The sequence below is a fragment of the Staphylococcus ratti genome, from assembly GCF_020883535.1.
GTDB lineage: Bacteria > Bacillota > Bacilli > Staphylococcales > Staphylococcaceae > Staphylococcus > Staphylococcus ratti.
In genome coordinates this window covers 1,384,118-1,441,788 of the sequence record NZ_CP086654.1, presented here as the reverse complement: position 1 = coordinate 1,441,788, position 57,671 = coordinate 1,384,118, and the positions used below count along the sequence as shown (strand labels likewise).

Genomic DNA, 57,671 nt, shown 5'->3' with positions numbered 1-57,671 from the left:
AGGTAAATCCTTTACCACCGCATTATATTTGTCCGAAATGTAAAAAAAGCGAATTCTTCAATGACGGTTCGGTAGGCTCTGGATTCGATTTGCCAGATAAAACATGTGAATGTGGAACTGAATTGATTAAAGAGGGCCAAGATATTCCGTTTGAAACATTCCTTGGCTTTAAAGGGGACAAAGTACCTGATATCGACTTAAACTTTAGTGGTGAATACCAACCTCACGCACATAACTACACAAAAGTACTTTTTGGAGAAGATAAGGTATTTCGTGCGGGAACGATTGGTACGGTAGCTGAAAAAACAGCCTTTGGTTTTGTTAAAGGTTACTTGAATGATCAAGGTATTCATAAAAGAGGCGCAGAAGTAGATCGTCTCGTTAAAGGATGTACAGGTGTAAAACGAACAACAGGTCAGCACCCAGGGGGTATTATTGTTGTACCGGATTATATGGATATTTATGATTTTACACCGATACAGTATCCAGCAGACGACCAAAGCGCATCGTGGATGACGACACATTTCGACTTCCATTCCATTCACGATAACGTTTTAAAGTTAGATATATTAGGACACGATGATCCGACGATGATTCGTATGCTACAAGATCTTTCTGGCATAGATCCTAAAACGATACCTGTAGATGATAAAGAGACGATGGGGATTTTTAGTTCACCTGAAACTTTAGGTGTAACAGAAGAAGAAATTTTAGCGAAAACAGGGACTTACGGTGTGCCAGAATTTGGTACGGGCTTCGTTCGACAAATGTTAGAAGATACGAAACCAACGACTTTTTCTGAACTCGTACAAATTTCTGGTCTTTCACACGGTACAGACGTATGGCTTGGCAATGCACAAGAACTTGTAAGAAGTGGCACGTGTACCCTTTCAAGTTGTATCGGTTGTCGTGACGATATTATGGTATATCTCATGTATGCAGGATTGGAACCTTCTCTTGCGTTTAAAATTATGGAAGCGGTGCGTAAAGGGAAAGGTTTAACAGAAGAATGGGAACAAGCGATGACAGATAATGGTGTCCCAGAATGGTACTTAGATTCATGTAAAAAAATCAAATACATGTTCCCTAAAGCCCATGCAGCAGCTTACGTATTAATGGCTGTACGTATTGCATACTTTAAAGTACATTACCCGCTATACTATTACGCAAGTTATTTTACTGTTCGTGCTTCTGACTTTGATTTATTGACGATGGTTAAAGATAAAGACAGTATTCGCGCTACTGTAAAAGAGATGTATGCTAAATATATGGACTTAGGTAAAAAAGAAAAAGATGTACTTACGGTGCTAGAAATCGCAAATGAAATGGCACATCGTGGTTATCGTATGCAGCCGGTACATCTTGAAAAGAGTAAGGCGTATGAATTTATCATCGAAGGAGATACGCTTATTCCGCCATTCGTAGCAGTACCTGGCTTAGGCGACAACGTAGCTAAACGTATTGTTGAAGCGCGAGAAGAAGGCCCATTTTTATCTAAAGAAGATTTAAATAAAAAAGCAGGCGTGTCTCAAAAAGTCATCGAATATTTAGATGAGTTAGGTTCCTTACCTAACATGCCTGACAAAGCGCAATTGTCTATTTTTGATATGTAACATAAGACATTTGTAGGAATCGCATGATTATGCTATAATAATAATGCTTATAAATTTGGACTCAAGGAGAAAGAGTGGGTATCACCCGCTCTTTTCTGTTTGTGTACCGCTGATAAGGGGGCTCGTATGAGTAAAGTTACAGAGCAAGTTGAAACATTAATCCAACCTGTCCTTGAAGCATTGAATTATGACTTAGTAGATGTTGAGTTTGCTAAAGAAGGTCGTGAACATTATTTACGCATTTCAATTGATAAGCCAGGCGGTGTCGATTTAAATGATTGCACATTAGCATCTGAGAAAATAAGCGAAGTCATGGACGAACACGACCCTATTCCAGAAGCATATTACCTTGATGTTGCTTCACCAGGTGCAGAACGACCAATTAAAAAGGAAAAAGACTTTCAAAATGCGAAAGCACAACCGATATTTGTATCGTTATATGCGCCCATTGAAGGTGAAAAAGAATGGTTAGGTATTTTAAAAGATGTGACAGACACAGACATTACAATGGAAGTGAAAGTTAAAGCAAAAACAAAAGAAGTCATAATACCACGTGACAAAATTGCAAAGGCGCGTCATGCAGTGATGTTATAGATGTAAGGAGGAAGTTTGAGTGAAAAGTAATGAATTATTATTAGCTACAGAATATCTTGAAAAGGAAAAAAAGATTCCAAGAGAGGTATTAGTAGATGCCATTGAAGCAGCATTGATTACTGCTTACAAAAAGAATTATGATAGTGCACGCAATGTACGTGTGGAATTGAACTTAGACAGTGGAACATTCCGTGTCATTTCACGTAAAGAAGTTGTTGAAGAGGTTTTTGATGATAGAGAAGAAGTTGATTTATCAACTGCACTTGTTAAAAATCCAGCTTATGAAATCGGCGACATTTATGAAGAAGATGTCACACCGAAAGACTTTGGTCGCGTAGGTGCACAAGCAGCAAAACAAGCTGTGATGCAACGTTTACGCGATGCAGAACGTGAAATTTTATATGAAGAATTTATAGATAAAGAAGAAGACATTATGACAGGGGTTATCGACCGTGTAGACCACCGTTACGTTTATGTGAACTTAGGACGTACAGAAGCGGTGCTTTCAGAAGCAGAGCGTAGCCCTAATGAAAATTACATCCCAAATGAGCGTATTAAAGTATTTGTGAACAAAGTAGAACAAACAACAAAAGGACCACAAATCTATGTATCACGTAGTCACCCTGGTTTACTTAAACGCTTATTTGAGCAAGAAGTTCCTGAAATTTATGAAGGCACTGTTGAAGTGAAATCTGTGGCACGTGAAGCGGGCGATCGTTCAAAAATAAGTGTTCATTCGGACAACCCTGATATCGATGCAGTTGGCGCTTGTGTAGGGGCAAAAGGTGCACGTGTGGAAGCAGTGGTTGAAGAATTAGGCGGCGAAAAAATCGACATCGTTCAATGGAGTGAAGACCCTAAAGTTTTCGTAAGCAATGCATTAAGCCCATCACAGGTAGTAGATGTTATTGTAGATGAAGCAAACCAATCAACAACAGTTATTGTCCCTGATTATCAATTGTCATTAGCGATTGGTAAGCGTGGTCAAAATGCACGTTTAGCTGCAAAGCTCACAGGATGGAAAATCGACATTAAATCAGAATCAGACGCTAAAGGACTTCAACTTGAAGATAAATGGGTGACACAATCCGATAATCAAGACAGTGAACCTGAAGTTGATCATTTAGATGAAACACCTGAAGATGCATTAGAAGATCAACGCGAAGAAAAATAGGAGGGATTTACATGAAAAAACGTAAAATTCCTATGCGTAAATGTATTTTATCCAATGAAATGAAGCCTAAAAAAGATATGATTCGCGTGGTTCAAAATAAAGAAGGTGAAATTTCTGCGGATGCAACAGGAAAAAAACAAGGGCGTGGTGCTTATGTTTCCAAAGATGTAGCACTTGTTGAAAAAGCCCAAGCCACTCAAAAGCTGGAGCAGTTTTTTAAAGCTTCGACGGAAGAGATGGCACCTGTCTATAAAGAAATCATTCGCTTAATCTACAGAGAAGAGATTCCTACAAAATGACAAATGTATCTTTTTTAAACTTTTTAGGACTAGCCATGCGTGCAGGTAAAGTGAAAAGTGGTGAGAGCGTGATTCTCACAGAAATTAAAAAGCAACGATTACATCTCGTACTCATCGCAAATGATGCGTCAGACAATACTAAAAAAACACTAACGAATAAGTGTAAAAGTTACCAAATTCCATATCGTATCGTGAGCAACCGTTATGAACTTGGCGATGCGGTAGGAAAAAAAGTAAGGGTAAATATCGGCATTACCGATCAAGGTTTCGCGAGGAAATTAATGTCTATGATCGATGAATAAAGTAAGGAGTGGTTCAATGAGTAAACAAAGAATCTATGAATATGCCAAATCATTAAATATTAAAAGTAAAGATGTTATTGATGAATTAAAGAAATCAGGCGTTGAAGTATCAAACCACATGCAAACATTAGAGGATGACCATGTTAAGACGTTAGATAAAGCTTTTAAAAAAGAGCGTAAATCATCAGAACAGACAACTTCTAAAAAGAATCATCAACACCAGTCAACAGCGCAAAAGAAAGAGCAATCTAAGCCAAACAATAAGAAACAACATAGCAACCAAAAAAATAACGGTAACGCGAAAAACAATAAGCGTAATAATAAAAACAATAAAAATAATAAACAAAACCGTAACAACAAACAAAAACAAACACAACAATCTGCGGAACCAAAAGAAATGCCATCAAAAATCACTTATACAGAAGGCATTACAGTAGGTGAACTTGCGGACAAAATCGGTGTAGATTCATCTGAAATTATTAAAAAACTCTTCTTATTAGGGATTATGGCGAATATCAACCAATCACTTGATATCGAAGCGCTAGAGCTTGTTGCCTCAGATTATGGCGTTGAATTAGAAGAAGAAATTGTGATTGATGATAATGATTTGTCAATTTATTTTGAAGACGTTGAAAATGATGAAGCAGCAACAGAACGACCAGCTGTTGTTACAATTATGGGTCACGTCGATCATGGTAAAACAACACTCCTTGACTCTATTCGAAATACACGTGTAACTGAAGGGGAAGCTGGCGGTATTACGCAACATATTGGTGCTTATCAAATCAAAAACAATGACAAAAAAATTACATTTTTAGATACACCGGGACATGCTGCATTTACAACAATGCGTGCACGTGGTGCCCAAGTGACAGACATAACAATTTTAGTTGTTGCAGCAGATGATGGTGTCATGCCTCAAACAATCGAAGCGATCAACCATGCAAAAGAAGCTGAAGTTCCGATTATTGTAGCTGTGAACAAAATTGACAAACCGACAGCTAACCCTGATCGTGTGATGCAAGAGCTAACAGAATATAACCTTATCCCTGAAGATTGGGGCGGAGATACTATTTTCGTTTCACTATCTGCTTTAAGTGGCGAAGGTATCGACGATTTACTAGAAATGATTGGTCTTGTAGCTGAAGTACAAGAATTAAAAGCAAATGCTGAAAAAGCTGCTGTAGGAACAGTGATTGAAGCGGAATTAGACAAATCACGTGGTCCAGCTGCATCTTTATTAGTACAAAACGGAACATTAAGTGTAGGAGACGCAATTGTTGTAGGTAACACACACGGAAAAGTGCGTGCAATGGTTAACGACCTAGGTAAGCGTATTAAATCGGCTGGTCCATCTACACCTGTTGAAATTACAGGATTAAATGATGTACCTCAAGCTGGCGACCGCTTCGTTGTCTTTAAAGACGAAAAGAAAGCGCGTCGTATTGGGGAAGCACGCGAGCAAGAAAGCATTTTACAACAACGCCAAGAAAGTAAAAATGTTTCATTAGATAACTTATTTGAGCAAATGAAACAAGGTGAAATGAAAGACTTAAATGTCATTATTAAAGGTGACGTTCAAGGTTCAGTAGAAGCATTAGCTGCTTCATTAATGAAAATTGATGTTGAAGGTGTCAACGTACGTATTATTCATACTGCAACAGGAGCAATCAATGAGTCAGACGTGACACTTGCGAATGCGTCTAATGGTATTATTATAGGATTTAACGTGCGTCCAGATGCTGGTGCGAAACGTGCAGCAGAAGCTGAAAACGTAGATATGCGTTTACACCGTGTCATTTATAACGTTATTGAAGAAATTGAATCTGCGATGAAAGGTATGCTTGACCCAGAATATGAGGAAAAAGTTATTGGACAAGCAGAAGTGCGTCAAACTTTCAAAGTATCTAAAGTGGGAACAATTGCAGGTAGCTATGTAACAGAAGGTAAAATCACGCGTGACTCTGGTGTACGTATTATTCGTGACGGTGTTGTTTTATTTGAAGGTGAGTTAGACACATTAAAACGTTTTAAAGACGATGCCAAAGAAGTTGCTCAAGGTTATGAGTGTGGTATCACTATCGAAAAATTCAATGATATTAAAGAAGGCGATATCATTGAAGCATATGTAATGGTTGAAGTAGAGCGTTAAGGCGTATCAAATGGTTAACCGTTCGAAACATTATCGGGGCTTAGACGATGAGATGTCTCTGCTCCGTTTTTTATCATCTTGAACACATATCATTAAGGGGGAGATTTAATGTTAGTGACAAATATGTGGTTTAATTTAGCGGTAAATGATTTAAAGAAAAGCATGACATTTTATGATGCAATAGGTTTTGAAATTATGCAACGTCCTGAGCAAAAAGGGCACATGTTTGGCATACAAGCCGGTCCGTCATCTCCTATAATGTTTGTAGAACATCCGACGTTCAAATCCTATTTGCAACAAGAGGTAAGCGGTCATGACGTACTTATCTCACTTTCTGTTTCGAGTGAAGCAGATTTAGATCGATTAATTGAGAATGTTTCAAAAGCAGGGGGAACCATTGTACAACCTAAACATAAGCGAGATGGTTTTATTGGCTGTGTTTTCCAAGATATCGATAATCATTTCTTTAATGTTCTCGTATTTAATGAATTCTAGTCCAACGATTTCGAGAGATTGACGGGCATTTTAACTGTCCTATATAATATTGAGATAAGGAAACCACTATAAAATTTAATTAAAAGAGGTGAAATACAATGAATATGAGAGCTGAACGTGTAGGCGAACAAATGAAAAAAGAGTTAATGGACATTATTAACAACAAACTTAAAGATCCGCGTGTTGGATTTTTAACGATTACAGAAGTTCAACCTACAAATGACCTTTCACTAGCAAAGGTGTACTGTACAGTGCTTGGTAGTGAAAAAGAGCGAGAAGATACATTTAAAGGTCTTGAAAAAGCAAAAGGTTTTATCAAAACTGAAATTGGTCAACGTATGCGTTTACGTGTCGTGCCTGATTTACAATTTGAATACGATGAATCGATTGAATACGGTAATCGAATTGAGCAATTGATCCAAGACCTACACAAAAAAGATTAAATGATTGATACTGGGATACCTCACACGACCATATAGTGGGCCGTATCCTAGTTTTTTTATGAAGAGGAGTGAAGCTATGTACCATGGTATTTTACCTGTGTATAAATCGCGTGGACTCACGAGTCATGATGTCGTATTTAAACTGCGTAAAATTTTAAAAACAAAAAAAATAGGACATACAGGAACGTTAGATCCTGAAGTGGATGGTGTGCTTCCGATATGTATTGGACAAGCTACGAAAGTCAGCGACTATGTGATGGATATGGGGAAAACGTATGTGGCAGATGTTACAATTGGATTTTCTACGACGACTGAAGATCAAACGGGAGAAGTTTTAGAATCTAAAAGCGTGACTGAAGGTATGGTGACGAATGAACAAATTGACGCGGTTTTATTGACATTTCAAGGGACGATAACACAAATTCCTCCTATGTATTCCTCAGTGAAAGTCAATGGCAAAAAGCTATATGAATATGCACGACAAGGTGAAACCGTTGAACGTCCATCAAGACAAGTAAAGATTGAACATATTAAACGGTTAAATCAAGTGGTTTTTAATAAAGGATGTGCTACATTTAAAATAGAGGTGACGTGTGGAAAAGGGACATATATCCGTACTTTAGCAACCGACATTGGAAAAAAATTGAATTTTCCAGCACATATGTCTCGATTGACGCGTACAAATAGCGGTGGTTTTCATATAGAACAAGCGCTCTCCCTTGAAACAATTTCTGAACATCATCAAAATGGCACATTAGATGAATCCATTTTACCATTGGTATATGGTTTGAAGGCTTTACCGATGATTCAAGTGAAAGATGACCGATTGAAACAACGTATATTAAATGGTCAGAAGTTGTCAACTGCGCGTTTTGATAGCGCTTTAAATACGCAACTCGTTTTCGTGGATGCATCCTCTAAAAACGTATTAGCAATTTATGAACCACATCCAACGTCTCATGACGAAATCAAACCGAAAAAGGTGTTTAATTAATAAAGGAGCATTGGAATATGGAAGTTATAGAAATTACACATCCCATTCAACCTGAGCAATATATTCAAGAAGACATTGCAATTGCATTAGGCTTTTTTGACGGCTTACATCGTGGCCATCAGGCTTTAATCCATAAATTACAAGAAGTTGCTACTGAACGAGGCATAAAAAAAGCGGTAATGACGTTTGACCCACATCCGTCAGTTGTGTTAAATCCTAAGCAGAAGCGCACGACCTATTTGACGCCTTTAGATGATAAAATTGAACGACTGCGTCAATATGATATTGATTATTGTTTGGTTGTCAACTTCTCCTCTCGTTTTGCAGAAGTATCATCAGACTCATTTATTCATGATTATCTTGTGAAAAACCGAGCGCATGTGATCGTAGCGGGATTTGATTTTACATTTGGCAAATATGGAAAAGGTAATATGGCAATGTTACAAGAATATCGAGATAATTTTGAATGTATTACTGTAGGTAAGCAAGATTTAAACAATGAAAAGATTTCTACAACTGCTATACGTGATGCATTGAAAAAAGGCGATTTACAAAAGGCAAATGAACAACTAGGTTATCGTTATCAAATCAAAGGAACAGTAGTACAAGGTGAAAAACGAGGCCGTACGATCGGCTTCCCAACTGCCAACATTGAACCGAGTGATGATTACTTACTTCCAACTAAAGGTGTCTATGCGGTAAGCATGAAAATAGGAACAAGTGATAAAATATATCGCGGAGTTTGTAATGTAGGGGTAAAACCTACATTTCATGAAGACTTGCCACAAGTCGTCATCGAAGTGAATATTTTTGATTTTGATGAAAATATTTATGGTGAACGTGTCGTTTTAGTATGGCATCACTACTTACGTCCAGAGATGAAATTTGACGGCATTGATCCACTTGTCGCACAAATGAATCAAGATAAAGAACGTGCGAAATATTTGTTATCAGTTGATTTTGACGATAATGTATCATATAATAAATAAAGTCTGTAAGTATGGACTATCGACCTTAGTCTTGGTAGGTTGAAACTCCGACGCCTCACTCAGATTAAGGCATCTTAAACAAATTAAAGGAGGAAATTGACAAATGGCAATTTCACAAGAACGTAAAAATGAATTAATCAAACAATATCGTACACACGAATCTGACACTGGTTCTCCAGAAGTTCAAATCGCTGTGTTAACTGCAGAAATCACTGCATTAAACGATCATTTACGTACACACAAAAAAGACCACCACTCTCGTCGTGGTTTATTAAAAATGGTAGGTCGTCGTCGCCATTTATTAAACTATTTACGTGAAAAAGACATTCAACGTTACCGTGAACTTATTAAGTCATTAGGTATCCGTCGTTAATGTATCATCACATGGAAAAGAAAGAGGCCAGGCTTTGGTTTCTTTCTTTTTTTACTATGTTATAAACAATTTATCGATAAAGCGTTTGTATCGCATTTTGTAAGTAAGCTATAATAATTGATGAAACGTATATCGAAGTAGGAGAGGAGATTATTCATGTCTCAAGAAAAAATGGTATTTAAAACGGAGTGGGCAAACCAACCGTTAACGATAGAAACAGGTCAACTCGCTAAACAAGCGAACGGGGCAGTCCTTGTTCGTTATGGTGATACTGTTGTTTTATCGACAGCAACAGCATCCAAAGAACCACGCGATGGCGATTTCTTTCCATTAACTGTAAATTATGAAGAAAAAATGTATGCCGCAGGTAAAATTCCAGGTGGATTTAAAAAGCGTGAAGGTCGTCCAGCAGATGAAGCCACATTAACAGCCCGTTTAATCGATCGCCCAATTCGTCCACTTTTCCCAGAAGGGTACCGTCATGATGTTCAAATTATGAACATGGTGTTAAGTGCAGATCCAAACTGCTCCCCAGAAATGGCAGCAATGATAGGTTCGTCTATGGCATTAAGTGTGTCAGATATTCCTTTCCAAGGACCAATTGCAGGTGTAAATGTAGGCTATATCGATGGCGAATATGTCATTAATCCAAATTTAGAACAAAAAGCACAGTCGCGTTTAGACTTAGAAGTAGCGGGGCACAAAGACGCGATTAACATGGTTGAAGCAGGTGCGAGTGAGATTACAGAAACTGAAATGTTAGAAGCAATTCTATTTGGACATAAAGAAATCCAAAGATTATGCGCTTTCCAAGAAGAAATTATTGCACATATTCAACCAGAAAAGCACGAATTTATTCCACAAGAAAAAAATCAAACATTAATCGATTCAGTTAAAGCGAAAGCTGAAGAAAATCGATTAAACGAAGCGATTCAAACGGTCGATAAACAAGAACGTGAAGCTAATCTAGATGCAATTAAAGACGCAATTGTTGCTGAATATATTAATGAAGAAGACCCTGAGAACGAGGCATTGCTTCAAGAAGTAAACAAGATTATCAACGTGTTAATCAAAGATGAGGTACGTCGCTTAATTGCTGATGAAAAGGTTAGACCAGATGGCCGTAAGCCAGATGAAATTCGTCCATTATCTTCTGAAGTTGGACTTTTACCACGTGCGCATGGTTCAGGTTTATTTACACGTGGTCAAACACAAGCAATATCTGTTTTAACATTGGGTTCGATTTCAGAATATCAAATTATTGATGGCTTAGGAGAAGAAGAACATAAACGCTTTATGCATCACTACAATTTCCCGAATTTCTCTGTTGGTGAGACAGGACCTGTTCGTGCACCGGGACGTCGTGAAATTGGACACGGTGCGCTAGGTGAACGAGCATTAAAATATATTATTCCTGATGAAAAAACTTTTCCATATACAGTACGTATTGTGAGTGAAGTGCTAGAATCTAATGGTTCATCTTCCCAAGCTTCTATCTGTGGCTCTACGCTTGCATTAATGGATGCAGGGGTACCAATTAAAGCGCCAGTGGCTGGTATTGCGATGGGACTCGTAACGCGCGATGAAAGTTATACGATTTTAACGGATATCCAAGGGATGGAAGATGCGCTTGGTGATATGGACTTTAAAGTAGCAGGTACAAAAGACGGCATTACAGCGATTCAAATGGACATTAAAATTGATGGCTTAACAAAAGAAGTCATTGAAGAAGCGCTTGAACAAGCACGTCAAGGTCGTTTAGCGATTTTAGAACATATGCTTCAAACAATTGAACAGCCTCGTTCAGAATTAAGTGCGTATGCGCCTAAAGTTGAAACTTTAATGATAAAACCTGAAAAAATCAGAGATGTTATTGGACCAGGTGGTAAGCAAATTAACGAAATTATTGATGCGACTGGCGTAAAATTAGACATCGAACAAGATGGTACGGTTTATATTGGTTCAACGGAACAAGAGATGATTAATCAAGCACGTGAATGGATTGAAAGCATTGTGCGCGAAGCAGAAGTAGGACAAGTGTACGAAGGAAAAGTAAAACGTATCGAAAAATTTGGCGCATTTGTAGAGCTTTTCCCTGGTAAAGATGCATTAGTTCACATTTCACAAATTGCGAACGAACGTATCAATAAAGTGGAAGACGTACTTAAAATCGGCGATACGCTACAAGTTAAGGTCACTGAGATTGATAAACAAGGGCGTGTTAATGCGTCTCATAAAGTATTATTAAACTCAAAATAAGTATTATATAGGATATTAAAAATAGCGGTAAAGAAATTCTAGAATGATAGATTTCTTTGTCGCTTTTTTATTGATTAAATTGTGTAGATAAAACATCTAAGCATCCAAGTGAACAATCTTAATCAATTACAAAGCTTTCACGATAGGACAAAATTTAAACCTTTAAATATTTATTTTCCTAATTATTACAAAATATCGAAAAATCAGAAAAAATTACTATGGCATAAGAGTATCGTATATTTACGTATCTTAGAATATAAACAAACTAACATATTTAATATTATGTAGTTAAAATATGAACAATTTATTAGATAATCTGAGCATTGATTGAGTTTTATATAAGTGTTAAGTTAGGGTTAATTAAATTTTAAGGAGGAAGTATAAATGTCAAAAAAGAAAAAAATGATAACTTCGTTTATCGCTAGTTCAATGGTTGCAGTACTTTCTTTAAATTCCTTTGCTGAAGCACATACTTACATTATTAATAATGAAGATACGAATAAAGATGGGGGAGATGCTTTTATAGGTAAACCTCAACAAAATAATTTTAGAGCACAAACGTTGGATGCGATGAAACCTAATAATTTACAGTCTTATCAAAAAGATAAGGTTTTTGAAGCACCTAAAGAAAAAGCGCCTATTACCGATAAAGTGCGTCGATCAGAAAATACAATTTCAAACGCAAAACTTAATGATTTCCGCATGTTTACTACGGTTAATATGAAAAATAATACGAATGAACGAACGAAAGCCCAATTAAAATATAACGGTAAAACAGCAAATGTATGGGTGGCAGATAAACACATTACCGACAAACAAGCACAAAATATAGGTAAAGAGTTTGATAATAAAATTGATCCTCTCGTTAAAGAAAAATTTGGTAAGCCTTCTGACGTAGATCATGATGGCAAAGTGAATATTTTAATCTATGATATCAAAGATGATTTTGATAATACGGGTTCTTATATAGGTGGATATTTCCACCCGAGGGATTTGTATGACGGACCTCATTCGAATCGTACTGAAGTGTTCTATATGGATACGTATCCTGCAATGGGAGAAGATAAAAATCACTTAAAAGAAAATAAAGTATATTCTACACTCGCACATGAATATCAACATATGGTGAATGCGAATCAAAAATTATTAAAAGAGAAAAAAGAAGACGGCATGGATGTATGGTTAGATGAAGCCTTTGCTATGGCAAGTGAACAAATGTACTTAGGAAAAGCGTTAGATCACAGAATTGACTATTATAATCAATCCACTTCAATTGCAAACGGGCACTCTTTGATCAAGTGGAATCATCGTGGCGACGTTCTTTCTAACTATTCATTATCTTATCTATTTTCTCAATACCTTCGTACGCAAAGCGACAATGGCGATAAAATATTCAAAGAAATCTTACAAGATCCTGCAGATACGGATGTTGCTTTAGAAAAAGCAATCAAAAAACATGTTGATCCTAACATGACGTTAGGGGAGTTTATGACCAACTTTAGAATTGCTTTAAAGAAAAAAGAAGCTAAAGGGATGCATGGTTTTAAAGGTGACCCTAGTTTCAAGGCGGTTAATCCTCAACCAGTTGGAGAGTTGCCACAAAGACTAGCCCCTCAAGGTTCAGTAATGTTTGAAACATCAAAGCCTATTGAAGTACCGAAAGATAAAGACGCAAAAATTAAATATAAGAAAGTGAAGTAAAAAGTGATAAGCGTGAGTCAGAAAACAAATCAATTTCTGACTCACGCTTATTTTATCTTTGTTTTAATAGATAATTCCATGTACATGCTTTAATAGTGTACAGACGTTATGATATCAACTATAATAAGATATGAATGTACAATGGACGGGTTATATTTATTAGGAGGTAACATTTTGAATTTAGTAAAGAAGAAAAATAAAAATATACGCATTATTCCGTTAGGTGGCGTAGGCGAAATCGCAAAAAATATGTATATCGTAGAAGTAGACGATGAAATGTTTATGCTTGATGCGGGACTGATGTTTCCAGAAGATGAAATGTTAGGGATTGATATCGTTATTCCTGATATTCAATATGTCATTGAAAATAAACATAAGTTAAAAGGTATCTTTTTAACACACGGTCACGAACATACAATTGGCGCGGTATCTTATGTATTAGAACAAGTTGATGCGCCTGTATATGGCTCAAAATTAACAATTGGTTTAGTTAAAGAAAATATGAAAGCGCGTAATATTGATAAAAAAATCAGATATTACGTTGTTAATAATGAATCGGTCATGCGCTTTAAAGGGGTGAACGTGACATTTTTTAACACGACACATAGCATTCCAGATAGCTTAGGCATATGTATTCACACATCCTATGGCGCGATTGTATATACAGGTGAGTTTAAGTTTGATCAAAGTCTGCAAGGGCAATATGCACCAGATATTCAAAAAATGGCTGAAATAGGCCAGAACGGTGTTTTTGCATTATTAAGTGACTCTAATGAAGCTGAAAAACCAGGGTACAATACGCCTGAAAATGTTATTGAATCACATATGTACGATGCATTCACTAAAGTTAAAGGACGCTTAATTGTATCATGTTTTGCATCTAATTTTATTCGTATTCAACAAGTACTGAATATTGCAGCACGTTTAAATCGTAAAGTTTCATTTTTAGGACGTTCATTGGAAAGTTCATTCAATATTGCGCGTAAAATGGGATATTTTGATATTCCAAAAGAGCTATTAATTCCAATTAATGAGGTTGGTAATTACCCTAAAAATGAAGTAATTATTATTGCGACGGGAATGCAAGGTGAGCCTGTCGAAGCTTTAAGTCAAATGGCACGTCAAAAACATAAAATTATGAACATTGAACCCGGGGATTCTGTATTTTTGGCGATAACAGCTTCTGCTAATATGGAAGTTATCGTCGGAGAAACACTTAATGAGTTGGTCCGTGCTGGCGCTGAAGTTATTCCTAACAACAAGAAAATTCATGCTTCAAGTCATGGCTGTATGGAAGAACTTAAAATGATGTTAAACATGATGAAACCGGAATATTTCATTCCAATACAAGGTGAATTTAAAATGCAAATTGCACATGCGAAGCTTGCAAGCGAAACAGGTGTTAAGCCAGAGAAAATTTTCCTTGTTGAAGCTGGGGATGTTATTAGTTTTGACGGCAAAGATATGACGTTAAATGAAAAAGTGCATGCAGGTAACGTTTTAATTGACGGCATCGGTGTCGGTGACGTTGGAAATATCGTTCTTCGTGACAGACACTTATTGGCAGAAGATGGTATATTTATTGCGGTTGTAACGTTAGATCCAAAAAATAAAACGATTGCAGCTGGACCAGAAATTCAATCACGTGGTTTTGTTTATGTACGTGAAAGTGAAGCGTTATTAAAAGAAGCTGAAGCAAAAGTACGTGAAATTGTTGAAGAAGGCTTACAATCTAAACATATTGAATGGTCTGAAATCAAACAAAATATGCGTGATCAAATTAGTAAATTACTCTTTGAAAGCACACGTCGTCGTCCAATGATTATTCCTGTCATTTCAGAAATTTAACATGATTGGCATAAAGATTTGAAATTCATGAACTCAATCGAATCCCTCTCTTTGAAAGTAGCTGTTTTAAAGAGAGGATTCGTTTTTTTACATATATAATGCGCTATAATAGCAATACATAGATTTTAGGAAAGAAGAAGGTGACTTTAAATGACACAAACGAAAAAGCGAAAATCGCGAACTTCCACACGAGGAAAACGCACGACGAAGAAAAAACAAAAAGATACTTCGTTGCGTTTTGTTTTGGCGATCGTTTTTGTCATTATATTAATGCTTGGCCTCTTTCAATTAGGAATTGTAGGCGTTGGAATAGATAGCTTTTTCAATTATTTGTTCGGATTGACACGTTATCTCACATATATTTTATTACTGTTAGCGACTGGTTTTTTGGCATACAACGGCAAATTACCTAAATCACGTCGATTAACGGGAAGTATTTTACTTCAATTGGCTTTACTGTTTATTGCACAAATCTACTATCAATCAATTGGTGGCATTAAAGCACAGCGAGAGCCGGTATTATCTTTTGTGTATCAACAATATGATGTTACGCCGTTTCCTAATTTTGGTGGGGGATGGTTAGGGTATCATTTAGTGAATATGCTCACGCCACTTATTTCAATTGTTGGTGTCGTTTTGTTAACGATCGTGTTAGGCGTTTCGAGCATTATATTATTATTAAAAAAACGTCATCGTGATGTAACCAAATTATGGTTTGAAAGCTCAAAATCACAAGCAGAAAAATCGTACGACAAATACCATCAATATAAACTTAAGCGTAGAGCTGCCCGCCAACAAAAATTAGAAACAAAGCGTGCTAACGACACTTCTAAAGATGTTTCACATTTCCAAGAAGTACCAAATGAAGATGACAACGAATCTTATGATGTGCCAACTATACCGATTTTTGGCCATCAAGATCGTAATGAAACCGAGCAACTTGAAACAGCATCGGCAGTGCAAACACAAAATGAAGAAGTTCCTGAACAAAAACAATTGGCTACCCCACGTAAAACAGTTTCAGAAGCACCAATGAGTGAGGCGGAAGGTTCAATTTCAGAAGCTGGAGAAATTGAAAATCAAGCTTACGAACTGCCACCGCTTACTTTATTAGATGAACCTAAAAAACAACAAGCAACGAGTAAATCGGAAGTACAACAAAAAGGTAAATTACTTGAAACAACATTAAAAAACTTTGGTGTTAATGCGAAAGTAACGCAAATTAAAATCGGACCTGCTGTAACGCAGTATGAGGTGCAACCTGCCCAAGGGGTAAAAGTAAGTCGTATCGTTAATTTACACAGCGATTTGGCTTTGGCTTTAGCTGCTAAGGATATTCGTATCGAAGCACCGATACCTGGTAAATCTGCAGTTGGTATTGAAGTGCCAAATGATAATATAGCACTTGTTTCATTAAAAGAAGTGCTTCAAGAAAAACTCCCAACGCAAAACAAATTGGAAGTGGCACTCGGACGCGATATTTCAGGTGAGCCGATGACGGCAGAACTTAACAAAATGCCTCATTTACTCGTGGCTGGTTCTACGGGAAGTGGTAAATCTGTTTGTATAAATGGTATCATCACAAGTATTTTATTAAACGCTAAACCTCATGAAGTCAAATTGATGATGATTGATCCTAAAATGGTAGAGCTAAATGTGTACAACGGCATTCCACATTTACTAACACCTGTTGTAACAAACCCACATAAAGCGTCTCAAGCTTTGGAAAAAGTAGTTGGAGAAATGGAACGTCGTTATGATTTATTCCAACATTCAGGTACGCGAAATATCGAAGGTTACAACCGTTTAATTACTAAAAAAAATCAAGAATTAGATGAAAAGGAACCTTTGTTACCTTATATTGTTGTGATTGTAGATGAGTTAGCAGATTTAATGATGGTGGCAGGTAAAGATGTAGAGACGGCTATTACACGAATTACGCAAATGGCACGTGCTGCTGGTATTCATTTAATTATTGCGACACAACGCCCGTCAGTTGACGTTATTACGGGATTAATCAAAAATAACATTCCATCTCGAATTGCGTTTGCAGTAAGTTCTCAAACAGATTCACGTACAATTATCGATAGTGGTGGCGCTGAAAAGTTACTTGGCAAAGGTGATATGTTATTTATTCAAAACGGTGGATCAGTGAGAACGCGTGTCCAAGGAGCCTTTTTAAGTGATAACGAAGTTCAAAAAATAGTAGATTATGTCGTAGCGCAACAATCTGCCAACTATGTTAAAGAAATGGAGCCAGGTGAAGTTGTAGAACAAGGAGAAGCTGAAAGTGATGACCCGTTATATCACGAAGCTTATTTGTTCGTGATAGAACAACAAAAAGCGAGTACATCTTTATTACAACGTCAATTTAGAATTGGATATAACCGAGCTTCTCGTATTATGGATGATTTAGAAAGAAACCAAGTTATAGGTCCTCAAAAAGGTAGTAAACCGAGACAAATTCTAGTGGATTTAAATGATGGAGAGGTGTAAATATGTCTGTAACGCCAGAAGTAAATAAAGTTAAAACGTGGATATTAAAACAAATAGAAACTGAAGCATTGAAGCCTGGAGAATCTTTGCCTAGCGTTTTCAACTTGGCGCGCACATGTGAAGTAAGTACAGAACATGTCACTATTGCGATTCATGAGTTGATTACTGAACAAATTGTAACCGAAAATTTTGAAGAAGGTGCGCGTGTTAATACACCGCAACCCTTCTTTTATCCACTTGATGAATTAATGAGTATTAGTCGAATGATATCTGATAAAGGGTATGAACATGGGACTGTGTTTTTAAGCCTTGATGAAGAACCTGCATCATTACATGATAGCCAAGTGATGAATATTGAACCCGACGATAAAATCACTGTTATAGAACGTATCTGTACAGCAGATAATCATCCAGTCGTATATTGTCTTGATAAAGTAGCTGCAAATGTTTTAGATTATTATGGGCAACACCAACAACAAACTTCTATTTTAAAAGCAATCGAAGAAGTGACTAAGAAAGAAATTGCTTATGCGGAAACTGAAATCCAAGCAATCAGCTATGAACCATACATTTCTGATGCATTGGAATCGGATCCACACGACGGATTAATGTTGCTAAAACAAGTGCACTATACTGAAGATGGAACACCAATTTTATATTCCTTAAATTATTTTAAAAGTAGCCTCGTTAAGTTTCGTACGATACGAAAACGTCTATAATAAATTATATGATGAATAAGGAGGAGATTATTTGAACGATACACAATCATCATCATTAGATGCCATACATATTCATGAGACATCTAAATTCAAAACAACCATGATTACTTTTAAATTTATGGCCCCTTTAGAAATTGAAACGATGACCAAGCGCTCACTTTTAAGCAAGATGTTAATTCGAGCGACAAAAAAGTGGCCGACGGATAAAGCATTTAGTCAACATTTATCAATGCTTTATGGCGCGCATGTTCATAGTTACGTTTCAAAATTTAAAGATCGACATGTTTTAACCTTGTCATTAGAAATTGTAAATGAACGTTATTTACATGATTCAACACCTTTACTTGAACAAGGTATTCAACTTTTAAAAGAAATTTTATATCAACCACTTATTGAAAATGAAGGGTTTCATCCTGGATTTTTAAAACAAGAAAAAATGTTACTTAAGAAAAAATTATCAGCGATTGAAGATAATAAGTCACAAATTGCGTATTTAAATCTTTTAAAGCACATGTTTGGTGACCATCCTTATCGCTATATGGCTGCAGGCGAACTTGAATTTATTGATGCCATTACTCCGGAAAACATTTATCATACATATCGGAAAATGTTAGAAGAAGATATTTGCAATGTCTATGTTGTTGGGAACGTGGACGCGAATAAGACAAAAAAACATATTGCAGAAACATTCAATTTAAAACCCACAAAAGTAGATTTCAAATCGATTTCTCAAGAGATAGCACCGCATGCTACAGTGAATGAGATCATTGAAACTGACGAAGTTGACCAAGCAAAGATTAATTTAGGTTTTCGCTTTCCAACGGTATTTGGGCAACCTGACTATTATGCATTAGCCGTTTTTAATACGATGTTTGGCGGAGATCCGTCCTCTGTGCTATTTAATGAAGTACGTGAACAAAAAAGTCTTGCGTATTCAATTCATTCACAAATAGATGGCAAAAATGGATTTCTTTATGTGATGAGCGGCGTTTCTTTAAAAGATGTTGACGAAGCAAAGGTAACAATTGTAGAAGCGTTTGAGCGCTTTAAAAAAGGTGAATTTAGTGCGGAAAAACTTGCATTAGCTAAAAAAATCATTTTATCACATCGTAAAGAGGCAAAAGATCGTCAAAAAAATATTATCGAAGTGATGCACAATCAGCTGCTTTTACCTAAAGCAGAAAGTGAAGTTTCTTTTGTCGAGAAAATTGAAAGCGTCACGCATCAAGATATTCAATCATTATGTCAGCGTGCACAACTTGATACCATTTACATTATGACAAAAGAAGGTGAATTCAATGCATAAAACCTACTATCCACAAATAGATGAGACCATATACAAAACGGTTTTAGATAATGGATTAAATGTTTTCATCATACCTAAAAAAGGTTTTCAAAAGACTTTTGTGACGTATACAACAGCTTTTGGCTCACTTGATTTTCGTTTTAAACCACATGGTCAAAGTGATTTTGTGACCGTTCCAGACGGGGTTGCACACTTTTTAGAACATAAGCTATTTGAAAAGGAAGACGGAGATTTATTTACTGAATTTGCCGAGCATGATGCGCAAGTGAATGCATTTACGACTTTTGATCGAACAAGTTATCTTTTTAGTGCTACAGATCATATTGAAGAGAATATTTTACGTTTACTGAAAATGGTGGAGACACCTTATTTTACAAAAGAAACGGTTGAAAAAGAAAAAGGAATTATCGCTGAAGAAATTAAAATGTATCAAGAGCAACCAGGATATAAATTAATGTTTAATACGTTACGAGCGATGTACGATACGCATCCTGTGCGAGTGGATATAGCTGGTAGTGTTGATAGTATTTATGACATTACAAAAGAGGATTTATATCTTTGTTATCATACGTTTTACCATCCTTCTAATATGGTGTTATTTATCGTAGGAGACGTGAATCCAGAACAGATGATTAATGTAGTGAAGGCACATGAAGACAAACGTCATATTGAGGCGCAACCTAAAATTGAGCGTGACGCATTAAGCGAACCTAATCATGTGATGCAACAAAATATTGTTGAGGCAATGCATATTCAATCTCCACGCCTTATGCTTGGGTTCAAAAACAAATTGTACGATGTGTCAGATCGACAAAGCGTTAAAGAAGATATTGAGATGTCGTTCTTTTTTGAATTATTGTATGGTGAAGAAACAGAATTTTATCAAAAAATATTAGACGAAGCGTTAATTGATGATACATTCAGTTATCAGACGGTGATTGAACCAACGTATAGTTTCTCACTGATTACATCTGCAACAACGGAACCTGATCAATTAAAAGCTTTGCTCCTTGAAGAATTAAATGCAAAACTTGGAAACATTCAAGATGTAGATTCATTTGAGTTGCTTAAAAAGCAATTTATTGGCGAATATGTTTCTAGCTTAAATGCACCAGAATACATTGCGAATCAATATACAAAATATTATTTTGACGGAGTAAGTTTATTTGAATTGCTAGATATTATTGATGATATTTCACTTGAGTCAATGAACGAAACGGCCAAAAAACGTTTGGATTTAAATCAATGTGTAGATAGTCGTTTGGAGATGAAATAACATGAAAGCGCTCGTAGTCGGAGGTTCTGGTGCGATTGGACAAGCCATTGTACGTGAGTTGTTAGACGAAGGCTTTGAAGTGATTGTGACATATCATCAGACGTCACTCACGTCGTTACAAACGACATTTCAAAATGAACCGGTACAATTTATTCAAATGGATTTGACTCAAACGCAAGACTTCGATAACGTTTTTGCGTTTATCAATAATGTAGATGTTTTGGTATATGTGAGCGGTCAAAGTTTGTATGGCATGTTGCAAGATATGTCAGATAAAGCGATACAAGATAACTATATGATACATGTGTATCAATTAATCAAGATAGCACAACACTTCTTAAATCAGCTTATACAAAGTACACGTGGTCGTATCGTAGTAATTTCATCTATTTGGGGAGAAATGGGTGCGAGCTTTGAAACGGTGTATTCTACGATGAAAGCGGCGCAAATTGGCTTTGTCAAAGCTTTAAGTGAAGAAGTGGCTTTAACACCTCTAACAGTTAATGCGATTGCACCTGGAATTGTTGCTAGTCGAATGACGGATGAATTAAATCCAGACGATTTAGCAGAAGTATTGGAGACAATTCCACAGCGACGGTTAGTTGAAGCGGAAGAAGTAGCTCATGCGTGTCGCTATTTAATTTCGCCTAAAGCTAAAAGTGTAACCGGCACGGTTCAACGGATTAATGGAGGTTGGTACCGATAGTTTGATATAATAGGCTTAACATGTCATACAAAGGGATAGGGGTGTATTGTGATGACGACAATGAAAGAAAAGAAGGAATGGTACTTAGAATACGATATCAATATAAACCGTGAAGGACTTCTCGGTGACGTTTCTAGTCTGTTGGGGATGATGGGAATTAATATTGGTACGATTAATGGTATTGATAATTCTCGACGCGCGTTCATTATTAAGTCAGATAGTGAGGAAAAGGTAAAGCGGTTTGAAACATTGCTACAAGAAATTGATGATATTTCTTTGCGCGTATTACGTGAACCTGAACTTAAAGATCGATTAGCAGTAAGACACGGTCGTTACATTAAGCAAGATAAATATGACAAAAAAATATTTCGCTTTGAGCGTTATGATTTAGGATTGCTCGTTGATTTTATGGCAGAATTGTTCAAAGAAGAAGGGCATAAGCTGATTGGTATACGTGGTATGCCACGCGTAGGGAAAACGGAATCTATTGTTGCAGGAAGCGTGTCTGCGCATAAAAAATGGTTATTTATTAGCTCGACACTTATTAAACAAACTGTTAGAAGTTCATTAATTAAAGGTGAGTACGACAAAGATCATGTATATATTATTGATGGTGCGGTGACAGCAAGAGAAACCAATCAAAAACATCAAGAACTCGTCAAAGAAGTGATGACGTTACCGTCTGTAAAAGTTGTCGAGCATCCTGATTTATTTGTTGAGGCGAGCGATTATATTATGGATGATTTTGATTACATTATCGAGCTGCGTGCTGAAGAAAATCAAAAAATCGAGTATGACGAAATGAAAAAGAAAACCGTTAAAAGTAAAAATAATCTCAATTTTGTCGATGAATTTGGCGGCTTTGGAGATGGCTTCGGCAATGATTTCGGTGGTGGATTTGACGAGGGTTTCAAGCCGTTTTAAGGAGGAGCATAAGTGAAAAAAATAGGCGAAGTGTTGCAAGGAAGACGAGAAAGAATGGGACTAACGTTAGCTGAACTGGAAAAGCGTACGCATATTCAACGGGAAATCTTAGTTCATATAGAAAAAAATGAGTTTGATTTGCTCAAATATCCTGAATATGCCAAAGGATTTATTCAAAAATATGCACATGCAGTCAATATGGACGCTAAAATCCTTATTTCAGAGCATGAAACAGAACTACCATCGTTGCATTATTCTGCAAAAACATCATTAGCACAACTTCGTCAAAATCCTGAGACGTTTGAATTAACGTCGTCAAATAACGAACAAAAATGGCTGGGGATTCTCATTGCTTGTACAATCATTTTGACAGGTGTATTTTGGGGCATACTTTCTCTTATGCTATAATAGAAACAAATGAAAGAGATATGAAAAGAGGACATACATATGAACATACCCAATCAGATTACTTTATTTCGTGTAATCTTAATTCCTGTCTTTATGTTATTTGCACTTGTTGATTTTGGCATGGGACAGATTTCATTTTGGGGTGGCACATCCATCCGCATTGAATTTTTAATCAGTGGCATTATTTTTATATTAGCGTCAGTTAGTGACTGGGTAGATGGTTACTTGGCTAGAAAATGGCAACTGGTAACAAATATGGGAAAATTTTTAGACCCTTTAGCAGACAAGTTACTTGTTTCTGCGGCATTAATCGTACTTGTAGAATTGGGCCTAACGAATTCTGTAGTGGCAGTGATTGTGATTGCGCGTGAATTTGCAGTGACAGGACTGCGTCTATTACAAATTGAACAAGGATTTGTGAGCGCAGCGGGTCAACTCGGAAAAGTTAAGACGGCAGTCACAATGGTAGCACTGGTTTTCCTATTTTTAGGTGATCCTTTCAGTCAATGGGTTGGCTTTTCAATAGGGTCTGTTCTACTTTATATTGGTGTTTTCTTTACTGTATTATCAGGTATTGAATACTTTTATAAAGGTAGAGCAGTTTTCTTACAAGACAAAAATTAATTTGAAATACCTCTAATGTAAGTCATGTGTTTTAGGCTATGAATGCTTAACCATCACAACATTAGAGGTTTTCTTATCATAAGGGGAGATATTCATGAACGTCTGTATTATCGGTGTAGGTTCAGAGTTATTGTTAGGTCAAATCGCAAACACGAATGCACAGTATCTATCCAGAGTTTTAAACGAAGCTGGACATCATGTTCTTGAGCATATTGTAGTTGGAGATAATGCCAAACGTTTAAAAGCTGTTTTAGAGCGCGCACTTCAAACTTATGACGGTATTATCTTAACAGGAGGGCTTGGTCCGACTAAAGATGATTTGACAAAACAAACGGTTGCTGAAGTTTTAAATCAAAAGCTTGTCACTGACGAGGAGGCTTTAAAATATATAAAAAATTATTTTAAAGCGCAACAAAGAATGATGACACCAAATAATAAACAACAAGCATTAGTGATTCAAGGCGCACATGTTTTGAAAAATGATGTCGGTATGGCTCCGGGCATGATGATTGAAAAAAATCATCAAAAAATTGTGCTTCTGCCAGGGCCCCCGAGAGAATTAAAACCAATGGTTTCAAAGTATATGATGCCACATTTTACAGAAGATAACGAAACGATTTATTCTGAAGTTTTACGTTTTGCTGGTATCGGAGAATCTGCAATTGAAACCGAGTTAATGGATTTAATTAATGCACAAACGAATCCTACAATTGCTCCTTTAGCAGGGGCACACGAGGTGACAATACGTTTAACAGGAAATGGGAGCAATCAGCAACAGTGTGAAAAGGTAATTGAACCTGTCAAACGCCAAATTTTAAATCGCGTAGGCGAATACTATTATGGATCAAACGATGTTACGCTTGAAGGTAGTGTGATGTCACAAACACAGCATACGATAGCTATTTATGACGGCGTTACAGATGGCAACTTAAATATGAGGTTGAAGCAAGTAGATGATGAACATTTCTTGCAAGGTTACATGCTGCATCATCCACAATTCATTGACGAAAAAGTCGACATAGAAACCCAATTACATCAAAGCGCTTATTTTGTACAATCGTTGTATAATACAACGCACGCTATCAGTTTATTATTTAAGCATCATACAGTTTACATAGGGCTTTTTAATGGTAAAGCATTAGAGGTCATTCGTTTTAATATCACTCAACAACAATTGCGTACACCTGACAGAAATTCAAATTATATTATGATTGAATGGCTCAATTGGCTAAAAAGCGCATCAATTAATAAAAAATGATGAGATATTAAGAGTACAAACGTTCGCTTTTGTGTAAAGTATCATTCTAAAAATAGCGAACAAATATTCGTAAAATACTTGTGTTTTCTTTTTTAAGAAGGTATAGTAGAGATAACTACAAAAGGAAACTACACTTTATAGGGGGTCCTAAATTGGATAATGAACGTCAAAAAGCACTCGACACAGTAATTAAAAATATGGAAAAATCATTCGGTAAAGGTGCCGTTATGAAACTCGGAGAAAATAAAGATCGACGCGTTTCAAGTGTCTCTAGTGGATCAGTAACTCTAGATCACGCACTAGGGGTAGGAGGCTACCCTAAAGGCCGTATTATAGAAGTTTATGGTCCTGAAAGTTCCGGTAAAACAACAGTAGCTTTACATGCAATTGCCGAAGTACAAAAAAATGGTGGCGTTGCAGCATTTATCGATGCCGAACACGCTTTAGATCCTGTATACGCTCAAGCACTAGGTGTAGATATAGACAATTTATATTTATCTCAACCTGACCACGGAGAGCAAGGGCTTGAAATTGCTGAAGCATTCGTTCGTAGTGGTGCTGTGGATATTATCATTGTAGACTCCGTTGCAGCACTGACACCTAAAGCCGAAATCGAAGGCGAAATGGGTGACACACATGTCGGTTTACAAGCACGTTTAATGTCTCAAGCTTTACGTAAATTATCAGCAGCGATTTCAAAATCTAATACAACAGCTATCTTTATTAACCAAATTCGTGAAAAAGTAGGAGTCATGTTCGGGAATCCCGAAACAACACCGGGTGGTCGCGCATTAAAATTCTACAGTTCTGTTCGCTTAGAAGTGCGTCGTGCTGAGCAATTGAAGCAAGGCCAAGATATTGTAGGTAACCGTACGAAAATCAAAGTTGTTAAAAATAAAGTAGCACCTCCATTTAAAATCGCTGAAGTAGATATTATGTATGGACAAGGTATTTCACGTGAAGGTGAACTCATTGATTTAGGAGTTCAATATGATATCGTTGATAAATCTGGAGCTTGGTACTCGTATAATGGCGAACGTATGGGACAAGGTAAAGAAAATGTCAAATTATTCTTAAAAGAGCATCCAGAGCTTGAAGATGAAATCGATCGTAAACTGCGTGAAAAATTAGGCATTTTTGATGGTGATGTTGATGAAAACGAACAAGATTCACCACAAACGCTTTTTGATGAATAACATAACAATCTATAAATAAGAAGCCAATGGCGGCATTGAAACATAAAGAGGCGGGACAACGAAATCAAATAGATTTCTGTCCCGCATAAAAGATAGACGTTGAATATAAAGAGCACAGTAGCTGTCTGGATTGAATTGCGCTAGTTAGCTTATTCAATCCTAGTCAGCCTTGTGGGGGCGGGACGACGAAATCAAATAGATTTCTGTCCCGCATTATAGATAGGGCGTTGAATATAAAGAGCACAGTAGCTGTCTGGATTGAATTGTGCTAGTCAGCTTCTTCAATCCTAGTCAGCCTTGTGGGGGCGGGACAACGAAATCAAATAGATTTCTGTCCCGCATAATAGATAGACGTTGAATATAAAGAGCACAGTAGCTGTCTGGATTGAACTGCGCTAGTTAGCTTCTTCAATCCTAGTCAGCCTTGTGGGGGCGGGACAACGAAATCAAATAGATTTCTGTCCCGCATAATAGATAGACGTTGAATATAAAGAGCACAGTAGCTGTCTGGATTGAACTGCGCTAGTTAGCTTCTTCAATCCTAGTCAGCCTTGTGGGGGCGGGACAACGAAATCAAATAGATTTCTGTCCCGCTCCCTTCTTTTACAGGTTGATTTCAAAAGCATAGTCATCCTAATAAAAGAAGAGTGTTATATGTTTCTAATGTTAAAATGCCACCTCTATTATTTTTAAAATGTAGGTGTTTAAATCATGATGTCGTGTAGGTGAACAATTTTTAAATAAATAGTAGTGAATAAATGCCTTTGTAAAAATTGTTCGAGATCGTTGTTGGCAGAAACCTTGATTTTTCATTGTTCAAAACGTACAATTGAGATTGTATGGTCCTTAATTTTATTTATATAATCTTATAGATTTATTGACATACAGTACCAAATCCTAGAAAAGGAGGTGTTTGTGTGAATTTATTAAGCCTCTTACTCATTTTGCTGGGTATCATTCTAGGAGTTGTTGTGGGGTATTTTATTGCCCAAAATTTGATCCATCAAAAGCAGATTCAAGCGCGAAATACTGCTAAAGATATCATTGAACAAGCCAATAAAGAAGCAGAGAATCTCAAAAAAGAAAAACTGATTGAAGCTAAAGAAGAGAACCAGATTCTCAGAGAGCATACAGAAAGTGAACTTAGAGAACGACGTGGTGAACTTCAAAGGCAGGAATCCCGACTTCTTCAAAAAGAAGAGAACTTGGAGCGTAAGTCTGATCTTTTAGATAAAAAAGATGAGATTTTAGAGCAAAAAGAGTCTAAACTTGAAGAAAGACAACAACACGTAGATGCAAAAGAGAGTAGTGTTCAGTCCATAATAATGAAGCACGAACAAGAATTACAACGCATCTCCGGTCTCACTCAAGATGAAGCGCGCCAAGAACAATTGGCACGTGTTGAAAACGAATTGTCACAAGATATTGCAATATTGGTTAAAGAAAAAGAAAATGAAGCAAAAGAACAAGTGAATCAAAAAGCGAAAGAACTACTTGCAACTGTAGTTCAACGTTTTGCAGCTGATCATACGTCAGAATCAACGGTTTCTGTCGTCAATTTACCAAATGATGAAATGAAAGGTCGAATTATCGGTCGTGAAGGCCGCAATATTCGCACCCTTGAAACATTAACAGGAATTGATTTAATTATTGATGATACGCCTGAAGCAGTTATTTTATCAGGTTTTGATCCAGTGCGAAGAGAAATCGCCAAAACAGCATTAAATAATCTTGTATCCGATGGACGTATTCATCCAGGTCGAATTGAAGATATGGTTGAAAAAGCACGTAAAGATGTGGATGAAATTATACGTGATGCAGGTGAGCAAGCTACATTTGAATTAAATATTCATAATATGCATCCTGACTTAGTTAAAATTTTAGGACGCATGCATTATCGAACAAGTTATGGCCAAAATGTACTTAAACATTCAATCGAAGTGGCTTATTTATCAGGAATGTTAGCTGCCGAATTGGGTGAAGATGTAACATTGGCTAAGCGTGCAGGTTTGCTTCACGATGTGGGTAAAGCAATCGATCACGAAGTTGACGGTAGCCATGTCGAAATTGGTGTGGAATTAGCGAAAAAGTATGGTGAACCAGAAACAGTGATTAATGCAATCCATTCGCATCATGGAGATGTTGAACCTACTTCAATCATTTCAATTTTAGTTGCAGCTGCGGATGCATTGTCTGCTGCACGCCCAGGAGCAAGAAAAGAAACGCTTGAAAATTACATTAAACGTTTGGAACGTTTAGAACGCATTTCAGAAAATTACGAGGGTGTAGAAAAAGCATTCGCTATCCAAGCAGGTCGAGAAATTCGTGTCATGGTTTCTCCAGAGGATATCGATGACTTAAAAGCCCATCGTTTAGCAAGAGACATCAAAAACCAAATTGAAGACGAATTACAATATCCCGGTCATATCAAAGTGACGGTCGTACGTGAGACGAGAGCAATAGAATATGCTAAATAATAAAAAAGCAATGTTACATTCATGTAACATTGCTTTTTTGCATACAATAAACACCTCAAAAAGTGTAAATAAAATATATTACTAATGACTTAATTTTAATTCGGTTTCATGTAATTCTTTTAAAGCGCCTGCCGTATCATAACAACTTGAAGAAATGTTAGTATATTTTTCTGCTAAACGATAAGCGTAAATATACAATTCAATACTTTCTTTCGCAATTTCTTCAGGGTTTTCTTTTTTGGATGGATTAGCCCCTACTACGAGTTCTGCAAATTTTTCTGGATCAATAGAGATTGACATAAATTATTTTACAACTCCTATAATTTTCAAGTAAAAGCTTGGAATATTAAATTACAATCCATTTGGGAGACAATGTTACTCTGTTTTCCAAAGGATGTTTAAACTCCATTAGCCTTCCAATACGTTTTTACCCGATTCACATGAATTCAATCAAAATTTTATATTCAAACATTCACTTGAATGAATAATATAAATCGGCTATACTATATTCAAATATACACTTGAATAAGAGGTGGGAAAGATGGTTAAAGATATTCCAACATGTGAATTATGGTCCATCGATGAAGCAAGAGTTGTTGAAGCACAAGATGCGATTAATCAAGTACCTATTAAAGAGGTAAGTCAAATGTTCAAAAGTATTGCAGATTTAAATCGTGCGAAGATGACTTACGCATTATGTGTACATGAAGAACTATGTGTTTGTGATATTGCGACATTATTAAATATTACGATAGCCAATGCATCACACCATTTACGCGTCTTATATAACAACGGTGTAGTAACGTATCGCAAAGATGGTAAGCGTGCTTTTTACCGGATTTTTGATGAACATATAAGGCAAATTATGCTCGTTTCTATTGAACATAAGAAAGAAGTGTACCCAGATGAAACAACAAACATATGAGGTTAAAGGATTATCTTGTGCACATTGTGCAAGTAAATTTGAACGTAAACTCAATCAATTGGATTCAATTGAAACAGCGAAAGTGAATTTTGGCGCTTCTAAAATATACGTGACAGGGCATCCAACGATTGATGAATTAGAAAAAGCGGGTGCTTTTGAAAATTTAACTGTGATAGCACCTAAGAAAAAAGCTGTTCAACCAACAGTTAACACTGATGAGGGGCGATCTGATCCTCAAAGTTGGAAAGAAAAAGCGATTGCATTTTATGATGAACATTATGCGATATGCTTTGCAACTTTACTTGTCATTTTAGGTTATATTGCCCGATTTACTACTGGAGAGCATCAGTTTATTACGATTACTTTATTTGCAGCTTCAATATTGATTAGTGGGATGTCTTTATTAAAACAGGGACTTAAAAATTTATTTCAGTTAGAATTTGATATGCATACATTGATGACGATTGCAGTTATTGGGGGTGCCATCATTGGTGAATGGGGAGAAGTAGCCGTTGTTGTTATTTTGTTTGCTTTAAGTGAAGCGCTTGAAAGTTTCACGATGAATAAAGCGAGACAATCTATGGAGGCATTGGTCGCTATTGCCCCTGATGTCGCATATCGATTTAAAGGAAATGAAATTGAAAAAGTTAAGGTCGAAGAAGTGCAAGTAGGCGACATTTTGTATATTAAACCTGGACAAAAAATCCCTTTGGACGGTGTAATCAGCAATGGTTCATCAAGTATTAACCAATCAGCGATTACAGGGGAATCTGTGCCTGTAGACAAGACTATAGGTGATGATGTATTTGCAGGAACTTTAAATGAAAATAGTGTTTTAGAAGTACGTGTCACAAAAATAGCGTCTGAAACGACGTTATCAAAAATGATTGAACTCGTAGAAAGAGCACAAGTGAATCAAGCACCAGCGCAAGCATTAATTGAAAAATTTGCTAGATACTATACACCAATGATTATGCTTATCGCTTTAAGTGTTGCAGTATTACCACCGTTATTAGGTTATGGAGACAGCTATACTTGGTTTTATCAAGGATTGTCTGTTTTAGTTATTGGTTGTCCGTGTGCGCTAGTGATTGCAACGCCTATTGCGATTATTTCAAGTATTAGTAATGCTGCAAGACATGGCGTACTCGTTAAAGGTGGCATACATTTAGAACAATTAAGCCGTGTACAAGCTGTTGCATTTGATAAAACGGGTACATTGACACGAGGTGAACCTGAAGTAACGCATTTGGAATGGGCTCAAAGTAGTCAAGAGGATGCCGAACTTCTCAGCCATGTAGGGGCTATTGAAAAAATGTCTAATCATCCTATCGCACGTGCGATTGTTGCTTATCTTCAATCTAACGCCGTTGTGTTTGAAGGTAAGGTTAAGTCATTTCAGTCTCAAACAGGAGAAGGTGTGACTGCTACGATTCAAAACAATGCTTATATGATTGGTAAACCACAACGTTTTAATTTATCAGCGCAACCAATTTGGCAGGAAACTGTAAGCCAATTAGAAATGCAAGGAAATACGGTCATTTTAGTATCAAGAAATGATAGTATTGTGCTGTTAATTGCACTTAGAGATCGAGTAAGAGCAAAATCCAAATGGAGTTGTCGCCAATTAATGAAAATGGGCTTAAAACATATAGAAATGTTGACGGGAGATAATCCGCAAACGGCGAAAAGTATCGCTAACGAAGTAGGCGTGACACATTTTAAAGCACAACAATTGCCAGAAAATAAAATGACACGAATTGCTACATTACAAAAGAAATATTCCCACGTGGCTATGGTAGGAGATGGAGTGAACGATGCGCCAGCATTAGCTAATGCTACAGTAGGTATTTCAATGGGAGCAGCAAGTACTGATACAGCTATAGAAACTGCTGATATTGCTGTTTTGAGTGATGATATTACTAAAATTCCGTACACTTTTCAATTGAGTCGTCGTACGATGCGCATAATAAAAATGAATATTCTCATTGCGATAGGTTTAAAGGTTACTGCATTATTGTTAGTGATTCCAGGGTGGCTCACGTTATGGATTGCGATTTTTTCAGATATGGGCGCAACTTTGCTCGTAGGGCTTAATGCGTTACGTCTGCTTTATGTTAAAGCCGAGTAAATAAATTGAAAATGAAACATATTGACATGACTATTGAACCCGTTACAATAAAATAGTATATATGAAGTTTTGTCTAAAGTTTTAAAATGATTATCTCTGAAAAAATAGGTTGAGTATAAAATGACCTATAATGAAGCATTAACTTTCTAAGTATAGAGATGAGAAATCTTATTAGTGTTTGTTTCATTTTTAAAACTTTCATGCGAACCTTCTTATTAGAGAGGATACTATTTGAATGAGAATATTATTTATTGGAGATATTGTAGGTAAGGTTGGACGTCAGGCGATTGAAGAGATGTTGCCGAAATTAAAACAACACTATCGTCCAACGGTCACAATTGTAAATGCAGAAAATGCTGCACATGGTAAAGGCTTAACTGAAAAATTATACAAGCAATTACTGCGCCAAGGCGTAGATTTTATGACGATGGGTAACCATACCTATGGTCAGCGTGAAATATACGATTTTATAGACGATGCGACACGTTTAGTAAGGCCAGCTAATTTTCCGAATGAAGCGCCTGGTGTAGGAATGAGAATTATTAATATTAATGAAAAAAAACTCGCCATTATGAATTTGCAAGGACGCAGTTTTATGCCGGTAACGGATGATCCGTTTAAAACAGCTGACCGTTTAATCGATGAAGCGAAGAAAGAAACAGATTATATATTTGTAGATTTCCACGCTGAAACGACTTCAGAAAAATATGCTATGGGATGGTATTTAGACGGACGTGTTAGTGCTGTTGTTGGGACACATACGCACATTCAAACGTCAGATGAACGGATATTACCAAACCATACAGCATACATTACAGATGTTGGTATGACAGGCTATTATGACGGTATTTTAGGAATCAATAAAGATGAAGTGATTACGCGATTCCTTACGAGTTTGCCACAACGTCACGTTGTACCAGATGAAGGGCGTAGTGTTTTATCAGGTGTTGTCATAGATTTAAAGCAAGACGGGACAGCTAAAGCTATTTCTAGAATTTTAATCAATGAAGATCACCCTTTCAGTTAAACTATCGTCCATTAGTATGAATTTTAATAAAACCCACGATTTCTAGAAGAAAATCGTGGGTTATTTTGATATGATATAAAATGAATTTAAACGTGTAGGAGGCTCATTCAAATGAAATCACAAGTATCATGGAAAGTCGGCGGCCAACAAGGCGAAGGGATTGAATCGACAGGTGAAATCTTCGCTACAGCTATGAACCGCAAAGGTTACTATTTATATGGTTACCGTCACTTTTCTAGCCGAATTAAAGGTGGCCATACTAATAATAAAATTCGTGTCTCTACTACACCTGTACATGCGATTAGCGATGATTTAGATGTTTTAGTAGCATTTGACCAAGAAACCATCGTTTTAAATCATCATGAAATGCGTGAAGACAGTGTGATTTTAGCTGATAGTAAGGCAAAGCCTGAAAAGCCAGAAGACTGTAAAGCACAACTTATCGTGTTGCCTTTTACAGAAATAGCAAAAGAACTTGGGACACCTTTAATGAAAAACATGGTTGCAATAGGTGCAACAGCAGCATTAATGCAATTAGAAACGACAACTTTTGAATCTCTTATTCAAAATATGTTTGAGAAAAAAGGTGAAAAAGTCGTTCATTTAAATATTGATGCATTAAATAAAGGTTACCATATGATGTCGGAACAGCTTAGCCAAATTGAAGGGGACTTTATACTTGAAGAAGGTAGTGGAACACCACATCTTTATATGATTGGAAATGATGCAATAGGTTTAGGTGCGATTACTGGAGGCTCACGTTTTATGGCGGCTTATCCTATTACACCGGCATCTGAAATTATGGAATATATGATAGACCATTTACCAAAAGTAAAAGGAACTGTCATTCAAACGGAAGATGAAATTGCAGCTGCGACGATGGCAATTGGTGCCAATTATGCAGGAGTGCGTGCGTTTACGGCATCAGCTGGCCCTGGTTTATCATTGATGATGGAAGCGATAGGCTTATCTGGTATGACAGAAACGCCACTTGTTATTGTGAACACACAACGTGGTGGTCCTTCAACAGGACTTCCTACAAAACAAGAACAATCGGATTTAATGCAAATGATTTATGGGACACACGGAGATATTCCGAAAATCGTTCTTGCACCGACAGACGCAGAAGATGCCTTTTATTTAACAGTAGAGGCCTTTAATTTAGCCGAAGAATATCAGTGCCCAGTCATTTTACTTAGTGACTTACAATTATCTTTAGGAAAACAAACGGTACCTCATTTAGACTATCAACGTGTTGAAATACGTCGTGGAGATCTTATTACCGAAGCCATTGAACGTGATGCAGATGATAAAGCGTATTTTAAACGCTACGCTTTAACAGAATCCGGCGTTTCACCAAGACCTATTCCGGGTGTGAAAGGTGGCATACATCATGTAACTGGCGTAGAGCATAATGACGAAGGGAAACCAAGTGAATCAGCAATCAATCGTCAAAATCAAATGGATAAACGCATGCGTAAAACAGATCACTTACTGATTAACGCGCCGGTAGAAGGTGAGGTAGATTCTGAAGAGATCGATATTTTATACCTTGGATTTATTTCTACAAAAGGTGCGATTCAAGAAGGAGTTAAACGAATTCAAGAAGCGGGACATACAGCCGCACATCTTCAATTACGTCAATTGCATCCATTCCCAACTGAAGCAGTACAAAAGGCAGTTGATAAAGCGCAAAAAGTCGTAGTTGTGGAACATAACTATCAAGGGCAACTTGCGAATATTATTAAAATGAACGTTCAATTAGGTAATAAATTAGTAAACCAAACAAAATATGATGGCACGCCATTTTTACCGAAAGAAATTGAAGAAAAAGGTTTAGAAATAGTGAATCAATTAAAGGAGCGAGTTTAATTGGCAACTTTTAAAGATTTTAGAAATAGTGTAAAACCGAATTGGTGCCCAGGATGTGGGGACTTCTCTGTCCAAGCTGCGATTCAAAAGGCTGCTGCTAATGTAGGTTTAGAACCAGAAGAAGTTGCACTCATTACAGGCATCGGTTGTTCAGGACGTTTATCTGGTTATGTGAATTCATACGGCGTCCATTCCATTCATGGTCGTGCTTTACCGTTAGCCCAAGGCGTTAAAATGGCTAATAAAGACTTAACGGTTATAGCTTCTGGTGGTGACGGAGATGGTTATGCTATCGGTATGGGACATACTATTCATGCACTTCGTCGCAATATGAATATGACCTATATCGTTATGGATAACCAAATTTACGGACTTACTAAAGGACAAACGTCACCTTCTTCTGCGCCAGGTTTTGTGACTAAAACAACACCAAAAGGTAATATCGAACAAAATGTCGCACCGCTTGAGCTTGCTTTATCATCAGGAGCAACATTTGTTGCACAGGGCTTTTCGAACGATATTAAAGGGCTGACGAAAATGATTGAAGATGCTATTAAGCATGACGGTTTTTCATTCGTCAACGTTTTTTCACCTTGTGTCACTTACAATAAAATTAATACGTATGATTGGTTTAAAGAACATTTAACAAGTCTTGATGACATCGAAGAATACGATACATCTAATAAACAACAAGCGATTCAAACTGTCTTGGAATATGATTCTTTACTTAAAGGAATTGTTTATCAAGATACTGAGACACCGTCCTACGAATCTCAAATCGATACATTAGATGATCAACCTTTAGCACATCAAAATTTAGAGTTAGACAAAGCACAATTTGAAGCATTAACGCAACAATTCGTATAAATAGATGGATAAGCACTCATTTTAAGTCATGGACAATAAAATGAGTGTTATTTTTAAATAATGAAAGGGGTAAAGCTATGATTAATACATTAATGAGTATACAAATCATCCCAAAAACACCTGAGGGTAAAGATGTAATTCCGTTCGTTGACGAAGCAATCGCGGTTATTGAACAATCTGGATTAAAATATAGAGTTGGTCCACTTGAAACGACAATCGAAGGAGATATGAGTGAGTTACTAATTTTAATTCAAAAGATGAATGAACGTATGGTGGAATTAGAAGTACAAAGTATTATTAGTCAGGTCAAATTTTATCATGTTCCCGAAGGGATTAGCATGGCGACATTGACTGAAAAATACGATGAAACGACTTAAAATATGTTGTGCAATCGAAGATGATATAGAAACACGTAGAATTAAATGATATTGAATGAGATATAAAACTGCCTCTCAAGTTTTGCCAAATCGTGAATATACTGTAGAAAAACGTGTTTGAGGAATATACGGATTGACTTTCTCAATTTCTAAAGCATGTATTGACACGGCCTTAATAGGGAGCCACTATGTTCTTCGTGTATGTTCAATTTCATTTTGCACTTTTACGCGATTTTTAATATAATGTACTAATGATATATGGGCAGAAAGGGTTTTGCATGTGAATGAAGAACAAAGAAAAGCAGGCACGTTAGATGTACTTTCGCGCCGTAATGAAAAAGAAAAAGATTATAGCAAATACTTTGAACATGTTTATCAACCGCCAAGTTTAAAAGAGGCTAAAAAACGTGGGAAAGAAGAAGTTGCATACAATAGAGATTTTCAAATAGATGAAAAATACCGAGGCATGGGGGAAGGCCGAACATTTTTAATCAAAACGTACGGTTGTCAAATGAATGCGCATGACACAGAAGTGATGGCAGGGATTTTCACAGCATTGGGGTACACACCTACGGAAGATGTAAATGTCGCAGATGTGATTTTATTAAATACATGTGCCATTCGTGAAAACGCTGAAAATAAAGTGTTCGGTGAAATTGGTAACTTAAAACATATTAAACAAGAGCGCCCAGATTGTTTAATTGGTGTATGTGGCTGTATGTCACAAGAAGAATCTGTCGTAAATAAAATTTTAAAATCCTACCAAAATGTCGATATGATTTTTGGTACGCATAATATTCACAGACTCCCTCAAATTTTAGAAGAAGCTTACCTTTCAAAAGCGATGGTAGTTGAAGTGTGGTCTAAAGAAGGAGATGTGATTGAAAACTTACCTAAAGTGCGTGCGGGACATATTAAAGCATGGGTAAATATTATGTACGGCTGTGATAAATTCTGTACATATTGTATCGTGCCGTTCACAAGAGGGAAAGAGCGTAGCCGTCGTCCGCAAGATATTATCGATGAAGTGCGTGACCTTGCACGTCAAGGCTATCAAGAAATCACATTGTTAGGTCAAAATGTAAACTCATACGGAAAAGATTTAAACGACATAGAATATGGTCTTGGCGATTTATTGGAAGATATATCAAAAATTGATATTCCACGCGTGCGTTTCACGACAAGCCATCCTTGGGACTTTACGGATCGTATGATTGAAGTGATTGCGGAAGGTGGTAATATCGTTCCACATATTCACTTACCTGTACAATCAGGAAATAATGATGTGCTTAAAATTATGGGACGTAAATATTCACGTGAAAGCTATTTAGATTTAGTACGTCGTATTAAAGCTGCGATTCCTGATGTGGCATTGACGACAGATATTATTGTGGGTTATCCAAATGAAACAGAAGCGCAATTTGTTGAGACATTGACATTGTATGAGGAAGTCGGCTTTGAGCATGCCTACACGTACTTGTATTCACAACGTGACGGTACGCCGGCTGCGAAAATGAAAGACAATGTTCCGACAGAAGTTAAAAAAGAACGTCTTCAGCGATTAAATCGTTTGGTAGGCGAGTACTCAACACGTGCACTGGCACAATATGAAGGTCAAACGGTAAAAGTATTGTGTGAAGGTGCAAGTAAAAAAGATGATGAAGTTTTAGCAGGTTATACTGAAAAAAATAAACTTGTAAACTTCCGTGCGCCTAAAGAAGTGATTGGTAAAATTGTAGAGGTTAAAATTGTGGAAGCTAAACAATTTTCATTGAATGGTGAATTTGTAAGCGTTTGTGAACCCGCGTTGGTGACACCTTAATGTTTACTAAAGAAGCGATTTTGCATCATGCAACACAATTGAGTAATGACATACAAGCTTTAGAGGCGATCCGAAATTATCGTCAAATAGAAGCTCAAATTCATCGGCATCCGCAAATTGCACAGTATATGGATGATTTAAAACAAAATCAAAAGCACTCTGTCAATTTTCAAAGTTATAATAAACCAATCGCATATCAACGTTCAGAAGAAAAGATTGCAAGTATTCAATCTGAAATTGATGCTTTTCCAATCGTGACGCAGTTTCGTCAATCACAAGAAGAAGCAAACGAAACGTTACACCTGATTGTTGAAACGCTAGCAACAAGATTGCAAGAACGTTAGGACACGATGAATGTACGTGCGTTAGGGAAACGGATAATAGGTATTTACTAGCGAAGCGTTATAACATCTTATTGTGTTTATCCAAATTTTGACGCATGACAACAAAAAGAGGAGTGACATCTATGAATACGAGAAAGCTCACTTTAACCGCATTATTTATTGCAGTAAATGTTATATTAAGCACCGTTATTGTCATTCCTATTGGGCCAATTAAAGCTGCACCAGTGCAACATTTTGTGAATGTTTTAAGTGTCGTTATTCTCGGCCCTTGGTTCGGACTTGCACAAGCTTTTTTATCTTCCCTAATACGAGTGTTATTAGGCACAGGGACACCTTTTGCCTTCCCAGGAAGTATGATTGGTGTTTTATTGGCAAGTTTATTTTATTATGTGAATAAACATTTATTTGTCGCATCTATCGGTGAAGTAATCGGGACTGGCATTATCGGAAGTTTAGTTTGTCTTCCACTTGCCTGGGTACTTGGATTAGACGGTGTATTAATCAAGCCACTTATGGCTACATTTGTGCTTTCAAGTTTTATTGGAGCAACGCTCAGTTATATCTTGTTATTAATGTTAAAAAAGCGGAATCGTTTACCGGATTTAAATCAAAAATCTAAAAAATAAAATTAATAAGAGATGGGAGGAAATGACCGCCCATCTCTTTTTTTTTACATAAATAAAATAATAATGCGACGACTATGAGTCGAGTCAAGGCATAAAATCTGTTAAACTATAAACATTATAAGATGAGAAATAGAAGGAAAGTGAATAAATGATGACAAATGTCACGCCAATGATGAAACAATATTTAAATATTAAATCACAACACCAAGATGCTTTACTCTTTTTCCGATTAGGAGATTTTTACGAATTGTTTTATGATGACGCGGTGACAGCTTCACGCGTTCTTGAAATTACATTGACGAAGCGCGATGCTAAAAAAGAGAATCCCATACCTATGGCAGGAGTACCTTACCATTCTGCAGACGGTTACATTGAGACATTGATTCAAAATGGATTTAAAGTTGCGATTTGTGAACAAATGGAAGACCCTCGTCAAGTAAAAGGCATGGTTAAGCGTGAAGTTGTTCGTGTAGTGACGCCTGGTACATTAATGGAAAAAGGTGGCATTGATGAATCTCAAAATAATTATATTGTGAGTTTTATTCATGAGGATGGTTATGCATTAAGTTATTGCGACGTGAGTACAGGTGAATTGAAAGTCACGCACTTTGAAGATGAGAGTACATTAATAAATGAGGTTTCTACGATTCAACCTAATGAGATTGTGGTAAATCAGCCATTAACAGATCATCTTAAATGCCAATTTAGTATGATTACCGAGACAGTGACTGTGCGTGAAAATATTTCAAATACCACTTACAACGTAAATACCATCACGCATGCAAATATGGCACAAGCCGTTCAAATATTACTCGATTACATATTTGATACACAAAAACGAGATTTATCGCATATAGAAGAAGCTACGACATATCAAGCGATAGACTATATGAAAATGGATTTTTATGCGAAGCGCAATTTAGAATTAACGGAAAGTATCCGTTTAAAATCTAAAAAAGGCACATTGCTTTGGCTGATGGACAAAACGAAAACGCCGATGGGCGCACGTCGCTTGAAGCAATGGATTGACCGTCCTTTGATTCAACAATCAGAAATTGAACAACGTCATGATGCAGTGGATCAATTTTTAACACATTTTATTGAAAGAGATACACTGAGAAGTTATTTAACTGAAGTGTATGATATTGAACGATTAGTTGGACGTGTAAGTTTTGGAAATGTAAACGCTAAGGATCTGGTTCAGTTAAAATATTCCATTGCCCAAATCCCCAATATTAAGACATTGCTTCAAACGATTGATTCTGAAGCGATTGCACATTTTAATGCATTAGAACCGCTAGATGATTTACTAGCTACACTACAAGAAAGTTTAGTAGATGAGCCTCCTTTATCAGTAAAAGAAGGCGGTTTATTCAAAGAAGGCTACAATGCGCAATTAGATGAGTATTTAGATGCATCACGCAATGGAAAGACATGGCTTGCTGAACTTCAAGCTAAAGAGCGCCAACGCACAGGTATTAAATCGTTGAAAATTAGCTTCAATAAAGTATTTGGCTATTATATTGAAATTACGCGAGCGAATTTAGCTCAATTTAATCCTAGTGAATTTGGCTATGAACGTAAGCAAACATTATCTAATTCAGAACGTTTTATCACAGATGAGTTGAAAGAAAAAGAAGCGATTATTCTAGGTGCTCAAGAAAAATCAGTTGAATTAGAATATGCACTATTTACAGAGTTAAGAAGTTATGTCAAAACTTTTACAGAACGCTTACAGCATCAGGCTAAAATGATTTCTGAGTTGGATTGTTTACAAAGCTTTGCAGAAATTGCGCAAGCCTATAATTATGTGAGACCGACGTTTAGTAAAGATCGCACATTAAACTTAAAAGAATCTCGCCACCCTGTTGTAGAACGTGTAATGGATTACAATGATTATGTACCAAATGATTGTTATTTAGATGAATCAGAATTTATTTATTTAATTACAGGCCCTAACATGTCGGGGAAATCGACGTATATGCGTCAAGTGGCAATTATTAGTATTATGGCGCAAATGGGTGCCTTTGTACCATGTCAATCCGCGACGTTACCGATTTTTGATCAAATTTTCACACGTATTGGGGCGGCCGATGATCTTGTCTCTGGTAAAAGTACATTTATGGTTGAAATGCTAGAGGCACAAAATGCTTTAAAACATGCGACTGCACATAGTCTAATTATTTTTGATGAGATTGGTAGAGGAACATCGACTTATGACGGTTTAGCTCTTGCTCAAGCGATGATTGAATATGTTGCCGAAACGTCTAAAGCAAAAACGTTGTTTTCAACGCACTACCATGAATTGACAGAACTTGAAAACGCATTGTCAAGTTTGAAAAACGTACACGTAGCCGCTAATGAGTACAAAGGGGAATTAATTTTTTTACACAAAGTGAAACCAGGAGCTGTAGAACATAGTTATGGTATTCAAGTGGCAAAACTTGCGGAATTACCTGAGGCAGTGATTTCACGTGCTCAAGTGATATTAGATGCTTTTGAAGCGGATTCAGCAACACAATCAAATGAGCAATCCGTTAATCCGAAGCATCTCGAAGTACAAGAATCAACAGCAACTTATGCAAATTCAACTCATGAAAAAACATCTAACGTTGAACAAGCAACGTTTGATTTGTTTGAAAGTGAACCAACAGAAAGCGAAATTGAGTTGGAAATAAAACGTTTAAATCTATCACAAATGACCCCGATTGAAGCATTAGTGAAATTAAGTGAATTTCAAAACAAATTATAAATAGAAGGTGATCACGATGGGGCATATTAAAACTTTACACACCTCACTTGCTAATAAAATTGCGGCGGGTGAAGTTGTTGAAAGACCAAGTTCAGTGGTCAAAGAGTTACTTGAAAATAGTATCGATGCAGGTGCCACAGAAATTAATATTGAAGTACAAGAATCGGGTATAGCTGAAATTCGAGTGGTAGATAATGGTTCAGGTATTCGTGAAGATGATTTACATCTTGTTTTCCATCGTCATGCGACGAGTAAATTAGTTGAAGATGATGATTTGTTCCACATTCGTACACTTGGATTTCGAGGTGAAGCGCTTGCAAGTATTGCGTCTGTTGCAAAAGTAACTTTACAAACATCCACGGATGGGATTGAAGGACACCAAGTTTATGCCGAGGAAGGTAAAATTGTTGACCAAAGACCAGCAAAAGCACGAAGAGGTACCGATATTAAAGTGGCTTCACTTTTTTACAACACGCCCGCACGCTTAAAATATATTAAAAGTTTGTATACAGAGCTTGGCAAAATAACAGATATCGTTAATCGCATGGCAATGAGTCATCCGAAAGTACGCATATCTTTAACAAATGACGGTAAGACAATATTACAAACGAATGGCTCAGGGCGAACAAATGAGGTAATGGCAGAGATTTATGGCATGAAAGTGGCACGAGACCTTGTTGAAATTACTGGTGAAACGAGTGATTATCGCATCCATGGTTTTGTGGCAAAACCTGAACATTCGAGAAGTAATCGACATTATATTTCCTTGTTCATTAACGGACGTTATATTAAGAATTTTGTGCTTAATAAAGCTGTTCAAGAAGGCTATCATACGCTTTTAACAATTGGAAGATTTCCAATCGTGTATCTTAATATTGAAATGGATCCTATTTTAGTAGATGTCAATGTTCATCCGACAAAGCTAGAAGTACGTTTATCTAAAGAAGAGCAGCTGTATACGCTCATTGTTGAAAAAATACGCGCGGCATTTAAAGATAAAGTGTTAATTCCTAAAAATGATTTGAGTTCAAAATATCAACCTAAAAAGGTACTTGATAAATTTGAACAACAAAAAATGGCGTTTGAACAGCGTGAACAACAGACACATTCAGAGCATCGTTCTAATGCACAACCATCTAGCACAACAATTCATGAGCAACAAACGTCACCTGAACATCCGAATTCTACGTTTCAACATGAACGAACAACGGGAGATGTTCAAGAGGAAACGCAACATAGAAAGCAAAGTCAAGATGACACAACGCCATTCGAAAACTATGAACAAACACAAAGAGCATTGCTCAATGAGATGGACACGCCTATTGATAATCTAGAGACTAATACTGAATTGCAACAATCAGAGGTTCAAGGTAAATCTAATATAAATGATGTTACTCCAAAACCACGCGTACCTTATATGGAAGTAGTAGGCCAAGTTCACGGCACATATATTGTGGCTCAAAATGATGAAGGCATGTATTTGATTGATCAACATGCAGCCCAAGAACGTATAAAGTATGAGTATTTTAGAGATAAAATTGGCGAAGTTAATAATGAAAATCAAAATTTATTAATTCCTTTGACATTTAATTTTACAAAGGATGAGCAAATGATTATAGAAGACAATATGGATGAACTTCAACGTGTAGGTCTCTTTTTAGAGCCATTCGGCGGGCACGATTATATCGTTAGCAGTTATCCAGTTTGGTTTCCTCAAGAAGATATTGAAGACATGATTAAAGACATGGTGCATTATGTGTTAGAACATCGTCGTCTTAATATTGCAAAGTTTAGGGAAGAACTCGCCATTATGATGAGTTGTAAAAAATCGATTAAAGCCAATCATTATTTGAAAAATAACGAAATGGCAGATTTAATCGATCAACTTCGAGAAAGGGAAGATCCTTTCACATGTCCACATGGTCGTCCTATTATTATTAATTTTACAAATTACGAAATAGAACGCTTATTTAAGCGCATTCAATAAAGAGGTGAAGCTGTGAATCCTTATATTTTACCTGCGATACGTTCAATGAAAAGTTTAGAAAAGCTGATGCGAACGGACTATAAAACATGTGTATTATTGGATACGCATGTAGGACATTTGAAAAGTATTATGCAGCTTATTGAAGCCAATCAATTACAACCGTTTATTCATATTGATTTGATAAAAGGTATCAGTCACGATGAATTTGCTTGTGAATATATTATTCAAACTTATAAACCTAAAGGCATTGTTTCTACAAAAACTAAGGTGATTAAAAAGGCAAAGGCATTAGGCGTGATTACGATTTTTCGTGTTTTCGTCATTGATAGTCAAGCGTTAGAACGTAGTATTGCTTTAATTCAGAGAATTGAACCTGATTATGTAGAAGTATTGCCAGGCATTGCGAATAAAGTAATTGAAAGAATTTACAATGAAACTGGGGTTAAAGTGATTGCTGGTGGTTTGATTAATACTGAGCATGAAATTCAAGAGGCTGTAGATAGTGGTGCGACCTACGTCACAACAAGTGAATATCAATTATGGTAAGTGTGAAATGTTGAACTAAACAGGGGGACTTATATGATTAAACCAAAAAAACTTAAAAAAGGAGATACGATCGCAATTGTTTCGCCATCTTCTGGTTTAGCTGGTGAGCATAATATACGTTGGCGTACAGAGGAAGGCATGCGTCGTATTGAACAAATGGGGTATCGCGTGAAAGTGATGCCTAATGCATTAAAGTCTATTCAATGGAATTATGAACATCCTAAAGCCCGTGCGGAATCTTTAATGGCCGCATTTCAAGATGATTCAGTTCAAGCCATTTTATGTACAATTGGCGGCAACGAATCTGTTAGAATTATCCCGTTTTTAGAGGCAGAAACAATTAAACAAAATCCTAAAATATTTATTGGCTATTCTGATATTACAGCGTTACACCTTTATTTAAATTCGTTGGGTTTAACTACATTTTACGGACCTGCCGTATTGACTGACTTTGCGGAAAATGGTGGTAATGATGATTATACAATGGCTTCACTCTTTAACCTCATTCAAAACCCTACTGCATTCGGGGAAATTAAGACCGCGCCTTACATGCGTAAATGTGGACTAAGATGGGATGAACACTTACGTCAGTTTGAAAGAGAGAAGTTAGCTTACGATGACTTTCATTTGTTGAATGGTAAAGGAGAAGTTTCTGGTCCGTTATTAGGTGGTTGCTTTGAATCATTAGATAAACTGCGTGGTACGCCTTATTTTCCAGAGATTGATTCATTTTGTGATGCTATATTGTTTATTGAAACTTCTGAAGTGCATATCCCTGCTTGGTCATTTGAGGAGTCGCTTAGAGCGTGGGGATTGATGGGAATCTTTGAGCGTGTTCGAGGCATTATTGTAGGTAGACCACAAGATGGTGTGTTTAAAGAAGACTATGACCAAGCACTCAAAAAAATATTAGAAGAATTCAATTATACGGATTTAATCGTCATGACTAATGTTTGTTTTGGACACAACGAGCCGAAAGCGACGCTTCCTTATGGTGTTCAAGTCACCCTTCAAACACACCCGTGTCAGATTCACATTGATGAATCCGCAGTGCGTTAAAATACTCATTTGTTAATAGAAATGTTTTTTAAATGCTCTCAAAAATAGCTATAAAGAATGCTGTTTTGGGAGTTTTTTTATTAAAGTATATATTCGGAAGGAACGAACTTATATATAGAACCTTTCATAAAGGTTGTAAAAATTGCATTTTTGATATGTCAGTCATCAATTTTTCCAAGCAAACATGTGTCCGATTCTATCCTATCCTACTAAAATTGATTGACAACGCTTACATGCGGTTGTAATATTAAAACAAGTTAATAGATGAATCGAGACGCTAGAGACTTCTTCGCACGTGTTATTAACAAATGTAATACGGGATCCGCTAGGGGTCTTTTTGTCTTTTATAGGGAGGAAAAATAATGAATATCTACTTAGCTGAGTTTGTCGGAACGGCGATACTCCTATTAATGGGTGGAGGCGTTGTTGCGAACGTAGTTTTACGTAAATCTAAAGGTGAAGGTGCGGACTGGATTGTTATTGCAATTGGTTGGGGTTTAGCCGTAACTTTAGGCATTTACGCAGTTGGTAATTTCTCAGGTGCACATCTAAACCCTGCTGTAACATTAGCCTTCGCAGTGACAGGTGATTTTCCTTGGTCTCAAGTACCTGGCTTTATTCTTGCTCAAACTTTAGGCGGAATGGTCGGCGGTATTTTAACTTGGCTTACATATTTACCACATTGGCGTGCTACTGAAGACAAAGAAGCCAAATTAGGTGTTTTTGCGACTGCACCAGCAATTCGCAACTATACTGCTAACTTTATTACAGAAATTATTGGTACAGCTGTACTCACATCTGCATTGTTATTTATTGGGACAAACAAATTTACAGACGGGTTAAATCCTGTTATCGTTGGTTTACTCATTGTTGGTATTGGTGTGAGTCTTGGTGGGCCAACAGGTTATGCGATTAACCCGGCGCGTGATCTAGGGCCACGTATCGCACATGCGATTTTACCTATTCATGGCAAAGGACACAGTGATTGGCAATATGCGATCGTACCGATTTTAGGACCAATTACAGGTGGTATTTTAGGCGCGGTTCTATATCGTTTGTTTTTCCAAAGTGCGTTTGACGTTTGGACAATTGTAGCGGTCATTTTACTTGTAGGCACTTTAGTATTAGGTAGCATTTTAAACAAAAAAATCAAACATAAAGATTTCGGTGCAATTTAAACCTAGTAAGATCCATTGATACAAATCGAGTAGATGATTCAATTGAAACGCATGACACGTGTGATTATGGGAGGTAAACATATTATGGGAAAATATATTTTATCAATTGATCAAGGAACAACAAGTTCTAGAGCAATTTTATTTGACGAAAAAGCAGAAATTGTAGGTGTTGCACAACGTGAATTTAAGCAACATTTTCCAAAATCAGGATGGGTTGAACATGACGCTAATGAAATTTGGACCTCTGTATTATCTGTACTTGCATCAGTGCTCAACGAAAATAATGTGAGAGCATCTGAAATTGCAGGCATTGGAATTACGAACCAACGTGAAACAACAGTAGTTTGGGATAAGCATACAGGCCGCCCTATTTATAATGCGATTGTGTGGCAATCTCGTCAAACTCAAGCAATTTGTGAACAACTTAAAAAAGATGGACACGAAGCTGAATTCCGTAAGAAAACAGGTTTATTACTTGACCCGTATTTTTCAGGAACTAAAGTAAAATGGATTTTAGACCATGTGGATGGGGCGCGTGAAAAGGCTGAAAAAGGTGATGTGCTATTTGGTACTATCGATTCTTGGCTCGTTTGGAAATTATCAGGTGGCCAAACGCATGTCACGGATTATTCAAATGCGAGTCGTACATTAATGTATAACATCCATGAATTAAAATGGGACGAGGAATTATTAGCATTACTTGACGTTCCTAAAGCGATGTTACCTGAAGTTAAACCATCAAGTGAAGTTTATGGTGAAACGATTGATTATCACTTCTTTGGACAAAAAGTACCGATTGCTGGTATTGCGGGTGACCAACAAGCAGCATTGTTTGGGCAAGCATGTTTTGAAAAAGGTGATGTTAAAAACACTTATGGTACAGGCGGTTTCATGTTAATGAATACTGGTGAAGAAGCGGTAGCTTCTGAACATGGTCTTCTGACGACAATTGCTTACGGATTAGACGGTAAAGTGAATTATGCACTTGAAGGTTCTATTTTTGTTTCTGGATCGGCTATACAGTGGTTACGTGATGGCTTAAGAATGATTAATTCTGCACCACAATCTGAAGATTATGCTAAACGTGTAGACTCGACTGACGGTGTATATGTCGTACCTGCATTTGTAGGTTTAGGAACACCATATTGGGATTCTGAAGCACGTGGTGCAATCTTTGGTTTAACGCGTGGTACAGAAAAAGAACATTTTATTCGCGCAACGCTAGAATCGTTATGTTATCAAACACGTGATGTCATTGAAGCAATGGCTCAAGATTCAGGTATTGAAGTGAATAGTTTACGCGTCGATGGTGGTGCAGTTAAAAACAATTTCTTAATGCAGTTCCAAGCAGACCTTCTGAATGTTTCAGTAGAACGTCCAGAAATTAATGAGACGACAGCGTTAGGTGCAGCATATCTCGCGGGTATCGCGACGGGATTCTGGAAAAACAAAGATGAAGTAGGCAACAATTGGAAATTAGAAAAATCGTTTGAACCACAAATGGACGAGAAAGATGCTGACAAACTTTACAAAGGTTGGCAAAAAGCAGTAGAAGCAACAAAAGTCTTTAAGTTAGACGAAGCATAAGCGGTATGCTATACTGTAGATAAGTTAATAGATTACTCGAGATGAAGAGAGATTTTGTTCGTAAAACTTTATGTTAAGGGATATGGGCGAAGTCTCTCTTTTTATCATTTTAGGAGGCGTATATATGGGACGTTTATCAACATTACAACGTGACGCAGTTAAAGAAAAAATGCAACAAGGAGAATATGATTTAGTCATTGTCGGGGGCGGAATTACTGGTGCAGGAGTTGCACTAGATGCTTCAGCACGTGGTATGAAAGTGGCTTTAGTTGAAATGCAAGACTTTGCTTCAGGTACAAGTTCACGTTCAACAAAATTAGTTCATGGTGGTTTACGCTACTTAAAACAATTTCAAGTTGGCGTCGTTGCAGAAACAGGTAAAGAACGTGAAATTGTATATGAAAATGGGCCACATGTTACAACACCAGAATGGATGTTATTACCGATGCATAAGGGAGGCACTTTCGGTAAGTTCTCAACTTCAATTGGTCTGGCAGTTTATGACAGATTAGCTGGTGTTAAAAAATCAGAACGTAAACGTATGTTAAACAAACAAGAAACAATGGATAAAGAACCGCTTGTTAAACAAGAAGGCTTAAAAGGCGGCGGCTATTACGTAGAATATCGTACAGATGATGCGCGTATGACGATAGAAGTTATGAAAAAAGCAGCGGAGCTCGGTGCAGATATTATTAACTATGCTAAAGTGAATCAATTTTTATACGACAAACGTAATAAAGTTAATGGTGTTGCTGTAATTGACCGTATTAAAAATGAAAAATTTGAAATTCACGGTAAAAAAGTTGTTAATGCGACAGGTCCATGGGTAGACGAAGTACGTAGTCATGATTATTCAAAAAATAATAAAGAACTTAGATTGACAAAAGGGGTTCACGTCGTATTTGATGAATCTAAATTCCCATTACATCAAGCGGTTTATTTTGATACAGAAAAAGATGGACGTATGATTTTTGCGATTCCACGTGAAGGCAAAACATACGTTGGGACAACAGATACTTTCTACAACAATGATAAGCGTAGTCCATTAGTGAACCAAGAAGATCGCGACTATCTTATCGATGCGATTAATTATATGTTCCCAACAGTTCATGTAAAAGATGAAGATATTGAATCAACATGGGCTGGTATTCGACCTTTAATTTTAGAAGAAGGCAAAGATCCTTCAGAAATTTCTCGTAAAGATGAAATTTGGGAAGGCGATTCAGGTCTATTAACCATTGCAGGAGGTAAACTGACAGGTTATCGCCATATGGCATTTGAAATAGTTGATCGCGTTGCAAAACGTTTAAAACAAGAATACAAGCTCGAATTTAAACCAGCTAATACGAAAAATATTCCAATATCAGGTGGCGACGTTGGTGGTAGTCAAAACTTTGAATCGTTTGTTGATGAAAAAGTAAAACTTGCTAAAGGTTACAACTTAGATGAGACGGTTGCGCGTAAACTTGCAAGAAAATACGGTTCTAATGTTGATGATTTATATGCTTTAACACAAGCAGCGCAACACCAAAATACAGGTTTACCGCTTGAAATCTATGTGGAGCTTTTATATGGTGTTCAAAATGAATTAGTTATCAAACCAACAGACTTTTTAATTCGTCGTACAGGTGCGCTTTATTTCGATATTGAATCTGTACAAAAATATAAAGATATCGTAACAGACGTTTTAGCAGATTTAGTCGGCTATGATAATACGACAAAAGCGGTTTATAAACAAGAGTTAGAAGATGCTATTACACATGCGATTCACGGACAACATCAATCTGCGACTGCATAATATATGTGTAATTGATAGAATATAACATTGGTTCTTCATTTTTTATGGTGGGATGACAAAGTCATCCTGCTTTTTTGTACAAAAATAGCGCAAATGTCTCTATAATTTTAAGTGACCAAACCAAAAATAGAGGTAAGAAATCCAACGTCATCTTTGGTACCCTTTCATACGAATCTAAACCGAATACACAAACATGGAAAACGTTTATCGAGGATTACTTTTTTAAAATCCCAAGAGACAGCAGTGTAATTAAATCTGTTAAAACAACGTTTTAATGTATGGTTTGTTGGCGGGCTTATACTGCTAAAACAAATGTTGTTGAGGATAACTGTTTTATCTCAAACCATATTCAGAAAGCCATTATAGATAAAGCAACACAAGTTCGCTCAAAAACTGATATCGCAAGTGATTGTAACGTTTCTGCATCTTCTATAAAACATGTGATTCATAAAGTAAGCAATGAGATTACAATGAAGCCAACTAAGGGACTTCCATCACATCTTGCGATGGATGAGTTTAAAAGTGTTAAAAATATTTCGGGATCACTGAGCTTCATATCATTTGGCTATCGCAACTTTTATAACTTCAAAAATCGCATTTTTATTAATTTTAGACTGTATAAAAGACCAAAGAAAAAAGCAATGCCACTTTTAATAGTGAAATTGCTTAAATAGATTGCGTACCGAGTTGAGACTCCCGAGGCATAGAGCCGAAACCGAAAATCCGGGAGAGATACAGAAATCACATAACATTGATTTCGTAGTATCTCCCCCGCAACTATGACTAGGGGCTGGGACAACGAAATCAAATAGATTTCTGTCCCACTCCCAGTCATAGACTGCGTTGATAAGGAACACATGCTCACTTATGTTCGCATGTGTACTGAACACGTATATCATTACATTCAAACGTGTTCATGCAGAGGTAAGGCGCCTGGGAAAGCGAGACTCGAAGTAGCAATCGGAAGTTTGCGACTTAATTATTATAGATACATAACCAGCATATAAAGTGTACAGCCATAACATTTAGGGAATGGGATAGAAATTGTTTTGATTTCATTATCCCATTCTTTTTTAGGTTGAGCGGCGTATAAAAGGGGTGTTGAGTTGTTAAGTTTAAAGTAACGCGAGCGATGTATTGCATCAAACACGTGTCACGTGTTTGAAAATGATTCCTGTGGTAAAGTGGAATCAAGGTTATTGAACTGAAAGGTGGATGTATAATGGCTAAAAAAGAAACGATGAAAATGTCATTATCAGATGATACGATGTTAGAGGTTAGTGTTTCTCGTACGGATAACGAAGCGGTAGGTATCGTGCATATCTTTCATGGTATGGCTGAACATCTAGAACGTTATAATCGATTGGTGACACAATTGAATCAACAAGGTTATCATGTCATTTGTCATAATCATCGTGGTCATGGTAAGGCGATAAATACATTGCGTGGCCATTTTAATTCTATTGAAGAAGTTGCACAAGACGCTTATGAAATAAAAACGACGCTTCAACCTACAATCAATAAAGATTTACCATATATTGTTTTAGGACACTCGATGGGCTCTATTATCGCACGTCGTTTTGTACAACTTTACCCTAATGAAGTTGATGGCTTGATATTAACAGGGTCTGCTTTATTTTCGAAATGGAAAGGTTACCCTCTCGTACTAGGGACAAAAATCATCTCAATAGTGACAGGTAAAAAACGGCGTTTAAAATGGATGAACCAACTGATGATAGGAAGCTTTAATAAAAGTTTTAAGCCTACACGCACATTGAGTGATTGGATTAGTTCAGATGAACATGAAGTCGATTTATTTATTCAGGATCAATACACAGGATTTTTAGTATCCAACCAACTCATTTATAGTGTGATGAGAACGATCATGAAATCCGCACAAATGAAAGAAATTGCAAAAATGAACCCGAACTTGCCTATTTTACTTATCTCTGGAAAAGCAGATCCTTTCGGTGAAAATGGCAAAGGAATTCGACGTTTAGGAAAAACATTAAAAAAAGGCGGCATCCATCATATTACCGTACAACTTTATAAACAAAAGCGGCATGAAATTTTATTTGAAAAAGATAGAGAAACGGTATGGCGTCATATGTTAGACTGGATGAGTCGTCAAATTATAAAGAAAAAAGTGAGTGAATCAAGTGAGTGAACAAAAACCTTTTTTAATTGTCATCGTAGGGCCAACAGCGAGCGGTAAAACAGAGCTAAGTGTTGAACTTGCCAAAAAGTTAAATGGAGAAATCATTAGCGGAGATTCCATGCAAGTTTATAAAGGTATGGATATCGGGACAGCTAAAATAACAGAAGAAGAAATGCAGGGTGTACCGCACCATTTAATTGATATACTAAATCCCGATGAAACGTTTACAGCTTTTGATTTTCAACAACGTGTCAAACCGCTCATTCACGAAATTACTAAAAAAGGTAAAACGCCTATTATAGCGGGCGGAACAGGATTATATATCCAATCTGTGATTTATAATTATGAATTTGAAAGTGAAGTAGTGTCTGATGAACGTGAAAAAGAAGTCGCAGAACAGATGAAGATATTAAGTACGTATTCAAATGAAGCATTACATCAATATTTAGGTACGTTTGATCCAGTGTCAATGTCGAATATTCATCCAAATAATCGTCAGCGTGTCGAGCGCGCCATCTCCTATTATCTTAAAACGAAAAAAATTTTAAGTAATCGCAAGAAAAGTCACCAATTAACAGAAAATTATGATACATTATTACTAGGGATAGAAATGTCGCGCGATACATTGTATCATAGAATAAATAAACGTGTGGACATTATGTTGTCTCAAGGTTTAGTGGATGAAGTGCAACAACTTATTGAATTAGGTTATGAATCATGTCAAAGTATGCAAGCGATTGGTTATAAAGAGCTTGTACCAGTCGTGCATGATGAAATTGAAATTGACCAAGCAACAGCATTGCTCAAACAGCATTCAAGGAACTATGCTAAGCGTCAGTTGACTTGGTTTAAAAACAAACTTAATGTTCATTGGTTAGATAGAGAGAGAATGTCACTTCCAGAAATGCTAGATGATATTTTAACCCAAATAAACAAAAGGAGAAATGAACATGTTTGACAAACAGGATATTCAAGAAACGTACTTAGAAACTTTCAAAAATGAGGAGAAAGAATTGACTGTCTTTTTAACGAATGGCTTTCAATTGAGAGGCACAATTGCGGATTATGACCAACAAGTGGTTGATTTTCTATCTCAAGGAAGACACCATTTAATTTATAAACATGCAATTAGCACGTTTTTAGAAGGTACGAGCTAAAATTAAAACAAGGAATTGTTATCATTACACAACGGTGACGACGAATGGGTCGCAAGCAAATGTGATTAAGTCATCACTGTGATGTAGTATCATCCTTTTTGATGACAAAATAAAAAACATCACGCTTAATGTTAAAAATACAATAAGCTGTGATGTTTTTTTAATTATAATAATGCTTCTATCGCATCAGCAATATTTAAAGGTTGCTTTTGTGGTGAAAAACGTTGGACGACTTCACCTTCACGATTGATTAAAAATTTCGTGAAATTCCATTTGATTTTGTCACTAAGCATACCTTTTTGATGCGCTTTTAAATAGACAAATAAAGGGTGTGCATTTTCGCCATTGACATCAATTTTTTGATGCATTGGAAAAGTAACGCCATAATTAAGCTGGCAGTTTTGAGTGGCTTCAGCTCCTGAACCGGGTTCTTGACGGCCAAATTGGTTACATGGAAACCCTAAAATGGTAAAACCTTTATCTTTATATTGTTCATAGAGTGTTTGTAAATCTTTGAATTGTGGTGTAAATCCACATTCACTTGCTGTATTAACAATGAGAATGACATTACCTTTATAACGTGATAAAGGATATACTGTTCCATCAGATTGTTCGACTTCAATATCATAAAATCCCATTTTTTCACCTCATCGATTAGTTTAGCGAAAGGGCGCTAATATTACTGAATATTTTGTAATCCCCTTCAAAATATGCTTCATTACGACTATAACATAATGTTAGACCATAGTCTTAATTGCATGACTGTGATAAAATACACCAGGGTATAGTCACAGAAATGAGGTGAGTACATAATGACATATAAACAAAGTTATTCCACAGAAGCAGTTAGGGAAAAAGCACTTTTGATTGGTGTAGATTGTCATCAATCTCAATTTGATTTTGCAAGTACTATGATGGAATTAAAAGCATTATCAAATACTTGTCATTTAGATGTTTTAGATACTTTAACTCAAAATTTGAATGAGATTCATCCCAAGTACTATATAGGAAAAGGGAAATTAGAAGAATTAAAAGAAGCAGTCACTTTTCACGATATTGATGTTGTTGTAGCCAATGACGAACTGACAACCGCACAATCTAAAAATTTAAATGCACATTTAGGAATCAAAATCATCGATAGAACTCAGCTTATTTTAGAAATTTTCGCTTTACGCGCTAAAAGTAAAGAAGGGAAGCTCCAAGTAGAATACGCGCAATTGGATTATTTATTACCTAGACTTATGGGACACGGGAAAAGCTTGTCTCGTCTAGGAGGCGGTATTGGTACAAGAGGACCTGGTGAAACGAAGCTTGAAACAGATCGACGTCATATACGTACACGTATGAATGAAATTAAGCGTAAATTAAATGATGTTGAATCCCATCGTGAGCGTTACCGACAAAAAAGAATGCACAACCGTGTGTTTCAAGTGGCATTAGTTGGATATACGAATGCAGGCAAATCTTCATGGTTTAATACGCTAACAGAAGACGAAACTTATGAACAAGATCAACTATTTGCGACGCTCGATCCAAAAACAAGACAATTAACCATTAATGATGGCTTTCAACTTGTCATATCTGATACAGTTGGATTTATTCAAAAATTACCGACAACACTCATAGAAGCTTTTAAATCGACTTTAGAAGAAGCGCGACAAGCTGATTTATTAATTCATGTCGTAGATGTGAGTCACAAATCATACAAAAATCAATACGACACAGTCAATCAATTGATCTCTGATTTAAATATGCAACATATTCCACAAATCGTACTGTTTAATAAAAAAGATTTACATCAAGGTGTCGCACCAGTAACTGACTTACCGTCGTTATTAGTTTCTTCAAAAGATAAAAATGATCGAATGCATGTAAGAGATTTAATCTTTGAACAGTTAAAAAAGCAAATGACCTATTATGAAAAAACTTTAAAGGCACATGAAGCAGCAACATTGTACGAATTAAAACGACGTACATTAATTTCAACCATTGACTTTGACGAAAATAATGAAACGTACACGATTAAAGGATATGAAAACAAATAGAAAGAAGCTGAAGCATGACAAACTTAACACAATTAATTGAAGAGGTAGAGCGTGAGCTTAGCCCTTATTTTAGACAAATAGAACAACGTGCATATGAAAACCAAGCACGTGTTCTCGATGCTTTTCATCACGTTAAAATTACAGAAAGTGACCTTCAAGGTTCTACAGGTTATGGTTACGATGATTTTGGTAGGGACCATCTTGAAGCAGTTTACGCCTATACATTTAAAGCAGAAGATGCTTTAGTACGTCCACAAATCATTTCTGGTACACATGCGATTACCATTGCATTACAAAGTTTATTAAAGTTTGGTGATGAATTATTGTATATCACAGGGCGTCCATACGACACATTATTAGAAGTGATTGGCGTCAACGGCAATGGGATTGAAAGCTTAAAAGAACACGGTGTAAGTTATCAAGATGTTCCGCTCAAAAAAGGGCAGATTGATATCCCAAAAGTATTAAATACGATAAGTGCCAAAACAAAAGTGGTGGCGATTCAGCGTTCCAAAGGCTACGATCAACGTCCTTCCATCAACATTAAAGAAATAGAAGAAGCGATTCAAAAAATTAAAGCACATTATCCAGATGTGGTTATATTTGTAGATAATTGTTATGGAGAATTTGTAGAAACACGTGAACCTATTGAAGTAGGGGCAGATATTATCGCAGGATCATTAATTAAAAACCCTGGTGGCGGCCTCGCAAAAATAGGGGGGTATATTGTTGGACGAGATGATTTAGTTGCCCGTTGTGGGTATCGCTTAACTGCACCAGGTATAGGTAAAGAAGCTGGCGCATCTCTCGGTTCGTTACATGAGATGTATCAAGGTTTTTTCCTGAGTCCACACGTTGTGAGTCAAAGTTTGAAAGGCGCATTGTTTACAAGTTTATTGTTAGAAAAGCTAAATATGAAAACGACACCACGATTTGATGTGCCACGTACAGACTTAATTCAAACCGTATCATTTGATACAAAAGAACAAATGATACAGTTTTGTCAAAGTATCCAACATAATTCGCCAATAAATGCGCATTTTGCACCTGAACCAAGTTATATGCCTGGTTACGAAGATGATGTGATTATGGCAGCGGGTACGTTTGTACAAGGTTCGTCTATTGAATTATCTGCTGACGGACCAATTCGACCGCCTTATGAAGCTTATGTGCAAGGTGGTTTAACCTACGAACATGTGAAGTTGGCAGTTTCACGTGCAGTTGCACAATTGATAGAGAAAAACTTAATTTAAAATAGTAACCTGACAAGAAGAAAATCATTTCATGTCAGGTTTTCTTACATATTTTTGTATTGTCAGAATTTATATGATATTGTTACCATAAGTTCAAAATAGTCAAGGAGATGTAGGAGATGGACAACGATAAAATTCGACGCAACATGCCTGTATTTCCGATGAGTGTTGTCAGTAAGTTAACGGATTTAACTGCAAGACAAATTCGTTATTATGAAACACATGAACTCATATTTCCTTCAAGAACTGAAGGCAATAAGCGACTTTTTTCTTTAAATGATTTGGAGACGCTACTCACAATTAAACACCTACTAGAAAAGGGATTTAATATGAAAGGCATTAAGCAAATCATGCTTGAAGAACACAATGATTCAAACAACGAAGAAGCGTATTTAAGAAAACAAATGCTTGTGGATACAACACAAAAACCACAACGAGAATCTATACCACTTAACCGTGGAGACTTATCTCGCTTTTTCAAATAACAATCAAACTAACAATAATGGAGGCCATGATCCAATGCCAAAACAGAACTTTAAGAAAGACGATATCCGACGTTTCGCAGAAGAAGAAAATGTACGCTATATTCGCTTACAATTTTCTGATATTTTAGGAACAATCAAAAACGTAGAAGTACCAGTAAGTCAGTTAGAAAAAGTACTCGATAACGAAATGATGTTTGATGGATCATCTATCGAAGGTTTCGTACGTATTGAAGAATCTGACATGTACTTAAGACCAGACTTAAATACTTGGGTAATATTCCCATGGACTGCTGGTCAAGGTAAAGTGGCACGTTTAATTTGTGATGTTTATACTACAGAAGGTGAACCATTTACAGGTGACCCACGTAGCAATTTGAAACGTGTGCTTAAAGACATGGAAGAATTAGGATTTACTGATTTTAATCTTGGACCAGAGCCAGAATTTTTCTTGTTTAAGTTAGACGAAAAAGGCGAACCAACAATGGAATTAAACGACCACGGCGGTTATTTCGACCTAGCGCCAACAGATTTAGGAGAAAATTGTCGCCGTGACATCGTATTAGAATTAGAAGATATGGGCTTTGATATTGAAGCAAGTCACCATGAAGTGGCACCAGGCCAACATGAAATCGACTTTAAATATGCAGATGCAATAACAGCTTGTGATAACATTCAAACATTTAAATTAGTCGTTAAAACGATTGCACGTCAACACAACTTGCATGCAACGTTTATGCCGAAACCATTATTTGGTGTTAACGGAAGCGGAATGCACTTCAACGTATCATTATTTAAAGGCAAAGAAAATGCTTTCTATGACGAAAATGGCAAAATGCAATTATCAAAGGATGCTTACCATTTTATCGCAGGGATTATGAAAAACGCACGTGGTTACACAGCCGTTTGTAACCCATTAGTAAACTCATATAAGCGACTAGTGCCTGGTTATGAAGCACCAAGTTACATCGCTTGGAGTGGTAAAAACCGTTCACCATTACTACGTGTTCCAACTTCACGTGGCTTATCTACACGCGTAGAAGTACGTTCAG

51 protein-coding genes (2 of these 51 running past the window's edge) are annotated in these 57,671 nt (G+C 36.6%); 49 read left to right on the top strand and 2 right to left on the bottom strand.

Annotation, left to right across the window (positions count from 1 at the left end):
- The 25 genes from LN051_RS06940 to rny form a co-directional block, all read left to right on the top strand.
- A protein-coding gene (locus LN051_RS06940) for a PolC-type DNA polymerase III (RefSeq protein WP_229291820.1) crosses the window boundary here: on the top strand, nucleotides 1–1,613 show its final stretch. 2,698 nt of this gene lie to the left of the window's left edge; only the last 1,613 of its 4,311 coding nucleotides appear in the window; its start codon lies off the left edge, out of view; the stop codon is at nucleotides 1,611–1,613.
- A gap of 126 nt (nucleotides 1,614–1,739) precedes the next feature.
- A complete protein-coding gene (gene rimP, locus LN051_RS06935) occupies nucleotides 1,740–2,207 on the top strand; it encodes a ribosome maturation factor RimP (RefSeq protein WP_229291819.1) in 468 nt (155 codons plus the stop codon).
- A 19-nt stretch (nucleotides 2,208–2,226) separates the two neighbouring features.
- Entirely contained in the window at nucleotides 2,227–3,381 is a 1,155-nt protein-coding gene (gene nusA, locus LN051_RS06930; RefSeq protein ID WP_229291818.1) for a transcription termination factor NusA, read from the top strand.
- A gap of 11 nt (nucleotides 3,382–3,392) precedes the next feature.
- Entirely contained in the window at nucleotides 3,393–3,680 is a 288-nt protein-coding gene (rnpM, locus tag LN051_RS06925) for an RNase P modulator RnpM (protein ID WP_229291817.1), read from the top strand.
- Nucleotides 3,677–3,982, top strand: coding sequence for a YlxQ family RNA-binding protein (locus LN051_RS06920; protein WP_229291816.1), 306 nt, complete (start codon nucleotides 3,677–3,679; stop codon nucleotides 3,980–3,982). Before rnpM ends, LN051_RS06920 begins: the two co-directional genes overlap by 4 nt.
- Nucleotides 3,983–3,998: 16 nt before the next feature.
- Nucleotides 3,999–6,134, top strand: coding sequence for a translation initiation factor IF-2 (gene infB, locus LN051_RS06915; RefSeq protein WP_229291815.1), 2,136 nt, complete (start codon nucleotides 3,999–4,001; stop codon nucleotides 6,132–6,134).
- A gap of 108 nt (nucleotides 6,135–6,242) precedes the next feature.
- Entirely contained in the window at nucleotides 6,243–6,629 is a 387-nt protein-coding gene (locus LN051_RS06910) for a VOC family protein (RefSeq protein WP_229291814.1), read from the top strand.
- A 98-nt stretch (nucleotides 6,630–6,727) separates the two neighbouring features.
- On the top strand, nucleotides 6,728–7,072 hold the full coding sequence (gene rbfA, locus LN051_RS06905; protein ID WP_229291813.1) for a 30S ribosome-binding factor RbfA: 345 nt from the start codon (nucleotides 6,728–6,730) through the stop codon (nucleotides 7,070–7,072).
- Nucleotides 7,073–7,148: 76 nt separating this feature from the next.
- Entirely contained in the window at nucleotides 7,149–8,066 is a 918-nt protein-coding gene (gene truB / locus LN051_RS06900) for a tRNA pseudouridine(55) synthase TruB (RefSeq protein ID WP_229291812.1), read from the top strand.
- 17 nt (nucleotides 8,067–8,083) lie between these two features.
- Entirely contained in the window at nucleotides 8,084–9,055 is a 972-nt protein-coding gene (locus tag LN051_RS06895) for a bifunctional riboflavin kinase/FAD synthetase (RefSeq protein ID WP_229291811.1), read from the top strand.
- A 103-nt stretch (nucleotides 9,056–9,158) separates the two neighbouring features.
- On the top strand, nucleotides 9,159–9,428 hold the full coding sequence (gene rpsO, locus LN051_RS06890) for a 30S ribosomal protein S15 (RefSeq protein WP_229291810.1): 270 nt from the start codon (nucleotides 9,159–9,161) through the stop codon (nucleotides 9,426–9,428).
- 156 nt (nucleotides 9,429–9,584) lie between these two features.
- Nucleotides 9,585–11,687 carry a polyribonucleotide nucleotidyltransferase gene (gene pnp, locus LN051_RS06885; protein ID WP_229291809.1) on the top strand — a complete coding sequence of 701 codons (2,103 nt, stop codon included), beginning with the start codon at nucleotides 9,585–9,587 and terminating at the stop codon, nucleotides 11,685–11,687.
- A 384-nt stretch (nucleotides 11,688–12,071) separates the two neighbouring features.
- A complete protein-coding gene (locus LN051_RS06880; protein ID WP_229291808.1) occupies nucleotides 12,072–13,388 on the top strand; it encodes a M30 family zinc metallopeptidase in 1,317 nt (438 codons plus the stop codon).
- A gap of 174 nt (nucleotides 13,389–13,562) precedes the next feature.
- On the top strand, nucleotides 13,563–15,236 hold the full coding sequence (gene rnjB / locus LN051_RS06875) for a ribonuclease J2 (RefSeq protein WP_229291807.1): 1,674 nt from the start codon (nucleotides 13,563–13,565) through the stop codon (nucleotides 15,234–15,236).
- A 150-nt stretch (nucleotides 15,237–15,386) separates the two neighbouring features.
- Nucleotides 15,387–17,732 (top strand): FtsK/SpoIIIE family DNA translocase, encoded by a 2,346-nt coding sequence (locus LN051_RS06870; protein ID WP_229291806.1) that lies wholly within the window; start codon nucleotides 15,387–15,389, stop codon nucleotides 17,730–17,732.
- 2 nt (nucleotides 17,733–17,734) lie between these two features.
- Nucleotides 17,735–18,451: a GntR family transcriptional regulator gene (locus tag LN051_RS06865; protein ID WP_229291805.1), complete on the top strand. Its 717-nt coding sequence runs from the start codon at nucleotides 17,735–17,737 to the stop codon at nucleotides 18,449–18,451.
- Between the two features lie 31 nt (nucleotides 18,452–18,482).
- The gene (gene yfmF, locus LN051_RS06860; protein ID WP_229291804.1) at nucleotides 18,483–19,757 is read left to right on the top strand and encodes an EF-P 5-aminopentanol modification-associated protein YfmF; all 1,275 of its coding nucleotides are present in this window, start codon (nucleotides 18,483–18,485) and stop codon (nucleotides 19,755–19,757) included.
- Complete coding sequence (gene yfmH, locus LN051_RS06855; RefSeq protein WP_229291803.1) at nucleotides 19,750–21,033, top strand: EF-P 5-aminopentanol modification-associated protein YfmH; 1,284 nt, start codon at nucleotides 19,750–19,752, stop codon at nucleotides 21,031–21,033. The genes yfmF and yfmH overlap by 8 nt, the downstream gene beginning before the upstream one ends.
- A gap of 1 nt (nucleotide 21,034) precedes the next feature.
- Complete coding sequence (gene ymfI, locus LN051_RS06850; RefSeq protein WP_229291802.1) at nucleotides 21,035–21,739, top strand: elongation factor P 5-aminopentanone reductase; 705 nt, start codon at nucleotides 21,035–21,037, stop codon at nucleotides 21,737–21,739.
- A 51-nt stretch (nucleotides 21,740–21,790) separates the two neighbouring features.
- On the top strand, nucleotides 21,791–22,663 hold the full coding sequence (locus LN051_RS06845; RefSeq protein WP_229291801.1) for a DUF3388 domain-containing protein: 873 nt from the start codon (nucleotides 21,791–21,793) through the stop codon (nucleotides 22,661–22,663).
- Between the two features lie 12 nt (nucleotides 22,664–22,675).
- Entirely contained in the window at nucleotides 22,676–23,071 is a 396-nt protein-coding gene (locus LN051_RS06840; protein ID WP_229291800.1) for a helix-turn-helix domain-containing protein, read from the top strand.
- A gap of 39 nt (nucleotides 23,072–23,110) precedes the next feature.
- Nucleotides 23,111–23,695, top strand: a complete 585-nt coding sequence (gene pgsA / locus LN051_RS06835) for a CDP-diacylglycerol--glycerol-3-phosphate 3-phosphatidyltransferase (protein ID WP_229291799.1) — start codon at nucleotides 23,111–23,113, stop codon at nucleotides 23,693–23,695.
- A 94-nt stretch (nucleotides 23,696–23,789) separates the two neighbouring features.
- Nucleotides 23,790–24,953 (top strand): CinA family nicotinamide mononucleotide deamidase-related protein, encoded by a 1,164-nt coding sequence (locus tag LN051_RS06830; protein WP_229291798.1) that lies wholly within the window; start codon nucleotides 23,790–23,792, stop codon nucleotides 24,951–24,953.
- Nucleotides 24,954–25,105: 152 nt separating this feature from the next.
- A complete protein-coding gene (gene recA / locus LN051_RS06825; protein WP_229291797.1) occupies nucleotides 25,106–26,149 on the top strand; it encodes a recombinase RecA in 1,044 nt (347 codons plus the stop codon).
- Nucleotides 26,150–27,066: 917 nt separating this feature from the next.
- Nucleotides 27,067–28,626 carry a ribonuclease Y gene (gene rny / locus LN051_RS06820; RefSeq protein WP_229291796.1) on the top strand — a complete coding sequence of 520 codons (1,560 nt, stop codon included), beginning with the start codon at nucleotides 27,067–27,069 and terminating at the stop codon, nucleotides 28,624–28,626.
- 81 nt (nucleotides 28,627–28,707) lie between these two features.
- On the opposite strand, the gene LN051_RS06815 is transcribed toward rny, so the two are convergent.
- Nucleotides 28,708–28,926, bottom strand: a complete 219-nt coding sequence (locus tag LN051_RS06815) for a hypothetical protein (protein ID WP_229291795.1) — start codon at nucleotides 28,924–28,926, stop codon at nucleotides 28,708–28,710.
- 241 nt (nucleotides 28,927–29,167) lie between these two features.
- Here LN051_RS06815 and LN051_RS06810 point away from each other — a divergent pair, with 241 nt between their 5' ends.
- From LN051_RS06810 to hfq, 20 genes are all read left to right on the top strand, one after another.
- Nucleotides 29,168–29,551, top strand: coding sequence for an ArsR/SmtB family transcription factor (locus LN051_RS06810; RefSeq protein WP_229291794.1), 384 nt, complete (start codon nucleotides 29,168–29,170; stop codon nucleotides 29,549–29,551).
- Nucleotides 29,505–31,682 (top strand): heavy metal translocating P-type ATPase, encoded by a 2,178-nt coding sequence (locus LN051_RS06805; RefSeq protein ID WP_274704559.1) that lies wholly within the window; start codon nucleotides 29,505–29,507, stop codon nucleotides 31,680–31,682. The genes LN051_RS06810 and LN051_RS06805 overlap by 47 nt, the downstream gene beginning before the upstream one ends.
- A 235-nt stretch (nucleotides 31,683–31,917) precedes the next feature.
- Nucleotides 31,918–32,709, top strand: a complete 792-nt coding sequence (locus LN051_RS06800; protein WP_229291792.1) for a TIGR00282 family metallophosphoesterase — start codon at nucleotides 31,918–31,920, stop codon at nucleotides 32,707–32,709.
- 111 nt (nucleotides 32,710–32,820) lie between these two features.
- Nucleotides 32,821–34,581, top strand: coding sequence for a 2-oxoacid:acceptor oxidoreductase subunit alpha (locus LN051_RS06795; RefSeq protein ID WP_229291791.1), 1,761 nt, complete (start codon nucleotides 32,821–32,823; stop codon nucleotides 34,579–34,581).
- Nucleotides 34,582–35,448, top strand: coding sequence for a 2-oxoacid:ferredoxin oxidoreductase subunit beta (locus tag LN051_RS06790; RefSeq protein ID WP_229291790.1), 867 nt, complete (start codon nucleotides 34,582–34,584; stop codon nucleotides 35,446–35,448).
- Between the two features lie 77 nt (nucleotides 35,449–35,525).
- Nucleotides 35,526–35,825, top strand: a complete 300-nt coding sequence (locus LN051_RS06785; RefSeq protein WP_229291789.1) for a thiamine-binding protein — start codon at nucleotides 35,526–35,528, stop codon at nucleotides 35,823–35,825.
- A gap of 280 nt (nucleotides 35,826–36,105) precedes the next feature.
- Nucleotides 36,106–37,647: a tRNA (N6-isopentenyl adenosine(37)-C2)-methylthiotransferase MiaB gene (gene miaB / locus LN051_RS06780; protein WP_229291788.1), complete on the top strand. Its 1,542-nt coding sequence runs from the start codon at nucleotides 36,106–36,108 to the stop codon at nucleotides 37,645–37,647.
- A complete protein-coding gene (locus tag LN051_RS06775) occupies nucleotides 37,647–37,991 on the top strand; it encodes a YlbF family regulator (protein WP_229291787.1) in 345 nt (114 codons plus the stop codon). The genes miaB and LN051_RS06775 overlap by 1 nt, the downstream gene beginning before the upstream one ends.
- 122 nt (nucleotides 37,992–38,113) lie before the next feature.
- A complete protein-coding gene (gene thiW, locus LN051_RS06770; RefSeq protein ID WP_229291786.1) occupies nucleotides 38,114–38,617 on the top strand; it encodes an energy coupling factor transporter S component ThiW in 504 nt (167 codons plus the stop codon).
- Nucleotides 38,618–38,768: 151 nt separating this feature from the next.
- Nucleotides 38,769–41,369, top strand: coding sequence for a DNA mismatch repair protein MutS (mutS, locus tag LN051_RS06765; protein ID WP_229293639.1), 2,601 nt, complete (start codon nucleotides 38,769–38,771; stop codon nucleotides 41,367–41,369).
- Nucleotides 41,370–41,385: 16 nt separating this feature from the next.
- Nucleotides 41,386–43,356 carry a DNA mismatch repair endonuclease MutL gene (gene mutL, locus LN051_RS06760; protein WP_229291785.1) on the top strand — a complete coding sequence of 657 codons (1,971 nt, stop codon included), beginning with the start codon at nucleotides 41,386–41,388 and terminating at the stop codon, nucleotides 43,354–43,356.
- A gap of 12 nt (nucleotides 43,357–43,368) precedes the next feature.
- Nucleotides 43,369–43,902 (top strand): glycerol-3-phosphate responsive antiterminator, encoded by a 534-nt coding sequence (locus LN051_RS06755; protein ID WP_229291784.1) that lies wholly within the window; start codon nucleotides 43,369–43,371, stop codon nucleotides 43,900–43,902.
- 33 nt (nucleotides 43,903–43,935) lie between these two features.
- The gene (locus LN051_RS06750) at nucleotides 43,936–44,961 is read left to right on the top strand and encodes a S66 peptidase family protein (RefSeq protein WP_229291783.1); all 1,026 of its coding nucleotides are present in this window, start codon (nucleotides 43,936–43,938) and stop codon (nucleotides 44,959–44,961) included.
- A gap of 362 nt (nucleotides 44,962–45,323) precedes the next feature.
- Nucleotides 45,324–46,139: an MIP/aquaporin family protein gene (locus tag LN051_RS06745; protein WP_229291782.1), complete on the top strand. Its 816-nt coding sequence runs from the start codon at nucleotides 45,324–45,326 to the stop codon at nucleotides 46,137–46,139.
- A gap of 84 nt (nucleotides 46,140–46,223) precedes the next feature.
- Nucleotides 46,224–47,726, top strand: a complete 1,503-nt coding sequence (gene glpK / locus LN051_RS06740) for a glycerol kinase GlpK (RefSeq protein ID WP_229293638.1) — start codon at nucleotides 46,224–46,226, stop codon at nucleotides 47,724–47,726.
- A 124-nt stretch (nucleotides 47,727–47,850) separates the two neighbouring features.
- Nucleotides 47,851–49,524, top strand: coding sequence for a glycerol-3-phosphate dehydrogenase/oxidase (locus LN051_RS06735; protein WP_229291781.1), 1,674 nt, complete (start codon nucleotides 47,851–47,853; stop codon nucleotides 49,522–49,524).
- A gap of 278 nt (nucleotides 49,525–49,802) precedes the next feature.
- Complete coding sequence (locus LN051_RS06730; protein WP_229291780.1) at nucleotides 49,803–50,198, top strand: hypothetical protein; 396 nt, start codon at nucleotides 49,803–49,805, stop codon at nucleotides 50,196–50,198.
- A 548-nt stretch (nucleotides 50,199–50,746) separates the two neighbouring features.
- Nucleotides 50,747–51,691 (top strand): alpha/beta hydrolase, encoded by a 945-nt coding sequence (locus tag LN051_RS06725; protein WP_229291779.1) that lies wholly within the window; start codon nucleotides 50,747–50,749, stop codon nucleotides 51,689–51,691.
- On the top strand, nucleotides 51,684–52,640 hold the full coding sequence (miaA, locus tag LN051_RS06720; protein ID WP_229291778.1) for a tRNA (adenosine(37)-N6)-dimethylallyltransferase MiaA: 957 nt from the start codon (nucleotides 51,684–51,686) through the stop codon (nucleotides 52,638–52,640). Before LN051_RS06725 ends, miaA begins: the two co-directional genes overlap by 8 nt.
- On the top strand, nucleotides 52,633–52,839 hold the full coding sequence (gene hfq, locus LN051_RS06715) for an RNA chaperone Hfq (RefSeq protein ID WP_229291777.1): 207 nt from the start codon (nucleotides 52,633–52,635) through the stop codon (nucleotides 52,837–52,839). Before miaA ends, hfq begins: the two co-directional genes overlap by 8 nt.
- A 164-nt stretch (nucleotides 52,840–53,003) precedes the next feature.
- On the opposite strand, the gene LN051_RS06710 is transcribed toward hfq, so the two are convergent.
- Nucleotides 53,004–53,477: a glutathione peroxidase gene (locus tag LN051_RS06710; RefSeq protein WP_229291776.1), complete on the bottom strand. Its 474-nt coding sequence runs from the start codon at nucleotides 53,475–53,477 to the stop codon at nucleotides 53,004–53,006.
- A gap of 174 nt (nucleotides 53,478–53,651) precedes the next feature.
- Here LN051_RS06710 and hflX point away from each other — a divergent pair, with 174 nt between their 5' ends.
- From hflX to glnA, 4 genes are all read left to right on the top strand, one after another.
- Nucleotides 53,652–54,884, top strand: coding sequence for a GTPase HflX (gene hflX / locus LN051_RS06705; protein WP_229291775.1), 1,233 nt, complete (start codon nucleotides 53,652–53,654; stop codon nucleotides 54,882–54,884).
- A 14-nt stretch (nucleotides 54,885–54,898) separates the two neighbouring features.
- A complete protein-coding gene (locus tag LN051_RS06700) occupies nucleotides 54,899–56,137 on the top strand; it encodes a methionine gamma-lyase family protein (RefSeq protein ID WP_229291774.1) in 1,239 nt (412 codons plus the stop codon).
- A gap of 119 nt (nucleotides 56,138–56,256) precedes the next feature.
- Nucleotides 56,257–56,622: a MerR family transcriptional regulator gene (locus tag LN051_RS06695; RefSeq protein WP_229291773.1), complete on the top strand. Its 366-nt coding sequence runs from the start codon at nucleotides 56,257–56,259 to the stop codon at nucleotides 56,620–56,622.
- A 34-nt stretch (nucleotides 56,623–56,656) separates the two neighbouring features.
- Nucleotides 56,657–57,671, top strand: the 5' portion of a protein-coding gene (gene glnA, locus LN051_RS06690) for a type I glutamate--ammonia ligase (RefSeq protein ID WP_229291772.1). Its footprint extends 326 nt past the window's final position; 1,015 of the gene's 1,341 nt are visible here — the first part of the coding sequence; the start codon lies at nucleotides 56,657–56,659; the stop codon falls past the right edge of the window.

Coding starts and splice junctions, on each gene's coding strand:
- rimP (WP_229291819.1), top strand. CDS start 1,740: ATGAGTAAAGTTACAGAGCAAGTTGAAACATTAATCCAACCTGTCCTT.
- rnpM (WP_229291817.1), top strand. CDS start 3,393: ATGAAAAAACGTAAAATTCCTATGCGTAAATGTATTTTATCCAATGAA.
- LN051_RS06920 (WP_229291816.1), top strand. CDS start 3,677: ATGACAAATGTATCTTTTTTAAACTTTTTAGGACTAGCCATGCGTGCA.
- infB (WP_229291815.1), top strand. CDS start 3,999: ATGAGTAAACAAAGAATCTATGAATATGCCAAATCATTAAATATTAAA.
- LN051_RS06910 (WP_229291814.1), top strand. CDS start 6,243: ATGTTAGTGACAAATATGTGGTTTAATTTAGCGGTAAATGATTTAAAG.
- rbfA (WP_229291813.1), top strand. CDS start 6,728: ATGAATATGAGAGCTGAACGTGTAGGCGAACAAATGAAAAAAGAGTTA.
- truB (WP_229291812.1), top strand. CDS start 7,149: ATGTACCATGGTATTTTACCTGTGTATAAATCGCGTGGACTCACGAGT.
- LN051_RS06895 (WP_229291811.1), top strand. CDS start 8,084: ATGGAAGTTATAGAAATTACACATCCCATTCAACCTGAGCAATATATT.
- rpsO (WP_229291810.1), top strand. CDS start 9,159: ATGGCAATTTCACAAGAACGTAAAAATGAATTAATCAAACAATATCGT.
- pnp (WP_229291809.1), top strand. CDS start 9,585: ATGTCTCAAGAAAAAATGGTATTTAAAACGGAGTGGGCAAACCAACCG.
- LN051_RS06880 (WP_229291808.1), top strand. CDS start 12,072: ATGTCAAAAAAGAAAAAAATGATAACTTCGTTTATCGCTAGTTCAATG.
- LN051_RS06870 (WP_229291806.1), top strand. CDS start 15,387: ATGACACAAACGAAAAAGCGAAAATCGCGAACTTCCACACGAGGAAAA.
- LN051_RS06865 (WP_229291805.1), top strand. CDS start 17,735: ATGTCTGTAACGCCAGAAGTAAATAAAGTTAAAACGTGGATATTAAAA.
- yfmH (WP_229291803.1), top strand. CDS start 19,750: ATGCATAAAACCTACTATCCACAAATAGATGAGACCATATACAAAACG.
- ymfI (WP_229291802.1), top strand. CDS start 21,035: ATGAAAGCGCTCGTAGTCGGAGGTTCTGGTGCGATTGGACAAGCCATT.
- LN051_RS06845 (WP_229291801.1), top strand. CDS start 21,791: ATGACGACAATGAAAGAAAAGAAGGAATGGTACTTAGAATACGATATC.
- pgsA (WP_229291799.1), top strand. CDS start 23,111: ATGAACATACCCAATCAGATTACTTTATTTCGTGTAATCTTAATTCCT.
- LN051_RS06830 (WP_229291798.1), top strand. CDS start 23,790: ATGAACGTCTGTATTATCGGTGTAGGTTCAGAGTTATTGTTAGGTCAA.
- LN051_RS06815 (WP_229291795.1), bottom strand. CDS start 28,926: ATGTCAATCTCTATTGATCCAGAAAAATTTGCAGAACTCGTAGTAGGG.
- LN051_RS06810 (WP_229291794.1), top strand. CDS start 29,168: ATGGTTAAAGATATTCCAACATGTGAATTATGGTCCATCGATGAAGCA.
- LN051_RS06800 (WP_229291792.1), top strand. CDS start 31,918: ATGAGAATATTATTTATTGGAGATATTGTAGGTAAGGTTGGACGTCAG.
- LN051_RS06795 (WP_229291791.1), top strand. CDS start 32,821: ATGAAATCACAAGTATCATGGAAAGTCGGCGGCCAACAAGGCGAAGGG.
- LN051_RS06785 (WP_229291789.1), top strand. CDS start 35,526: ATGATTAATACATTAATGAGTATACAAATCATCCCAAAAACACCTGAG.
- LN051_RS06775 (WP_229291787.1), top strand. CDS start 37,647: ATGTTTACTAAAGAAGCGATTTTGCATCATGCAACACAATTGAGTAAT.
- thiW (WP_229291786.1), top strand. CDS start 38,114: ATGAATACGAGAAAGCTCACTTTAACCGCATTATTTATTGCAGTAAAT.
- mutS (WP_229293639.1), top strand. CDS start 38,769: ATGACAAATGTCACGCCAATGATGAAACAATATTTAAATATTAAATCA.
- mutL (WP_229291785.1), top strand. CDS start 41,386: ATGGGGCATATTAAAACTTTACACACCTCACTTGCTAATAAAATTGCG.
- LN051_RS06750 (WP_229291783.1), top strand. CDS start 43,936: ATGATTAAACCAAAAAAACTTAAAAAAGGAGATACGATCGCAATTGTT.
- LN051_RS06745 (WP_229291782.1), top strand. CDS start 45,324: ATGAATATCTACTTAGCTGAGTTTGTCGGAACGGCGATACTCCTATTA.
- glpK (WP_229293638.1), top strand. CDS start 46,224: ATGGGAAAATATATTTTATCAATTGATCAAGGAACAACAAGTTCTAGA.
- LN051_RS06735 (WP_229291781.1), top strand. CDS start 47,851: ATGGGACGTTTATCAACATTACAACGTGACGCAGTTAAAGAAAAAATG.
- LN051_RS06730 (WP_229291780.1), top strand. CDS start 49,803: ATGGTTTGTTGGCGGGCTTATACTGCTAAAACAAATGTTGTTGAGGAT.
- LN051_RS06725 (WP_229291779.1), top strand. CDS start 50,747: ATGGCTAAAAAAGAAACGATGAAAATGTCATTATCAGATGATACGATG.
- hfq (WP_229291777.1), top strand. CDS start 52,633: ATGTTTGACAAACAGGATATTCAAGAAACGTACTTAGAAACTTTCAAA.
- LN051_RS06710 (WP_229291776.1), bottom strand. CDS start 53,477: ATGGGATTTTATGATATTGAAGTCGAACAATCTGATGGAACAGTATAT.
- hflX (WP_229291775.1), top strand. CDS start 53,652: ATGACATATAAACAAAGTTATTCCACAGAAGCAGTTAGGGAAAAAGCA.
- LN051_RS06700 (WP_229291774.1), top strand. CDS start 54,899: ATGACAAACTTAACACAATTAATTGAAGAGGTAGAGCGTGAGCTTAGC.
- LN051_RS06695 (WP_229291773.1), top strand. CDS start 56,257: ATGGACAACGATAAAATTCGACGCAACATGCCTGTATTTCCGATGAGT.